Annotated in this window: 62 protein-coding genes and 1 tRNA gene (1 of these 63 running past the window's edge); 39 read left to right on the forward strand and 24 right to left on the reverse strand. The window is 56.3% G+C overall.

Features of this window, described 5'->3' with window-relative positions; genetic code table 11:
• Positions 1-426: flagellin N-terminal helical domain-containing protein (locus CBW22_RS13245; protein ID WP_441339114.1), on the reverse strand; the 426-nt coding region annotated here is incomplete at its 3' end.
• 235 nt (positions 427-661) lie between these two features.
• On the opposite strand from CBW22_RS13245, the gene fliD reads away from it, so the two are divergent.
• From fliD to CBW22_RS13265, 4 genes are all read left to right on the forward strand, one after another.
• Positions 662-2,068 carry a flagellar filament capping protein FliD gene (gene fliD / locus CBW22_RS13250; RefSeq protein WP_021509890.1) on the forward strand — a complete coding sequence of 469 codons (1,407 nt, stop codon included), beginning with the start codon at positions 662-664 and terminating at the stop codon, positions 2,066-2,068.
• A gap of 12 nt (positions 2,069-2,080) precedes the next feature.
• Entirely contained in the window at positions 2,081-2,482 is a 402-nt protein-coding gene (gene fliS / locus CBW22_RS13255) for a flagellar export chaperone FliS (protein WP_021509889.1), read from the forward strand.
• A 2-nt stretch (positions 2,483-2,484) separates the two neighbouring features.
• On the forward strand, positions 2,485-2,844 hold the full coding sequence (gene fliT / locus CBW22_RS13260) for a flagella biosynthesis regulatory protein FliT (RefSeq protein WP_088516921.1): 360 nt from the start codon (positions 2,485-2,487) through the stop codon (positions 2,842-2,844).
• 178 nt (positions 2,845-3,022) lie between these two features.
• Positions 3,023-3,697: a class I SAM-dependent methyltransferase gene (locus CBW22_RS13265; RefSeq protein WP_058757411.1), complete on the forward strand. Its 675-nt coding sequence runs from the start codon at positions 3,023-3,025 to the stop codon at positions 3,695-3,697.
• 69 nt (positions 3,698-3,766) lie between these two features.
• On the opposite strand, the gene yedD is transcribed toward CBW22_RS13265, so the two are convergent.
• The gene (gene yedD / locus CBW22_RS13270; RefSeq protein ID WP_058757410.1) at positions 3,767-4,228 is read right to left on the reverse strand and encodes a lipoprotein YedD; all 462 of its coding nucleotides are present in this window, start codon (positions 4,226-4,228) and stop codon (positions 3,767-3,769) included.
• Between the two features lie 207 nt (positions 4,229-4,435).
• Between yedD and CBW22_RS13275 the strand changes: the two genes are divergently transcribed.
• The 4 genes from CBW22_RS13275 (at position 4,436) to CBW22_RS13290 (ending at position 8,256) form a co-directional block, all read left to right on the forward strand.
• On the forward strand, positions 4,436-5,980 hold the full coding sequence (locus CBW22_RS13275; protein WP_058771162.1) for a methyl-accepting chemotaxis protein: 1,545 nt from the start codon (positions 4,436-4,438) through the stop codon (positions 5,978-5,980).
• 9 nt (positions 5,981-5,989) lie between these two features.
• Positions 5,990-7,282, forward strand: coding sequence for an ABC transporter substrate-binding protein (locus CBW22_RS13280; RefSeq protein WP_088516922.1), 1,293 nt, complete (start codon positions 5,990-5,992; stop codon positions 7,280-7,282).
• A 73-nt stretch (positions 7,283-7,355) separates the two neighbouring features.
• Positions 7,356-7,679, forward strand: coding sequence for a DUF6388 family protein (locus CBW22_RS13285; protein WP_021509883.1), 324 nt, complete (start codon positions 7,356-7,358; stop codon positions 7,677-7,679).
• 337 nt (positions 7,680-8,016) lie between these two features.
• Positions 8,017-8,256: a DinI-like family protein gene (locus CBW22_RS13290; RefSeq protein WP_021509882.1), complete on the forward strand. Its 240-nt coding sequence runs from the start codon at positions 8,017-8,019 to the stop codon at positions 8,254-8,256.
• Between the two features lie 17 nt (positions 8,257-8,273).
• On the opposite strand, the gene CBW22_RS13295 is transcribed toward CBW22_RS13290, so the two are convergent.
• Positions 8,274-8,540 carry a hypothetical protein gene (locus tag CBW22_RS13295; protein WP_021509881.1) on the reverse strand — a complete coding sequence of 89 codons (267 nt, stop codon included), beginning with the start codon at positions 8,538-8,540 and terminating at the stop codon, positions 8,274-8,276.
• Positions 8,541-8,722: 182 nt separating this feature from the next.
• Between CBW22_RS13295 and CBW22_RS13300 the strand changes: the two genes are divergently transcribed.
• Positions 8,723-9,349 (forward strand): acyltransferase, encoded by a 627-nt coding sequence (locus CBW22_RS13300; protein WP_088516923.1) that lies wholly within the window; start codon positions 8,723-8,725, stop codon positions 9,347-9,349.
• 24 nt (positions 9,350-9,373) lie between these two features.
• On the opposite strand, the gene CBW22_RS13305 is transcribed toward CBW22_RS13300, so the two are convergent.
• From CBW22_RS13305 to CBW22_RS13315, 3 genes are all read right to left on the reverse strand, one after another.
• The gene (locus CBW22_RS13305) at positions 9,374-9,883 is read right to left on the reverse strand and encodes a hypothetical protein (protein ID WP_088516924.1); all 510 of its coding nucleotides are present in this window, start codon (positions 9,881-9,883) and stop codon (positions 9,374-9,376) included.
• A gap of 82 nt (positions 9,884-9,965) precedes the next feature.
• A complete protein-coding gene (locus tag CBW22_RS13310; RefSeq protein ID WP_248295873.1) occupies positions 9,966-10,295 on the reverse strand; it encodes a hypothetical protein in 330 nt (109 codons plus the stop codon).
• Entirely contained in the window at positions 10,276-10,665 is a 390-nt protein-coding gene (locus CBW22_RS13315; protein WP_031280179.1) for a hypothetical protein, read from the reverse strand. The genes CBW22_RS13310 and CBW22_RS13315 overlap by 20 nt, the downstream gene beginning before the upstream one ends.
• Positions 10,666-10,806: 141 nt before the next feature.
• On the opposite strand from CBW22_RS13315, the gene CBW22_RS13320 reads away from it, so the two are divergent.
• A complete protein-coding gene (locus CBW22_RS13320) occupies positions 10,807-11,442 on the forward strand; it encodes a S24 family peptidase (RefSeq protein ID WP_088516925.1) in 636 nt (211 codons plus the stop codon).
• Positions 11,443-11,499: 57 nt separating this feature from the next.
• Here the strand turns inward: CBW22_RS13320 and CBW22_RS13325 are convergent, their stop codons facing one another.
• Entirely contained in the window at positions 11,500-11,748 is a 249-nt protein-coding gene (locus tag CBW22_RS13325) for a hypothetical protein (protein WP_088516926.1), read from the reverse strand.
• Between the two features lie 243 nt (positions 11,749-11,991).
• On the opposite strand from CBW22_RS13325, the gene CBW22_RS13330 reads away from it, so the two are divergent.
• Positions 11,992-13,203 carry a diguanylate phosphodiesterase gene (locus CBW22_RS13330; protein ID WP_088516927.1) on the forward strand — a complete coding sequence of 404 codons (1,212 nt, stop codon included), beginning with the start codon at positions 11,992-11,994 and terminating at the stop codon, positions 13,201-13,203.
• A 38-nt stretch (positions 13,204-13,241) separates the two neighbouring features.
• Here the strand turns inward: CBW22_RS13330 and CBW22_RS13335 are convergent, their stop codons facing one another.
• Entirely contained in the window at positions 13,242-13,463 is a 222-nt protein-coding gene (locus CBW22_RS13335; RefSeq protein ID WP_021509873.1) for a hypothetical protein, read from the reverse strand.
• Between the two features lie 241 nt (positions 13,464-13,704).
• Complete coding sequence (locus CBW22_RS13340; RefSeq protein WP_369597196.1) at positions 13,705-14,046, reverse strand: biofilm/acid-resistance regulator YmgB/AriR; 342 nt, start codon at positions 14,044-14,046, stop codon at positions 13,705-13,707.
• A 460-nt stretch (positions 14,047-14,506) separates the two neighbouring features.
• Between CBW22_RS13340 and CBW22_RS13345 the strand changes: the two genes are divergently transcribed.
• Positions 14,507-14,707 (forward strand): hypothetical protein, encoded by a 201-nt coding sequence (locus CBW22_RS13345; RefSeq protein WP_021312831.1) that lies wholly within the window; start codon positions 14,507-14,509, stop codon positions 14,705-14,707.
• A 440-nt stretch (positions 14,708-15,147) separates the two neighbouring features.
• Positions 15,148-15,321, forward strand: a complete 174-nt coding sequence (locus CBW22_RS26330; protein ID WP_021509872.1) for a hypothetical protein — start codon at positions 15,148-15,150, stop codon at positions 15,319-15,321.
• A 45-nt stretch (positions 15,322-15,366) separates the two neighbouring features.
• Here CBW22_RS26330 and fliE read toward each other — a convergent pair whose 3' ends face one another.
• Complete coding sequence (fliE, locus tag CBW22_RS13355) at positions 15,367-15,678, reverse strand: flagellar hook-basal body complex protein FliE (RefSeq protein ID WP_021509871.1); 312 nt, start codon at positions 15,676-15,678, stop codon at positions 15,367-15,369.
• A gap of 277 nt (positions 15,679-15,955) precedes the next feature.
• Here fliE and fliF point away from each other — a divergent pair, with 277 nt between their 5' ends.
• The 15 genes from fliF to CBW22_RS13430 all read left to right on the forward strand — a co-directional run bounded on the left by fliF (position 15,956) and on the right by CBW22_RS13430 (position 29,840).
• The gene (fliF, locus tag CBW22_RS13360) at positions 15,956-17,677 is read left to right on the forward strand and encodes a flagellar basal-body MS-ring/collar protein FliF (protein WP_088516928.1); all 1,722 of its coding nucleotides are present in this window, start codon (positions 15,956-15,958) and stop codon (positions 17,675-17,677) included.
• Positions 17,674-18,666, forward strand: coding sequence for a flagellar motor switch protein FliG (fliG, locus tag CBW22_RS13365; RefSeq protein WP_021509869.1), 993 nt, complete (start codon positions 17,674-17,676; stop codon positions 18,664-18,666). The genes fliF and fliG overlap by 4 nt, the downstream gene beginning before the upstream one ends.
• A complete protein-coding gene (fliH, locus tag CBW22_RS13370; protein WP_058757396.1) occupies positions 18,659-19,363 on the forward strand; it encodes a flagellar assembly protein FliH in 705 nt (234 codons plus the stop codon). Before fliG ends, fliH begins: the two co-directional genes overlap by 8 nt.
• Positions 19,363-20,718 (forward strand): flagellar protein export ATPase FliI, encoded by a 1,356-nt coding sequence (gene fliI, locus CBW22_RS13375; protein ID WP_021509867.1) that lies wholly within the window; start codon positions 19,363-19,365, stop codon positions 20,716-20,718. The genes fliH and fliI overlap by 1 nt, the downstream gene beginning before the upstream one ends.
• A 24-nt stretch (positions 20,719-20,742) precedes the next feature.
• Positions 20,743-21,186: a flagellar export protein FliJ gene (gene fliJ, locus CBW22_RS13380; protein WP_021509866.1), complete on the forward strand. Its 444-nt coding sequence runs from the start codon at positions 20,743-20,745 to the stop codon at positions 21,184-21,186.
• On the forward strand, positions 21,183-22,448 hold the full coding sequence (locus CBW22_RS13385) for a flagellar hook-length control protein FliK (RefSeq protein ID WP_088516929.1): 1,266 nt from the start codon (positions 21,183-21,185) through the stop codon (positions 22,446-22,448). Before fliJ ends, CBW22_RS13385 begins: the two co-directional genes overlap by 4 nt.
• A gap of 130 nt (positions 22,449-22,578) precedes the next feature.
• A complete protein-coding gene (gene fliL, locus CBW22_RS13390; protein WP_021509864.1) occupies positions 22,579-23,064 on the forward strand; it encodes a flagellar basal body-associated protein FliL in 486 nt (161 codons plus the stop codon).
• A 4-nt stretch (positions 23,065-23,068) separates the two neighbouring features.
• Positions 23,069-24,076 carry a flagellar motor switch protein FliM gene (gene fliM / locus CBW22_RS13395; RefSeq protein WP_021509863.1) on the forward strand — a complete coding sequence of 336 codons (1,008 nt, stop codon included), beginning with the start codon at positions 23,069-23,071 and terminating at the stop codon, positions 24,074-24,076.
• Positions 24,069-24,479, forward strand: coding sequence for a flagellar motor switch protein FliN (fliN, locus tag CBW22_RS13400; protein WP_021509862.1), 411 nt, complete (start codon positions 24,069-24,071; stop codon positions 24,477-24,479). The genes fliM and fliN overlap by 8 nt, the downstream gene beginning before the upstream one ends.
• A 2-nt stretch (positions 24,480-24,481) precedes the next feature.
• Positions 24,482-24,877, forward strand: coding sequence for a flagellar biosynthetic protein FliO (fliO, locus tag CBW22_RS13405; protein WP_058757392.1), 396 nt, complete (start codon positions 24,482-24,484; stop codon positions 24,875-24,877).
• Positions 24,877-25,611, forward strand: a complete 735-nt coding sequence (gene fliP / locus CBW22_RS13410) for a flagellar type III secretion system pore protein FliP (protein ID WP_031280176.1) — start codon at positions 24,877-24,879, stop codon at positions 25,609-25,611. Before fliO ends, fliP begins: the two co-directional genes overlap by 1 nt.
• Before the next feature lie 41 nt (positions 25,612-25,652).
• Positions 25,653-25,922 (forward strand): flagellar biosynthesis protein FliQ, encoded by a 270-nt coding sequence (gene fliQ, locus CBW22_RS13415; protein ID WP_010618647.1) that lies wholly within the window; start codon positions 25,653-25,655, stop codon positions 25,920-25,922.
• Positions 25,922-26,710, forward strand: a complete 789-nt coding sequence (fliR, locus tag CBW22_RS13420; protein WP_088516930.1) for a flagellar biosynthetic protein FliR — start codon at positions 25,922-25,924, stop codon at positions 26,708-26,710. Before fliQ ends, fliR begins: the two co-directional genes overlap by 1 nt.
• Before the next feature lie 627 nt (positions 26,711-27,337).
• On the forward strand, positions 27,338-27,973 hold the full coding sequence (gene rcsA / locus CBW22_RS13425; RefSeq protein WP_021509858.1) for a transcriptional regulator RcsA: 636 nt from the start codon (positions 27,338-27,340) through the stop codon (positions 27,971-27,973).
• A 163-nt stretch (positions 27,974-28,136) separates the two neighbouring features.
• Positions 28,137-29,840, forward strand: a complete 1,704-nt coding sequence (locus tag CBW22_RS13430; protein WP_021509857.1) for a methyl-accepting chemotaxis protein — start codon at positions 28,137-28,139, stop codon at positions 29,838-29,840.
• Positions 29,841-30,052: 212 nt separating this feature from the next.
• Here the strand turns inward: CBW22_RS13430 and dsrB are convergent, their stop codons facing one another.
• A complete protein-coding gene (gene dsrB / locus CBW22_RS13435; protein WP_010618650.1) occupies positions 30,053-30,250 on the reverse strand; it encodes a protein DsrB in 198 nt (65 codons plus the stop codon).
• 67 nt (positions 30,251-30,317) lie between these two features.
• A complete protein-coding gene (locus CBW22_RS13440; protein WP_021509855.1) occupies positions 30,318-30,476 on the reverse strand; it encodes a YqaE/Pmp3 family membrane protein in 159 nt (52 codons plus the stop codon).
• Between the two features lie 316 nt (positions 30,477-30,792).
• Between CBW22_RS13440 and CBW22_RS13445 the strand changes: the two genes are divergently transcribed.
• From CBW22_RS13445 to CBW22_RS13455, 3 genes are all read left to right on the forward strand, one after another.
• Positions 30,793-31,026, forward strand: coding sequence for a YodD family protein (locus tag CBW22_RS13445; RefSeq protein WP_058757390.1), 234 nt, complete (start codon positions 30,793-30,795; stop codon positions 31,024-31,026).
• A gap of 360 nt (positions 31,027-31,386) precedes the next feature.
• Positions 31,387-32,184, forward strand: a complete 798-nt coding sequence (locus CBW22_RS13450; protein ID WP_088516931.1) for a mannosyl-3-phosphoglycerate phosphatase-related protein — start codon at positions 31,387-31,389, stop codon at positions 32,182-32,184.
• Between the two features lie 26 nt (positions 32,185-32,210).
• Positions 32,211-33,431 (forward strand): hypothetical protein, encoded by a 1,221-nt coding sequence (locus CBW22_RS13455; RefSeq protein ID WP_058757388.1) that lies wholly within the window; start codon positions 32,211-32,213, stop codon positions 33,429-33,431.
• Here CBW22_RS13455 and dgcQ read toward each other — a convergent pair.
• The 6 genes from dgcQ to CBW22_RS13480 form a co-directional block, all read right to left on the reverse strand.
• Positions 33,428-35,080, reverse strand: coding sequence for a cellulose biosynthesis regulator diguanylate cyclase DgcQ (gene dgcQ / locus CBW22_RS13460; RefSeq protein ID WP_088516932.1), 1,653 nt, complete (start codon positions 35,078-35,080; stop codon positions 33,428-33,430). The two genes, CBW22_RS13455 and dgcQ, sit on opposite strands and share 4 nt — an antisense overlap.
• A gap of 133 nt (positions 35,081-35,213) precedes the next feature.
• A complete protein-coding gene (locus tag CBW22_RS13465) occupies positions 35,214-35,393 on the reverse strand; it encodes a YodC family protein (protein ID WP_010618657.1) in 180 nt (59 codons plus the stop codon).
• Between the two features lie 181 nt (positions 35,394-35,574).
• Positions 35,575-35,709 (reverse strand): hypothetical protein, encoded by a 135-nt coding sequence (locus CBW22_RS26710; RefSeq protein WP_254919505.1) that lies wholly within the window; start codon positions 35,707-35,709, stop codon positions 35,575-35,577.
• A 36-nt stretch (positions 35,710-35,745) separates the two neighbouring features.
• Positions 35,746-36,657 (reverse strand): DUF808 domain-containing protein, encoded by a 912-nt coding sequence (locus CBW22_RS13470; RefSeq protein WP_058757386.1) that lies wholly within the window; start codon positions 36,655-36,657, stop codon positions 35,746-35,748.
• 11 nt (positions 36,658-36,668) lie between these two features.
• Positions 36,669-36,944 carry a hypothetical protein gene (locus tag CBW22_RS13475; protein WP_021509848.1) on the reverse strand — a complete coding sequence of 92 codons (276 nt, stop codon included), beginning with the start codon at positions 36,942-36,944 and terminating at the stop codon, positions 36,669-36,671.
• Between the two features lie 70 nt (positions 36,945-37,014).
• Positions 37,015-37,491, reverse strand: coding sequence for a very short patch repair endonuclease (locus CBW22_RS13480; protein WP_088516933.1), 477 nt, complete (start codon positions 37,489-37,491; stop codon positions 37,015-37,017).
• 155 nt (positions 37,492-37,646) lie between these two features.
• On the opposite strand from CBW22_RS13480, the gene dcm reads away from it, so the two are divergent.
• A complete protein-coding gene (dcm, locus tag CBW22_RS13485; protein WP_088516934.1) occupies positions 37,647-39,044 on the forward strand; it encodes a DNA (cytosine-5-)-methyltransferase in 1,398 nt (465 codons plus the stop codon).
• A gap of 150 nt (positions 39,045-39,194) precedes the next feature.
• Positions 39,195-40,790, forward strand: coding sequence for a methyl-accepting chemotaxis protein (locus CBW22_RS13490; RefSeq protein WP_088516935.1), 1,596 nt, complete (start codon positions 39,195-39,197; stop codon positions 40,788-40,790).
• Between the two features lie 40 nt (positions 40,791-40,830).
• Here CBW22_RS13490 and CBW22_RS13495 read toward each other — a convergent pair whose 3' ends face one another.
• Both CBW22_RS13495 and CBW22_RS13500 read right to left on the reverse strand, forming a co-directional pair.
• Entirely contained in the window at positions 40,831-41,076 is a 246-nt protein-coding gene (locus tag CBW22_RS13495; protein ID WP_021509844.1) for a hypothetical protein, read from the reverse strand.
• Between the two features lie 70 nt (positions 41,077-41,146).
• On the reverse strand, positions 41,147-41,851 hold the full coding sequence (locus tag CBW22_RS13500; protein WP_088516936.1) for a phosphohydrolase: 705 nt from the start codon (positions 41,849-41,851) through the stop codon (positions 41,147-41,149).
• Positions 41,852-42,430: 579 nt separating this feature from the next.
• Between CBW22_RS13500 and CBW22_RS13505 the strand changes: the two genes are divergently transcribed.
• The 4 genes from CBW22_RS13505 (at position 42,431) to CBW22_RS13520 (ending at position 45,736) form a co-directional block, all read left to right on the forward strand.
• Positions 42,431-43,111, forward strand: coding sequence for a hypothetical protein (locus tag CBW22_RS13505; RefSeq protein ID WP_058771148.1), 681 nt, complete (start codon positions 42,431-42,433; stop codon positions 43,109-43,111).
• Between the two features lie 236 nt (positions 43,112-43,347).
• Positions 43,348-44,124, forward strand: a complete 777-nt coding sequence (mtfA, locus tag CBW22_RS13510) for a DgsA anti-repressor MtfA (protein ID WP_088516937.1) — start codon at positions 43,348-43,350, stop codon at positions 44,122-44,124.
• A gap of 103 nt (positions 44,125-44,227) precedes the next feature.
• Positions 44,228-44,303, forward strand: a tRNA-Asn gene (locus CBW22_RS13515).
• Between the two features lie 161 nt (positions 44,304-44,464).
• A complete protein-coding gene (locus CBW22_RS13520; protein ID WP_088516938.1) occupies positions 44,465-45,736 on the forward strand; it encodes a tyrosine-type recombinase/integrase in 1,272 nt (423 codons plus the stop codon).
• Positions 45,737-45,906: 170 nt separating this feature from the next.
• On the opposite strand, the gene ybtS is transcribed toward CBW22_RS13520, so the two are convergent.
• From ybtS to ybtP, 4 genes are read right to left on the reverse strand one after another with little or no spacing between them, the layout of a single operon-like run.
• Entirely contained in the window at positions 45,907-47,217 is a 1,311-nt protein-coding gene (gene ybtS, locus CBW22_RS13525) for a yersiniabactin biosynthesis salicylate synthase Irp9/YbtS (RefSeq protein ID WP_088516939.1), read from the reverse strand.
• 27 nt (positions 47,218-47,244) lie between these two features.
• A complete protein-coding gene (gene ybtX, locus CBW22_RS13530) occupies positions 47,245-48,525 on the reverse strand; it encodes a yersiniabactin-associated zinc MFS transporter YbtX (protein WP_088516940.1) in 1,281 nt (426 codons plus the stop codon).
• On the reverse strand, positions 48,518-50,320 hold the full coding sequence (gene ybtQ / locus CBW22_RS13535) for a yersiniabactin ABC transporter ATP-binding/permease protein YbtQ (protein ID WP_088516941.1): 1,803 nt from the start codon (positions 50,318-50,320) through the stop codon (positions 48,518-48,520). Before ybtQ ends, ybtX begins: the two co-directional genes overlap by 8 nt.
• Positions 50,307-52,019 (reverse strand): yersiniabactin ABC transporter ATP-binding/permease protein YbtP, encoded by a 1,713-nt coding sequence (gene ybtP / locus CBW22_RS13540; protein ID WP_176428124.1) that lies wholly within the window; start codon positions 52,017-52,019, stop codon positions 50,307-50,309. The genes ybtQ and ybtP overlap by 14 nt, the downstream gene beginning before the upstream one ends.
• 256 nt (positions 52,020-52,275) lie before the next feature.
• Here ybtP and ybtA point away from each other — a divergent pair, with 256 nt between their 5' ends.
• A complete protein-coding gene (ybtA, locus tag CBW22_RS13545; RefSeq protein ID WP_088516943.1) occupies positions 52,276-53,235 on the forward strand; it encodes a yersiniabactin transcriptional regulator YbtA in 960 nt (319 codons plus the stop codon).
• Between the two features lie 190 nt (positions 53,236-53,425).
• A protein-coding gene (irp2, locus tag CBW22_RS13550) for a yersiniabactin non-ribosomal peptide synthetase HMWP2 (RefSeq protein ID WP_088516944.1) crosses the window boundary here: on the forward strand, positions 53,426-54,944 show its start. Its footprint extends 4,589 nt past the window's final position; the window shows 1,519 of its 6,108 coding nt (coding positions 1-1,519); it begins with the start codon at positions 53,426-53,428; its stop codon lies beyond the right edge, outside the window.

Below are 54,944 nucleotides of genomic sequence, written 5' to 3' on the forward strand. Positions count from 1 at the left end.
GCCGGAACCGGTGTTCAGCACTTTGATGCCGTTGAAGTCGGTCTGCGACGTTACGCGGTTGATCTCTTCCATACGCTGGTTAACTTCAGCCTGGATGGAGTCGATGTCTGAAGCCGAGTTGGAGCTGTTCTGCGCCTGCACGGTCAGGTCACGCACACGCTGCAGGTTGTTGTTGATCTCGGACAGCGCGCCTTCAGCGGTCTGTGCCAGAGAGATACCGTCGTTGGCGTTACGGGCAGCAACGGTCAGGCCGTTGATGTTGGAGGTAAAGCGGTTAGCAATCGCCTGACCTGCAGCATCATCTTTGGCGCTGTTAATACGCAGACCAGAAGAGAGACGCTCAATAGCGGTACCCAGAGAAGCCTGTGACTTGGACAGGTTGTTTTGCGTGGTCAGCGACAATGTGTTGGTATTGATAACGGCCATGATAAATTCCTTGAGTCAATGAGTTGAGATTCTATCGGGCTTTTGGCCCGGGGCCATTCAGCTTGCTTTGGTTATCGTCGGTGCCTGAGAAAACCTTAGCTATTTTTTTAAACCCCGAAAACAGGCCCTTATCCCTTCTTTATTTGCCTCATTGTTTTTTTATATTTTGTCTAATATTTTTCCGCTCACTGCCGATACCCTCCTCAGTGATTATCCACCTATAAAGGATTACAACATGGCAAGTGTAAGTAACCTCAATGCTGGTAATAGCCTGGGTTTGAGCGATCTGTATGACCAGCTTGAAACGGCAGAAAAAGCCAACCTGACGCCAATTACAAATCAGCAAACCTCTTATAAAGCCAAGCTGACAGCATGGGGCGTCGTGCAAACGGCACTGGCGAAAGTCCAGACAGCTGCCGCTGCGCTCAAAGACACGTCTGCAATTGCCTCAACAAAAGTCAGTAGCACCAATACCGCGTTCACCGCCACGCTGGCCAATGATGCGGCGGCCGGTAACTTTTCGGTTGAAGTCACCCAACTGGCTAAAGCGCAGTCGCTGCTGTCGAAAAGCGCGACCAGTAAAGATGGCGATTTAGGCGATTCCAGCCTCGCCTCGCGCACCATCACCATTACGCAACCGGGTCAGAAAGACCCAATGACCATCACGCTGAGCAAAGATCAAACCAGCCTGACGGACATTAAAGATGCGATTAACAAACAGCAGGGCAGCGTTACCGCCAGTATTATCAAGTCCGATGACAATACCTATTATCTGGCCCTGACCTCGCGTGATACCGGCACCACCAACGAGATGACGGTTTCTACCGATGACAGCGCCCTGGCGCAGTACATTGGTTTTACCAAAGGTGGCAGCAGCAATGGTATGACGGAGCAGGTGGAAGCAGCCGATGCCAAACTGAGCATTAATGGCGTCGCCATCACCCGCAGCAGCAACACCATTACTGATGCGCCGGAAGGCGTCACGCTGAACCTGACCAAAACCAACACCGGCAGCCCGGAGACCTTATCCGTCACCAAGGATAATGCGCCGATGATCGCCGCGGTGCAGGCTTACGTTGACGCGTACAACTCGCTGCAGACCACCATCAGTAACCAGACCAAATATACCGCCGTGGATCAAGGCAGTACCTCGCAGGACTCCAGCAATGGCGATCTGTTAGGTGATGGCACGCTGCGTAACATTCAGACCAGCCTGCGCTCTAAGCTGTCCACCAGTGCCCAGAGCGGCGGCAGCATTTCCCTGCTGTCACAGATCGGCATTACCCAGGATGTGAATGGCAAGCTGACCGTCGACAGCACCAAACTGAACAAAGCGCTGGATGAAAAATCGGCGGATGTGGTCAGTTTCCTGTCTGGTGACGGCAAAACCACCGGCTTTGCGACGCAAACCAGTAACTATCTCGATCAGATTTTAGGCAGCAATGGCTCTGTACAGAACGCCACTGACGGCATCAATAAAACGCTGAAGAAACTGTCTGACGATTACGATCGGGTAAACGCACAGATTACCGCCACTATGGCGCGCTACAAGACCCAGTTCACGAACCTGAATACGCTGGTCTCATCCATGACCCAGACCCAGAACTATCTGACGCAACAGTTCGCGAACATGAGCAGTTAACAGGAGTTAAATATGTACGCTAAATCGGGAACGCAGGCCTACGCACAGGTCGGTCTGGAAAGTGCCGTGTTAAGCGCCAGCCCACATCAGCTGGTGGTTTTATTGTTTGATGGCGCGCTCAGCGCCATGAAGAAAGCCACCATTCTGATGGATCAGGGCGACATTCCCGGTAAAGGCCAGGCGCTGTCGAAAGCCATTAATATCATTACTAATGGCTTACGCGCCGGGCTGAATCATGAAGCCGGTGGAGAGATTTCTGCCAATCTGGATAATCTTTACGAGTACATGACCCGCCGTCTGCTGGAAGCCAACCTGCACAACGATCCGGCAGCGATTGCGGAAGTCGAGCGCTTGCTGAGCAACATTGCCGACGCGTGGAAACAAATTGGTCCTCACGCCGTTCAGGAAGCGTAACCATGACTTCAGATAACGACCTGCTGCAGGGGTATCAGCGTTTGCTCAGCCTGAGTAATCAGATGTTGAAACAGGCGCGCCAGGGGCACTGGGATGATTTAGTGGCCAATGAGGCAGTTTACGTGAGCAGCGTTACGCACGTAGCGCGCGACCGTGATACCTCCGCCCTGCCTGCTGCGCTGCGTGTCCAGTTACGGCCCATGCTGAAGCAGGTGATGGACAATGAGCTTGAGATTAAGCAGTTGATGGCGACCCGCATGGAAGAACTGCGTTCGCTGGTCCAGCAAACCACGCAGCAACAGAAAGTCACCAACGCTTATGGTCGTTTTTCCAGTCAGGTGCTTTATCCCAGCGATTTATAATCCTCTCTGTCAGGGAGACGCTGTTCTCCCTGGATTCTTACCGCCCCCGCCATGCTAAGCGTTTAATTACCCCCTTAAACTGAGCCTTATTACCGCCTTGAATGATGGCAACTGTGGCACATTTAACGCAGACCTTTTCAGCCTTGCCGGCTGTATTCTCTCTTTATAAGGCAACGACATGCTCGATATCGCGGATTTAAAAGTTTTTTTTCAGGAGCCTGAAATACAGCAGCTCATCGATGACACCTGGGATAAGGTCGGTGATGCTCTGGCACAGGCGCAGGCAGAATTACCGGCAGAGCTGGCCATGGCGCGCCGTGAACTCTCTTTCCATAGCCATGTAAAATGCCTGGGTTATCTTTGCTGGTTACTCGAGCATAATAATGTAGCGGGTGACATCATTGAAATCGGCGTGTGGAAAGGGAAATCGACGGCTTTCATGAATGAGATTTGCCAGCATAAACGTCGCATTATCAGCATCGATCCCATGGAGCTGGCAAATCAGGAAAGTGAGCTGCGCTTTTATCACGAAAAGCTGTTTCCCCAGGTTAATCTCATCCGTGGCTACTCTGAATTAAGTATTGAGCGGGTGCAGGCCCTTAATCCGCGTACCGTATTACTGCATATTGACGGCGGACACGAAGGCCGCCATGTATTGCTCGATTTCCTGTTATATTCGCCCACCCTGGTGCAAGGCGGCTTTATCGTCTTTGACGATTATCGCGATCATCAGTATTCACCGCAGGTCGGTCCTGCTGTGGATTTATTACGCGCGGGTGGCTATTTTAATGGGTTCGATGTGATTGGCAGTTTGCCCGGCTTTGAAAACAGCTATTTATTGCAGAAGCGATAACCATTCCAGCCTGATGAAATGTCCTCTCCCGCAGCCGGGAGAGGAAGAAAAGCATTTCAGCTCTGTTCCTTATTTCTCGGCCGTGACCGGCCTGAGAATCTGCGGCTCAATATCCTGAATCACCGCGTCGCCAGGGCGCTTTGCCACTTCGTCCAGCGCCTGCTGGCACTCGACGGTTGGGCGATCCACTTTACGCAGCGTCAGGCCATCGTAGTGCAGCTCACCGTTCTCCAGCGAGAGCGGCATCACGCGCGCCTGACGGTTAACGTTAACCCAGTCATCATCCAGGCGCGTCAGCTTGCCTGGTTTGGCAATCACCCGCTGCCACTGGCGGCAGTCAAGGGTAGTGCCATCAGCGCTGACGATCAGGCTGGCCATAGCCTCGCTGCTGATCAGCTTGCTCTGCGGCCCCATCGTCTGCCAGTTACCCTGCAGTTCCAGCGGTGCCGGGGTTTTTACCGCTTCGTCATAACTGTTGATTTGCGCACAGCCGCTCAGCGCCAGCGCGGCCAGTACCATCCACTTTTTCATCTTCGGTCCCTACACTCGCATCAATGGCGGCTACGTTATAATGTTTTCCCGGCGTGACGCAAGGTATCTGCGGTGGAATCCCCCTTCTCTTTCTCCGGCGCCCTCAAGCTGTTCAACTCTTCGCCGATAACCTGATGTGAAGTCTAAAGCACCTGCACCCATAACAATATTGACGACTTACTCACCCTGGTTTCGGAGAACGCTGTTATGCGATTGACCCTTCGCGCACGTCTGGCTGCGATTGTCAGCCTGCTGTGCCTGTTACTGATTATTGCTGCCGTCTGGGGAATTATCGGCCTGCGCGCTGCCGATCAGCGCGCGCAAAATGCCTATCAGAACGAGCTGCTCCCGCTGCAATACTCTTCACGCCTGTACCGCATGGTGCAGGAGCAATCCGCTACCCTGTTCGATGCGCTGCGCTACTGGACCGACAGCAGTGAAGTGGAAAAACGCCTGGCGCGCATTGCGCAGTACGGTCAGCAAATCAACGCCGATCGCCATACCTGGCAGCAGCTGGCGTTTGATGCGCAGACCAAACCGCTGAGCCAGCGCTTCCTGACCCATCTCGACGGCTGGCAGGGTGCGCTGCATGAAGCCGGTGAGCTGCTGAAAGGCGGTAATCCGTCCGCCGCACTGGTGGTCATCGAAACCCGCCTGCGCAGCGGCAGCCAGTTGCTGCAGCAGGACATTGACCAGCTGGATGCGCTGATGCGGCAGCATGCGCAGACGGCCTGGCAGCAGGGCAACCGCGACTACCTGCTGGCACGCAATAGCCTGATCGCCATCCTGCTGTTGGGTCTGAGTCTGGCGCTGGTCTCCGGCTGGCTGCTGATCCGCTCGATTAACCGTTCCATCGCCCAGGCGCGCGAACTGGCGGATGCCATTGCCGGCGGCGAGCTCAATCACCGTATCGGTACGGTAACGCGCGATGAGATGGGTGAACTGATGCAGGCGCTGCTGCGCATGGATGTGCGGCTGGCCGAGATCGTGCGCGAGGTGGGCGAAAGTGCCCATGCACTGAGCGATGCGGCACGCCAGATGGCGGATGGCAACGACGATCTGTCGGAGCGCACCCACGCGCAGGCCAGCTCGCTGGAGCAGACTGCGGCCAGCATGGAGCAGATGACCGCCACGGTGAAACACAACGCGGACAACGCCGCGCAGGCCAACGAGCTGGCAAGCGATGTGCGCCATCAGGCCGAGCGCGGCAGCGGTGTACTGCGCGACGCAGTGAGTGCGATGGAGGAGATTGAATCCTCCAGCAAGCGCATCGCGGATATCAACCGCGTGATTGATGAAATCGCCTTCCAGACCAACCTGCTGGCGCTCAATGCGGCGGTAGAAGCGGCGCGCGCCGGGGAACAGGGACGCGGCTTCGCGGTGGTGGCGTCAGAGGTGCGACAGCTGGCGCAGCGTTCGGCCGGTGCCGCACAGGAGATCAAGGCGCTGATCGATGCCAGCGTGGGTAAAGTCGAAGCCGGCAGCGCACTGGTGCAGCGCTCGGGCGAGATGCTCAACGACATCAATCACGGCGTGGCGCGCATGGTGGATATCGTCGGCGAGATCGCCGTGGCCAGCCGCCAGCAATCCAGCGGCATAGAGCAGGTGAACACCGCAGTAATCCAGATGGACGGTGCCACCCAGCAGAATGCATCGCTGGTGCAGCAGGCCAGCGCGGCCAGCCAGACGGTGAGCCAGCATGCCGGTTTGCTGGTGGAAAAAATGGCGTTCTTCCGCCTGCAGCAGCCATAAGGAGCCGCCATGAAGCGTAACATAATCGCGCTGCTGGCCGCGCTGCCGCTGCTCAGCCAGGCCGCCACCACGCTCAATATTGCCACCATTGCCAATGGTGACATGACCATCATGCAGCAGCTGTCGAGCCGTTACGAACAGCAGCATCCGGACGTGAAACTACAATGGCACGTGATGGATGATGGTGCCCTGCGCCAGGCGGTGCTGGCAGCCATGAACAGCGGTGACGCAAAATTTGATGTGATTACCGTGGGTACCTATGAAGCGCCGCTGTGGGGTAAAAAAGGCTGGCTGGCGCCGCTCAATAACCTGCCGCCAGAGTATGACAGCGACGATCTGCTGACGCCGGTACGCAAAGCACTGTCCTGGCAGCAAACGCTGTACGCGCTACCGTTTTACGGGGAAAGCAGCATGACCTATTACCGCAAAGATCTGTTTGCGGCGAAAGGGCTGACCATGCCAGACGATCCCGACTGGACCGACATCAAAAATTTTGCGGCGAAACTCACCGATGCTCAGCACGGTATCTATGGCCTGTGCCTGCGCGGCCAGCCCGGCTGGGGCGATAACGTGGCCCTGCTGACTACCATGGCCAACGCCTATGGCGCGCAGTGGTTTGACGATCGCTGGCAGCCAACGCTGAATTCGCCAGAGTGGCGTGAGGTGTTGACCGATTATCTGGCGATGGTGAAACAGGACGGTCCGCCGGATACGGCCAGCAATAGCTTTGGCCAGATCCTGCGTCTTACCGCACAGGGAAAATGCGCGATGTGGATTGACAGTACCGTCGCCGCCGGGCTGCTGATTAACCCGCAGATCTCGCTGGTGGCGGACAAGCTGGCGTTTGCGCCGGCGCCGGGCGGCATTACGCGCAACGGCTCGCACTGGCTGTGGTCGTGGGCGCTGGCGGTACCGGCTAACTCACCGCAGCGCGCCGCCGCCGTGGACTTCATCAGCTGGGCGACCTCGCGGCAGTATATTCAGCAGGTTGCGGATACCGTCGGCTGGGGAGCGGTGCCACCCGGCAGCCGCAACTCCACCTATCAGCAGCCAAACTATCAGCGCCTGGCGCCTTACGCCGCTCAGGTGCGCAGCGCGATTGAATCCGCCACCGTCGATCAACCGACATTGAACACCGTACCTTACACCGGTGTGCAGTACGTCAGTATTGCTGGCTTTGATCAGATGGGTAACGCCGTCGGGCAGAATCTGGCGGCACTGCTGCAGGGCAAGCTGACGGTGGACCAAACGCTGGAAAAAAATCAGCAGGACGTGACGCGCCTGCAAGCCGCACAGCAGTAAACATTCGGGGTTCCTGACAAGTCGCCGTGTGCGGGTTACACTAACGCGCAATTTGACCGGCAGGAACCCCCGAATGAAAACCCCTGAAGAGTATTACGCCCTGGCCCGCAGCCTGTTTTTCACCGCCCACCCTGATTTTCAGTCCGCGCTGGATGAACTGAGTGAGAGTGATGCGCGCGCCGCCAATATGTCCCTGCGTGAACTGCGCGCGTGGCACGCCGAGCGCATCTATGCCGCGTTTCTGCGGCAGAAGAAGCTCGACGGCATGCTGTTCTCCATCCAGCTGGCGGAACCGGATAAAGCGGTTGCTGCACAAGCGATTGAAACCTATCTGAAATCTCACGCGGAAGCACTGGGTATGACGTGGGAAGAGTTCTGTATTAAGAACGAGTTATAAGCGATGTACTGATAAAAAGGCGATCGGAGAGAAATTTCCGGGGAAAAAGTTGTACAAGATGGGAAAAGTTGTATAACTTAATACTCACGACGACTGTCGTCGATTGTCCTTGAACGAAAGGTGCTATTGCACCGCCTCTGGAGGTGTTGCTGGATTTCCACCTCCAGAGGTTCGATTTTTTGCGTGCGCCCTCTGCTTTTGCCCGCTTTACTCCCCTGTCGTTGCATCTTTACGCCGCGCTGTTTCACCTGTATGAAAATAATTGCCGCCCTGCCGCTTGTCACTGGTTTTATTTACAGTAATATGACGCTCCCACTTTGATTACTGGAATGCCCTGATGTTTGTGGAGCTGATTTACGACAAGCGCAACGTAGCCGGATTACCGGGCGCGCGCGAAATGATTTTGCAGGAGCTGGAGAAACGCGTGCAGCGCGTCTTTCCGGATCTGGAGGTGCGGGTTAAGCCGATGGAGCGAAACGCCATCGAAACCGATATGAGTAAAAACGACAAGGCGACGATTGCGCGTATTGTTGAAGAGATGTTCGATGAAGCCGAGATGTGGCTGGTGGCCGATTAGGCCACCAGCAGCCGCGCTTAGCTTTCCTGCTCGCTGTGATTGATGGCGATTTCCAGATCCTGAATCGCCTGATCGATATCATCCAGCAGCTGTCCCTGCTTGTTGATCAGCGCATCAAAACGCGTGGCGTACTCTTTATCCTTATACTCCCCGGCATCAAAGGCCAGCCAGTGGCTGGAAAGCGTCTCAGTGTTGGTCTGCGCATAGTGACGCATCTCTTTTAGCTGTGAGGTGACATCACGCAGGTAGTCAGTTTTGGTTTTGATTGCCTCTGTATCACTCATGCTATTTTCCTTTTTGCTGATAAAGCCAGTTAAAATAACGCCTGAGCAATTAAAGTTAGCAGATAATAGCGAAGCCGCCTGCAGAATTATCTTAACTTATCTCCATTCGTCGCTGATTGCGATGAATTGACGTCAGATTTAGCGCTTTTCTTCCGCTACAGACTGTTGCCTTCGCACCTATAATGGCACCCCAGCCCCGATCATCCGGAGAATGCATTGTGTCGACAGAACCTTTCAATCCTGGTTATTACACCGAACATGAGCTGAACAGCTTCGGCTTCAAACACGTCGGCAGGCAGGTCATGGTGGCAAAAAACTGCACCATTATTGGCCTGCACAATATCACCCTTGGCGATCACGTGCGCATCGACGGATTCTCGACCCTCGTGGCTGCCGGCGATGGGTATCTGACGCTTGGCTCCTACATTCATATTGGCGGTTACTGCGCCGTACTGGCGGGTGCCGGTGTGGAAATGGCGGATTTCTCGGGGCTTTCGCAGGGCGTAAAAATCTACTCGAAAAGTGATGACTACAGTGGGGAATTCATGACCAATCCCACCGTGCCTGCCCACCTGACCGGCGTCACCTCGGGGAAAGTAGTGCTGGGCCGACATGTCATCGTCGGTTCGCAATCCATTATTATGCCAGGCCTTACGCTGGCAGAGGGAACCGCGGTAGGCGCCAATTCACTGATAACGCGCGATACCGAAGCGTGGTCGATCTACTTCGGCTCGCCCGCTAAAAAGATTAACAGCCGGCAGCGAAACCCGCTGGAACTGGAAAAGCAGATCACGCGACCGAACGGGTGATGAGGGCATCCCTGCCCGCCTGAATTACAGATATTTCTTCGCCAGCGCAATCAGTTCATCCTTTGCGGCGCTGCCCAGCTTCAGCACGCCCTGTTCAACAAAGCTGAAAGCCTGGACAAAGTCCTTCACCCCGGCGCTGATATCCTGCGCCACCGCATCGCTGGCGGCGGTCGCAGCCACCGGCGCGTCGGGGGCAACAACCGGTGCGGCGGCCTGCGCATTGCGCACGCCAGGCGTGGCGGCCACCGAGGCGCCTGCGCTGGCCGAGCCGTTCGCCAGCGTATCCTGCGTTGCCAGCTGCTGATCGAGATCAACCGGGGCATCCGCATGAAACGGTTGCTCAGCGCTGGCGGGCGCTGCCGGTTGCGCAGCTGGCGTTGCGGATGCCGGCGGCGTTGCTGGCTGGGCAACGCTATCAGCTGCGCTGTCAGCGGCAGCCGGCGCGCTGGCCGTTTCGTTGGCAAAACTCTCCAGCGGTGACAATGCCTGTTGCGCCGCAGCGCTGGTTGGGTTGATGACAGTTTGATCGCTCATAATTTTCTCCTTATTGCTAAATAAAGACCGCAGTTGCTGCAAACGGACTGCGATCCGCTCGGTAATACGCATCAGGTCCCCCTTAGCGCCGCGGCTGTGGCGCGGTTTGCTGCCCGGCCGGCGGCGTGGAGGGCGTTGAGGTGTGGCTGGTGCTGCGCGGCGGCTGGGCATCCAGCTTTTTCTGCAGCTCAACCAGCTGGCTGGTCAGTTCGGCGACCTTTGCTTCGCGTCGATCGGAGATCGCCCGGTACTGCTGGCGAATCTCCTCCACGCGCCGGTTGGCGTCGTTATTGACGTAAAGAAACAGAATGGTCATCGCCACACACAGCAGCGATAACAGCATCAGCAGGCCACCCAGCATCAAATGACGGCGGTGGCTTCGCACCAGCAGTTCACTGTTTATCTGCACCATCGCGGTTCTCCTCCAGAGTGGTGATCAATTGATTAATCTGGCTGCGAAACTTATCGCTGTGCTCGGCTTCGGTGGTCGCCAGCAGGATACCGAGTGCGTTCTTGATCAAACGCAGATCGGTCTCCAGCGATGAGATACGCCGCAGGTTTTTGTCGTGACGGATACGCAGTTCATCGTTTTCCTGGCGCATCAGCGCATGGCTCTCCTTGAGAAGCAGCACCTGCTCTTTGTAGCTGGTGATGATCTCGCCGCCCGCGCGATTGCTGGTGACGATAGACGCGATCCCCGCCATCAGGGGTTTCCAGAACACCGCTGCCGCGCCACCGCCAAGCAGCAGTGCGCCTACGCTGGTGACCAAACTACTCTCCATGCCCTACCTCTCTCACCTGGCGAGGGTTAGCCGGACACCCCGCTGACCTCCCTCGCCAGTATCACGGCCAGCGGCATATTTAAGTTTACTTTAAATAATGATTTTAAGTATACTTAAGTCAAGCCTGGAGGAGTTGTCAAGATGATGAAAAAAGAATCTGGTGGTGAGCGCATTCGCCAGCGCCGTAAAGCACTGAAATTAACGCAGCAGGCGCTGGCCAATGGCATTGGCGTGTCGCACGTTGCGGTTTCGCAGTGGGAGAAAGAAGAGACGGTGCCGCGTGGTGAGCATCTGCTGCGGCTGGCGGAGTTGCTGCAGTGTAGCGCGGCGTGGATTATTGATGGCGACGGCCAGCCGTTTGCCAGTACGCACGCTTCCCCCGCTCTCACTGCCGTGCCGCTGGTCACGCTGGTGCAGGCCGCGGACTGGCTGGATGAGCAGCGACTCCAGTGGCAGCAGCAGGCTGTCCGCTTTCTTTACAGTGACGAAGCACTGAGCGACAGTGCGCTGGCGGTTACGCTGGAAGATGACGCCATGAACCCGGCGTATCGCGCCGGCGACCGGTTGATTTTTGATCCGCAACGCGTGCCCCAGCCGGGCGATGTGGTGCTGGCGCGGGTTGACGACGTCGCGATGGTGCGAATTTTTCGGATGCACGACGAGCAAATTTTCTCGTTACGGCCGCTGAACGAAGATTTTCCCGTGCAGCAGAGTCAGAAAAATACGCTGGAACTGATTGGCACGCTGGTGGAAATGCGGCGGCGCGGCAGCCGCTGAAGCAGCAAAAAACCCGCCACGCGGCGGGTCAAATCCAACAAAAGACTACGGCAAAAATCACAACGTGTCGGTGAGATGATCGACGACCACCCTTCCCTCGGAATCGGTTTGCGTTATACGGTAACTGACGCGGTAAGAGCGGCGGTTACTCAGTTTATCGAACAGCGCCACGCTGCCCTTGTGCTCACCGTTGGCACCGACAATATGCCATTCGGTGACATCTTCCTGTCCCCGGTTATGCAGGCGTAACAAGCTCTGCTCAACTAAACGATCGCTTTCATCAATCTTCAAATAATCACGCAACATCTTTATCACCTCCGGTTAACCCGGCTAACGATACGCTTTTCATTTATCCTTTCAATCGAATTTATTCATCGTTCACGTCGCTGGCCAGCGGTTGAGTAAAAATTCTACCTAACGCGACCCGCTAGCCGCTTCGGTTAAGTGGAATTCCATAAAATAGTTAACGATCACGCGTCTCAGCGCTGGACAGATCCAGCCGTCTGGCTGTTAATGTAAGGCAAAATAACGATAGCGCCGGACAATCTCATGCTGACTACCATCCTTTACCGCAGCCACCTCTATGATCACGTTCCCATCAAAACGCTGGAGGATATGGTTGGCAAAGCCAATAAGAAAAACGAAGTTTCAGATGTCACCGGCATTCTGTTGTTTGATGGACGACATTTCTTCCAGCTGCTTGAGGGGCCCGATCAGGCCGTTCAGGGCATTTACGACCGTATCTGCCGCGACGCCCGTCATCACAATCTGGTTGAGCTGATGCATGACTTCGCGCCAGCCAGGCGCTTTGGTAACGTCGGTATGGAGCTGTTTGACCTGCGCGAGCATGACAAATCCAGCGTGCTACAGGCGGTGCTGGATAAAGGCACTTCGCGTTACCAGCTGACCTATGACGACCGTGCACTGCAGTTCCTGCGCACCTTCGTTGAGGCGCGGGAAAAAGAGAACTATTTCGAGATCCCGCCGGCCAATACCTGGGAATTTATTACTGATGCGGAAAGCCAGCGCCAGCTGGAGAGTCTGCAGCACTATGTACAGGATTGCCGGTTTGCGTTTCAGCCGATTGTCGATCCCTTCTCGCGGCGTATTACGGCCTATGAAGCGCTGATTCGCACGCCGGACGGCGGTTCACCACAGGAGTACTTCTCTGCGTTTGGCGGCGATGCGATTTACCACGCCGATATTCAGTCTAAAAGTCTGGCCTTCAACCTGGCGAAAAATCTCGGCCTCGGCGAGCAGACGCTGACCATCAATCTGCTGCCAATGTCTCTGGTCACCGTCCCGAATGCGGTGGAGTTCCTGCTGCAGGAAATCGCGGCCAACGGTCTGGTACCGGAGCAGATCGTGGTGGAAGTGACGGAGAATGAAATCATCTCGCGTGCCGAAGAGTTTACGGCAGAAGTAAGAAAACTTAAGGCGGCAGGTATCAGCCTGGCGCTGGATGACTTTGGTGCCGGGTTTGCGGGTTTGTCGCTGCTGTCTAAATTCCAGCCGGATAAGATCAAAATCGATCGGGAAATCATCAGTGACGTGCACAAAAGCGGTCCAAAACAGGCGATTGTGCATGCCATCATTAAGTGCTGCGCTTCGCTGGAGATCGCGGTAATTGCTGAAGGCGTGGAGAAAGCCGAGGAGTGGATGTGGCTGGAGGCGGTGGGTGTCAGTCAGTTCCAGGGCTATCTGTTTGCCCGTCCGCAGTTTAATGGTTTTCCGGCAGTGGCCTGGCCGGAGATCAAGTAACTCACACGCTGACCGCCGTAATTACGGCGGTCACGCGCTTAACACTCAGTCTCGCGTGCCGGTTCCTCCAGCCGTTCACTGAGCACCACGTATTTCATCAGCTCAAACGTGCGCTGCGTCATTGGCACCGCGCTGCACGGGCGAAACCAGCCAAACTGCTTCTGGTACAGCCACACTTCCGGATAGCGCTCGCCATCTTTAATCCAGTAATAACCATCATTCATAGGTTTGCCCAGCGGCCTGCGCCGCGAATCAGACATTCATGCGTGCCTGATAAAGTGATACGCCCTCTGGCGTAATGAGTAACTCTGCTTGCATGAAAGCTTACTCCAGCTAATTACTGTAGCAGATAAGAGAAGCGACCGGGCACTTAACGCTGGGCTTATTCAGATAATAAACGAGGCGGTAAAAGAATAAATGCCCCTAAGCTAAGGGGCGAAACAAACAGGCAACTAAACGTCCGTGTTTTGGCAATGGAGTGGAGTACGACAGACACAGGTTTCAGGAGGCGATATCGTCAGGCGTGCGCTGAACAATAAGTTCCAGTGCCTGGCGATAAATATCCAGCTGAACCACGTCATGTTCAGACTCTAATCGCTCCAGCAGCGCCAGAATAATATCTTTATTGCTCACGCGCAGTTTCACCGCTGCCAGCTGCTTATAAATCAGCGCAATGATCTCTTTTTCACTGGCATATTCTGAATCCGCGTGCTGGAAATATTCTGACAATTGAGACTCTGTTGACGCCAATGCATTCTGTTCCATAACAAGCCTCATCGGGTGAGCTGCAGTGCAAACTGCAGTGATTAATCGGTTACTCAGGTTAAATTTTTGAATCAGCACAGGTAAAAAAGCAGCCTCTGAAAGTGGAAATCCACAACACCTTCAGAGGCGATGCAAAGCATCATTCGTTACGTGTGACTGACTGCCACAACCGAGAAGTTATACAAAGATGGAAAACTTGTACAACAATTCCGTTAGCATTTCGTGTGGTCAGAGGAGATTTGCACAACAATTTCGCCATTCTTTCCAATAATAAATTACCATTTTCACAGGAAAAATCATGCAGTTAACCTGAATAAAATATCAGACCCTGTGCTAACCCCCTCTTTCTGCTCAACAAAATTTTTTTCTCCCCTCGCTGACTCGCACACTTCTATACAGCCCCCATAAACTTGTACAACTTTGCAAAACTGTACAATTTAGCCGTTCTGCGTGTAGAGTGTGAAAACGATTACGGCCGCCAGAAACGGCCAGCGATCAGCTAAAATTCATCACAATAAAACCCCTGCTGGAGAGAGAGATGAAACAACACGAAACCAATAAGGAGCGTAAAAACGAGGGCGAGGTGCACAAAGGTTTACCGGAAGCCGCACCGCATGCAGGTAATGCTTATGAAGAGGATGACCATCCAGCCCAGGATGACGCTCGTGAGCACGGTGAAATCCCGCGTACGCGCGATGACAGTCAGGATGACAAAAAAGATCCTTATCAGGATCAGTAAATTGCCTTCGATGATATCTGGACCGACCCACCGGATGTTATTTTCGCGGCCGCTGACTGCTGGCGTTAATAAGCGAAGCGGCAACCGAGATTGATCATTGAGTTTAATTAAGACATTATTTTGCGGAAATTAGAGAAGGCGTGCCTTCATTCATTTCTGGAGAGCACTAATGGAAACGGGTTTTTACTGGGTAGGCAGCAGCACAACTGAGCCTGAGGTATGGTACTGGGATGCTGGACGCGGCTTTTATCGCCCGATGGAGCCGATACCGCTTTCTCTGCCTCGTTTTAAATCTGCCGGTTTTAAACTCCTGAGTGGCAAACTGACGCCACCGGAAGAGTCACACTCTGCTTAAGTTTTCGTCTGCAGGTGAGAATATTGTCAGTTACGCTGTTAAGCGCAGCGTAGCTGAACTATATTCCTGTGAGGAGGACATGATAATGCAGGAAGGATTTTATTGGGTACAGCGCGGCGATGAAGAACCCGAAATCTGGTTTTTCTCTATCCGTGAAGACGGTGCCTGGTTTGAACCCACCAAAAACGATGCCATCAGTCAGCAACGTTTTGCTGAACAAGGCTACAGGGCGATCAGCGAGAAATTGTCACTGTCCTGACCCTGACGAAACCGCCTCTTTCAGGCGGTTTTTTATTGCGCGCCGCTAAACCTGCATGCTCATGATCTCGCTGTAGGCATTGACCAGCTTGTTACGCACCTGAATTCCCATCTGCATCGAAATCGACGATTTCTGCAGATCGACCATCACATCATTCAACTGGATGCCCGGTTTACCCAGCTCAAAATCCTGCGCCTGACTGCGCGCAGCGGTCTGGGTGGCGCTGATTTTATCCAGCGCGGCTTTCATGGTGGCACCAAAATCGAGCTGACTGGCGGACTCGGTCGGTTTGCCACTGGCCTGCAGTGACGTCAGCTGCAGCTGCTGCAGTACGCCATCAATTGCCTGAATTGACATTGCCTGTACCTCATAGATGAAGGGTTCTTTTTTTCACGGAGGAAAAGTTAACACACTGTCAATAGGACAAAGGCGCTAAATGACTGCAAAAAACCCGGCTTATCCAGCCATCGAAGTGACACGATTCATCAAATAATGCCAGGCATTAGATTGGAATTTCATTTTTTCCCCTACCCCGTCGGCCAGCAACACGGCATCAACGGGCGGGGATGCGTATCAGGGAGTCAGTTTTGTCACCTACATACACCCGGTCAATTATGTCAGGCAGGAATTGGTCATGAATGCGAGTGCAGCCGCCACACAGGATACAGCAAAGAAAGGCTTTAATGACCTTCTCGCCCGCCTGCGCGCAAATCCGCGTATTCCATTAATCGTTGCTGCCGCGGCCGCTATCGCCGTGGTTCTGGCGCTGGTGCTGTGGGCCAAAGCGCCCGACTATCGCGTTCTCTATAACAACCTCTCTGATGAGGATGGCGGCGCGATTGTTACCCAGCTCACCCAGATGAACATCCCTTACCAGTTCGCTGAAAACGGCGGCGCCCTGATGGTGCCCGCCGATAAAGTGCATGAGCTGCGTCTGCGCCTTGCCCAGCAGGGACTGCCGAAAGGGGGTTCAGTAGGCTTTGAGCTGATGGATAAAGAGAAGTTTGGTATCAGCCAGTTCAGTGAGCAGATTAACTACCAGCGTGCGCTGGAAGGTGAGCTGGCGCGCACCATCGAAACGCTCGGACCGGTGAAGAGCGCGCGCGTGCATCTGGCGATGCCAAAACCGACGCTGTTCGTGCGCGAGCAAAAATCCCCGTCTGCCTCAGTAACGCTGAACCTGCAACCGGGCCGTGCGCTGGATGAAGGCCAGATTCAGGCGATTCAGCACATGGTCTCCAGCAGCGTTGCCGGTCTGCCACCAGGTAATGTGACCGTGGTCGATCAGGCGGGTCGCCTGCTGACGCGCTCCGACAGCGAAGGCCGCGATCTTAACGATGCCCAGCTGAAATATGCCTCCGAAGTGGAAGCACGCTATCAGCAGCGCATTGAAGCCATTCTGAATCCGATTCTCGGTCAGGGTAATGTGCATGCGCAGGTGACCGCGCAGATTAACTTTGACCGCAGCGAGCAGACGGATGAGAAGTATCAGCCGAATGCGAACCCGAATAACACGGCGATTCGCTCACGCCAGACCAGCACCAACGATCAGAACGGCAGCCCGTATCCGGGCGGCGTACCGGGTGCGCTGTCGAATCAGCCTGCGCCAGCCAATACCGCGCCGGTCACCAACCCGCAGCAGCAGAACAATAACAACGCTAACGGTCAGCAGAACAATAACAACGCACAGAATGCCGGCACCTCGACCAGCACCGCGCAGAGCAGCGGCCCGAGCAGCTCCAGCCGCAACGACACGGTGAACTACGAGCTGGATCGCACCATTCGTCACACCAAACTCAACGTCGGTGACGTGCAGCGCCTGTCGGTCGCCGTGGTGGTCAACTACCGCGATGACGGCAAAGGCAAAGCGGTGGCGCTGAACGATCAGCAGATCAAGCAGATTGAAGATCTGACCCGCGAAGCGATGGGCTATTCGCAAACGCGTGGCGACAGCGTCAACGTGGTGAACTCGCAGTTCAACACCACCGAGCCAACCGGCGGCGACCTGCCCTTCTGGCAGCAGCAGTCGTTCTTTGATCAGCTGATGACCGCCGGTCGCTGGCTGCTGGTAGCACTGGTTGCCTTCATCCTCTACCGCAAAATGGTGCGTCCGCAGCTGCTGCGTAAACGTGAAGCCGAGAAAGCCGCCGCCGAAGCCGCCGCTGCCCGTGCTGCCGCCCGTGAGGAAGAAGCCGCTTACAGCGTCCAGATCAACAAAGACGAGCTGGACCAGGAGCGCAAATCTAACAACCGCATGAGCGCCGAGGTGATGAGCCAGCGCATCCGCGATATGTCTGAAAACGATCCGCGCGTTGTGGCGCTGGTTATCCGCGAATGGATGAGTAACGAACTATGAGTCTGACCGGTACTGAAAAGAGCGCCATTCTGATGATGACCATTGGCGAAGAGCGTGCGGCCGAGGTGTTTAAACACCTCAACCAGCGTGAGGTGCAGCACCTCAGCGCCGCGATGGCCAGCATGAAACAGATTTCGCACAAGCAGCTGACCGAAGTGCTGCGCGAGTTCGAAACTGATGCCGAACAGTTTGCTGCGCTGAGCCTCAACTCCAACGACTACCTGCGTTCGGTGTTGATCAAGGCGCTGGGCGAAGAGCGCGCCTCCAGCCTGCTGGAGGACATCCTCGAAACGCGCGAAACCACCAGCGGCATGGAAACCCTCAACTTTATGGAACCGCAGGCGGCGGCAGATCTGATCCGCGACGAGCACCCGCAGATTATCGCCACCATTCTGGTGCACCTGAAGCGCGGCCAGGCGGCGGATATTCTGGCGCTGTTCGACGAGCGTCTGCGCCACGATGTGATGCTGCGTATCGCCACCTTCGGCGGTGTACAGCCGGCGGCGCTGGCGGAGCTGACCGAAGTGCTCAACGGCCTGCTGGATGGCACCAACCTCAAGCGCGCGAAGATGGGCGGCGTGAGAACCGCAGCGGAAATCATCAACCTGATGAAAACCCAGCAGGAAGAAGCGGTTATCGAAGCGGTTCGCGACTTCGATGGCGAGCTGGCGCAGAAGATCATCGACGAGATGTTCCTGTTCGAAAACCTGGTGGAAGTGGACGACCGCAGCATCCAGCGTCTGCTGCAGGAAGTGGAGTCCGAGCAGCTGCTGATTGCCCTGAAAGGCGCCGAGCAGCCGCTGCGCGAGAAATTCCTCAAAAACATGTCGGCGCGCGCCGCCGATATCCTGCGCGACGACCTCGCCAACCGTGGCCCGGTGCGTATGTCCGCGGTGGAGAACGAACAGAAAGCAATCCTGCTTATCGTGCGCCGTCTGGCGGAAGCAGGCGAGATGGTAATTGGTGGTGGCGAGGAAACCTATGTCTGATGCCTTTTCCGCCCGTGCATGGCAGCGCTGGCAGCCTGAAGATTTAGGCGCGCCGCAGCCGCCTGAGCCTGAACTGCTGCTGGCAGAGGAGCCGGACAGCGACCTCGTGCTGAGCGAGGAAGATGAACAGCAGCAGCAGCTGGAACGTCTGCAGCAGCAGATGCGTAAAGATGCGCAGACGCAGGGCTACAGCGAAGGTTATCAGAAAGGCTTCGCCGAAGCGCAGCAAAACGGCTATGACGCCGGGTTCCAGCAGGGACTGGCCGATGCCCAGCAGCAGCAGGCGCCGTTACAGGCGCGTATGCAGCAGCTGGTCACCGAGTTTCATCACACGCTGGAAGCGCTGGATAGCGTGATTGCGTCGCGCCTGATGCAGCTGGCGCTGGAAGCGGCGCGCACGGTGATTGGCCAGGCGACGCAGGTGGATGGCAGCGCCCTGCTGCGCCAGATCCAGCAGCTGATTCAGCAGGAGCCAATGTTCAGCGGCAAACCGCAGCTGCGCGTGCACCCGGACGATCTGCAGCGCGTTGAGCAGACGCTGGGCCCAACGCTCGATTTACACGGCTGGCGGTTGCTGGCCGACAGTTCGCTGCATCCCGGCGGCTGTAAACTCAGCGCCGAAGACGGCGATCTGGATGCCAGCGTCGCCACGCGCTGGCAGGAGCTGTGCCGTCTGGCGGCACCGGGAGCATTCTGATGACGTCACGCCTTTCGCGCTGGCTGGGCGCGCTCGACAGTTTTGAAGACCGCATCAGTCAGGTGCAGACGGTGCGCCGCTATGGCCGCCTGACGCGCGCCACCGGTCTGGTACTGGAAGCCACCGGCCTGCAGCTGCCGCTGGGCGCCACCTGCATTATTGAGCGTCACGATAACGGCACGATTACCGAAGTGGAAAGCGAAGTGGTCGGCTTCAACGGCCAGAAACTGTTTCTGATGCCGCTGGAAGAGGTCGACGGCATTCTGCCCGGCGCGCGCGTGTATGCCCGCGTGCACGGCGATCACAGCGGTAAACAGCTGCTGCTGGGGCCGGAGCTACTCGGCCGCGTGCTGGACGGCAGCGGCAAGCCGCTGGATGGCCTGCCCGCGCCGGAAACCGGCTACCGCGCGCCGCTGATCACCGCGCCGTTCAACCCGCTGCAGCGTACGCCGATCCACGATGTGCTGGATACCGGCGTGCGGGCGATCAACGCCCTGCTCACCGTGGGCCGCGGCCAGCGTATGGGGCTGTTTGCCGGCTCCGGCGTGGGGAAATCGGTGCTGCTCGGCATGATGGCGCGTTACACCAAAGCCGACGTCATCGTGGTGGGCCTGATTGGTGAACGTGGCCGCGAAGTTAAAGAGTTTATCGAGAACATTCTTGGCGCCGAAGGGCGCGCGCGCTCGGTGGTGATCGCCGCGCCGGCCGACGTTTCGCCGCTGTTGCGTATGCAGGGAGCCGCTTATGCCACGCGCATCGCCGAAGATTTCCGCGATCGCGGTCAGCACGTGCTGCTGATTATGGACTCCCTCACCCGCTACGCCATGGCGCAGCGTGAGATCGCGCTGGCGATCGGCGAGCCGCCGGCCACCAAAGGCTATCCGCCATCGGTGTTCGCTAAGCTCCCAGCGCTGGTAGAACGCGCCGGCAACGGCATTCACGGCGGCGGTTCAATCACCGCGTTCTATACCGTACTGACCGAAGGCGACGACCAGCAGGACCCGATTGCCGACTCGGCGCGCGCCATTCTCGACGGCCACATAGTGCTGTCGCGTCGCCTGGCGGAGGCCGGTCACTATCCGGCCATTGATATTGAAGCGTCGATCAGCCGTGCCATGACCTCGCTGATTGATGAAACCCACTATGCGCGCGTGCGCCAGTTCAAGCAGTTGCTCTCCAGCTTTCAGCGTAACCGCGATCTGGTGAGCGTCGGGGCTTATGCCGCAGGCAGCGATCCGATGCTGGACCGGGCCATTAAGCTCTATCCGCAGATGGAAGCTTTCCTGCAGCAGGGCATTTTTGAACGCAGCGATTATGACGATGCCTGCCTGCACCTGCAGGCGATGTTCGGCTAACGCCGCCCGACTTGAGGTAACGCGATGAAGACAGCCAATGCGATTGATACGCTGCGCGACCTGGCGGAGCAGGATCTGGAACAGGCGGTGATCCACCTCGGCGACATGCGTCGCGGTCAGCAGCAGGCCGATCAGCAGCTCAGCATGCTGCTCGATTACCAGGATGAGTACCGTAACAAGCTCAATCAGGATATGTCCGGCGGCATCGCCAGCACGCGCTGGAGTAATTATCACCAGTTTATTCAGACGCTGGAAAAAGCCATCGAACAGCATCGCCAGCAGCTTAATCAGTGGAACCAGCGGCTGGAACAGGCGCTGAGCAACTGGCGTGAAAAGCATAAGAAGCTGAATGCCTATCAGACGCTGATTACCCGCGCGGAAGAGAACGCATTACGACAGGAAAGCCGTCTCGATCAGAAACGGATGGATGAATTTGCCCAACGGGCCGCATTGAGGAAAGGCGAATGAACACGCTGCCAACACTGCTGACACAGCTTGCTAAAACCGGCAAAGCACAACCTTCAGCGGCAGTGGACAATCTGTCCGCTGCTGACACCCTGCCGCAGGGATTTATTACCGAGCTGGGCAACCGCCTGCTGACGCTGGTTAAGCAGCAGGGAAATGGCGCGCAATCCGCTGATCTGGCGGCAGAAATTGACGCGAAAAACGTCACAAAAGCGTCATTAAGCGCCCTGCTGCAGGCACTGGACAAACCAGAGGCGTTAAACGCACTTTTACAGCCGGAAAACACTAAAGCCGGACTGAAATCAGCCGATGATAATGACAAGCGCGCAGCAAGTTCGTTAACTGCCAGCGACTTACAGAATGTGCAGGCACTGTTTGCCATGTTGCCAGCGGTGGTCGAAAACCGCAGCAACCCGCCAGCGGATAACAGCACCGCGCTGGAAACCCGGGGTGAGGCGCGCACCAGCTTAAACGCTGCGTTACTTAACAGTTCGCTGCAAAGTGCGCTGAAAGAGGAACAGGCGAAGCCGGATAGCCAGCCATCTAAAGGCAGCGATGTGCTTACCAGCCAGACCGGTGTCAGCCATAACCCGGTGCAGAGCGCTGCCGCCAGCGGCACGCCGGCCAGCAACAGCGGTATGACGCTGGATGAGAGTTTTCAGCAGGTGCTGAGCACGCTGAGCAAACCGGAAGAGCGGCGCGAGATGCTCAGCAGCCATGACAGCAGCGCGCCGGCCATCAGCAGCCCGCTGAGCAGTACCAGTCCGCTGGTCAGCACCACGGCCAGCACCAGCAGCGCGCCTTCCACGCCGATGCTGAATGCGCAGCTGGGCAGCAACGAGTGGCAGCAGGCGCTGAGCCAGCAGATTGTGATGTTCAGCCGTAACGGCCAGCAGAACGCCGAATTACGTCTGCATCCGGAAGACCTCGGCGCGATACAGATCAGCCTGACGCTGGATAAAGATCAGGCACAGTTAACAATGGTTTCCAGCCACAGCCATGTGAGGGCCGCGCTGGAAGCGGCGCTCCCACAGCTGCGTACGGCGCTGGCGGAGAGCGGCATTAACCTCGGACAGAGTAACGTCAACAGCGACGCCTTCGCACAGGGCCAGAGTTATCAGGGCCAGCAGGAAGGACGTCGCGACGGCCAGTACGGCAGCTTTACCCTCTCCCAGGACAGTGACAACGAGATAACGCCTATTGCCGTCCCGGCAGCCCTCCAGGCGCGCGCGACCGGCAACGGCGCTGTCGATATCTTTGCCTGACAGCGACTAAACGCTGAAGGTAAGCGTAAAACCCGCGTCTTTTCTTCCCATTGTTTGACTTAAGACGCGGGATAATCTGTCCAGGTAAGCCGAGAGGCTTGCCCATAATTCACAGGAAGTAACTGCAAACATGTCTGATAACGCGAAAGCTAAAGGCCGCAAACGTTCATTACTAATTCCGGTGTTACTGATTGTAACGCTGGCCGCTTGCAGCGTGGCAGGCTATGCAGTCTGGCGAATGATGAATAAACACGAGGGTGACAAGCCGGAGGCTGCCAAAGTGGAGCCGCCGCCCGCCCCGGTATTTTTTGCAATGGATACGTTTACGGTTAACCTGGTCAATCCCGACAACGATCCCGATCGCGTGCTGTACGTTGGCTTTACCCTGCGTCTGCCGGATGAGGATACCCGTCGTCGGCTGAATGACTACCTGCCTGAGGTGCGCAGCCGTTTGCTGCTGCTGCTTTCACGTCAGAGCGCCAGCGCGCTGGCAACCGAGCAAGGCAAACAGGCCCTGGTTGAACAGATCAAACAGGTGCTGGCGCCACCGCTGGTAAAAGGTCAACCTGCGCAGGTAGTCAGTGACGTGCTGTTTACCGCCTTCATTTTGAGGTGACTTAATGGGCGATAGCATTCTCTCCCAGGCTGAGATTGACGCGCTGCTCAATGGCGACAGTGACAGTGCGGAAGTAGAGAACAGTTCCAAAGGGGCCGATGGCGATATCCGCCCCTATGATCCCAATACCCAGCGTCGCGTGGTGCGCGAGCGTCTGCAGGCGCTGGAGATCATCAATGAGCGTTTTGCCCGTCATTTCCGTATGGCGCTGTTCAACCTGCTGCGCCGCAGCCCGGATATCAGCGTTGGGGCAATCAAGATTCAGCCGTACCATGAGTTTGCCCGCAACCTGCCGGTGCCAACCAACCTGAACCTGATTCACCTGCAGCCGCTGCGGGGGACTGCGCTGGTGGTGTTCTCGCCGAGCCTGGTGTTTATCGCCGTGGATAACCTGTTTGGCGGCGACGGTCGTTTTCCGACCAAAGTGGAAGGCCGTGAGTTCACCCACACCGAGCAGCGCGTGATTCGCCGCATGCTCAAGCTGGCGCTGGAAGGCTACAGCGACGCATGGAAAGCCATTTATCCGCTGGAAGTGGAATACGTGCGTTCTGAAATGCAGGTGAAGTTCACCAACATCACTACCTCACCGAACGATATCGTGGTCAACACACCGTTCCAGGTGGAGATTGGCAACCTGGTGGGTGAGTTCAATATCTGTATTCCGTTTTCGATGATTGAGCCGCTGCGCGAGCTGCTGGTCAATCCACCGCTGGAGAACTCGCGTCAGGAAGATAACCACTGGCGCGACAATCTGGTGAAACAGGTGCAGCACTCGGAGCTGGAGCTGATTGCCCACTTCGCTGAAACGTCGCTGCGTCTGTCACGTATTTTGCAACTGAAACCTGGTGACGTCCTGCCCATTGAGAAGCCGGACCGCATCATTGCCCACGTCGACGGCGTACCGGTACTGACGAGCCAGTATGGCACGCTCAACGGCCAGTATGCGCTGCGTGTAGAACATCTGATTAACCCGATTTTGAATTCGCTGAATGAGGAACAGCCCAATGAGTGACAGCAAAAAACCGTCCGATGATATCTCTGCGGACGATCTGTGGGCTGAAGCGATGAACGAGCAGGCGGCGACCAGCAGTGCGGCGGAGCCAGGCGATAACGTATTTAAGTCGCTTGAGGCCAGCGCCGCCAGCGGCTCGCTGCAGGACATCGATCTGATCATGGATATCCCGGTCAAACTGACCGTGGAACTGGGCCGTACCAAGATGACCATCAAAGAGCTGCTGCGCCTGACGCAGGGTTCGGTGGTGGCGCTTGACGGCCTGGCCGGCGAGCCGCTGGACATCCTGATCAACGGCTATCTGATCGCGCAGGGTGAAGTGGTGGTGGTGAACGACAAATATGGCGTGCGCATCACCGACATTATTACCCCGTCCGAACGTATGCGTCGTCTGAGCCGCTAATCATGTTAAAAAACGCGCAAACCGTTCAGCCCGCTCACGCCCAGCCGGTGGTGTCCACCAGTTCGGTCGTTGGGCAAGTCAGCAGCGTGCTGGCGGTGATCGTGCTGCTGATTCTGGCCTGCGGCTGGCTGGCAAAACGCCTCGGCTTTGCGCCGAAAGCGGTGAGTGGCCAGGCGCTGAAAGTCAGCGCCAGCGTGCAGGTTGGCCGTCAGGAGCGGGTGGTGATTGTTGATACCGCCGATGCGCGTTTAGTGCTGGGCGTCACCGCTCAGCAGATCACGCATCTGCACTCGCTGCCGCCGCTGCCACCGGAAGCATCCCTGCCCGTCAGCGCGGCGCCGCAGGATTTTCGTCAGCTGTTTCAGAACCTGGTTAAACGTCCCGGAAAACCCCAATGATGCGTCGATTGCTCCCTCTTCTGCCGCTGCTGATGCTGCTGGCACCGGCTGCCCATGCGCAGCTGCCGGGTTTGATCAGCCAGCCGCTGGCCAATGGCGGCCAGAGCTGGTCGCTGCCGGTGCAAACGCTGGTCTTCATTACCTCGCTGACCTTTATTCCGGCGGTGTTGCTGATGATGACCAGTTTCACCCGCATCATTATTGTGTTTGGTCTGCTGCGTAACGCACTGGGCACGCCGTCCGCGCCGCCGAATCAGGTGATGCTGGGTCTCGCGCTGTTTCTGACCTTCTTTATCATGGCGCCGACCTTCGACAAGATTTACACCGATGCCTATCTGCCGTTCAGCCAGGACAAAATCAGCATGGACGTGGCGATCGACAAAGGTGCCCAGCCGCTGCGTGAGTTCATGCTGCGCCAGACGCGTGAAGCCGACCTGGCCCTGTTCGCCCGTCTCGCCAACAGCGCGCCGATTCAGGGTCCGGAAGCGGTGCCGATGCGTATTCTGCTGCCCGCCTATGTCACCAGCGAGCTGAAAACCGCTTTCCAGATTGGTTTCACCGTTTTTATACCGTTTCTGATCATCGACCTGGTGGTCGCCAGCGTACTGATGGCGCTGGGGATGATGATGGTGCCGCCGGCCACGATTTCGCTGCCGTTTAAGCTGATGCTGTTCGTGCTGGTGGATGGCTGGCAGCTGCTGGTGGGATCGCTGGCGCAAAGTTTTTACTCCTGAGTGGCTTTCCGCCCTCACCTTTCTCTCGACAGGAGCGCAACATGACACCGGAATCGGTAATGGTAATGGGCCAGGAAGCGATGCGTATCGCCCTGATGATGGCCGCTCCGCTGCTGCTGGTGGCGATGGTGAGCGGTTTGCTGATCAGTATTCTGCAGGCGGCAACGCAGATTAACGAACAGACACTGTCGTTTATCCCGAAAATTCTTGCCGTTGCGGCCACCGCCGTGGTGGCCGGACCGTGGATGCTTAACCTGATGCTGGACTACATCCGTACCCTGTTCAGCAACCTGCCTTATATCATCGGCTAATGGTCACCCTCGACAGTAGCCAGCTGGTGCAATGGGTGGCGCAATTCTTCTGGCCGATGGTGCGTTTGCTGGCGCTGTTTGCCAGCGCGCCGCTGCTGAATGAACGTTCGATTCCAAAACGGGTCAAAATTGGACTGGCGGTAGTCACCACCTGGATTCTGATGCCGCTGCTGCCGCCGGTCGAAGTGACGCTGTTTACTCCGGCCGGTTTCTGGATGCTGGTGCAGCAGCTGCTGATTGGCGTGGGGATTGGTCTGACCATGCAGCTGGCTTTTTCTGCCGTGCGGCTGGCCGGTGAGATGATTGGTCTGCAGATGGGTCTCTCTTTTGCCACCCTGCTTGACCCGAACAGCCGGATCAACATGCCGCTGCTGGCCCGTTTTCTCGACATGCTGGCGATGCTGCTATTCCTGACCTTCAACGGTCACCTGTGGTTGATCTCGTTACTGGTGGACAGTTTTCACACATTGCCGATTAACGATCAGCCACTCAACGCCAACGCCTTCATGGCGCTGACCAAAGCCGCCAGCTTAATTTTCCTTAATGGCATGATGTTAGCGCTACCCTTAATAATTCTGCTCCTCACGCTAAACCTGGCACTAGGTTTGTTAAACCGCGTTTCACCTCAGCTGTCGGTTTTCGCCATCGGCTTCCCAATCACCTTAACGGTAGGGATCCTGAGTCTGGGTATGATGATGCCGTTGCTTGCACCTTTCTGTGAACATCTGTTCGGTGAAGTCTTTGATTTACTCGCGCAGTTTGTATCAGAACTTTCCCCTGCCCGTTGATTAACGATACTGTTAACCTTCTTATACGATAGTTAAGTAATCAAAAACATTCTGTGCATTTTTCGAACCATATTTTTCAGAAATCAACTGAGGATATTCTGATAAATGCGCATTTATGGTGAAAATTATTCTTATTAAACGGCGCTTCGCGTATTTTAGTCAGACGATTCCTAAGCCGGTTAAGCCGGTGAATCGGTTGATAAAATGCTCAAAGGGCTGTTTTTAAACAAAAAAAATATTACAGCGATTTTTCTTGTCTAAATCCCTTTTTTCCGGCATTGTCAACACTCGCTGAAACGTCACACTTTCGCGATTCAAATGTTTTTAAGAATTGTCCTATCAGATTTGTCTGTGACTTGCGCGATAGTGACATGGCTCTCAAAACAGAGCGAAAGAAACACATAAACCAAATTCCCGGCGATTCCCACTATCGCGGGGACAAGAGTGACGTGGAAGTAACACAATAAACTTCGCAGAACGGGTCAGGGACGAGTCAAGATGGCGCAGGAATGCATTACGCCAGTCTGCCGAGCAGAATAAAAAAGTGTCTTTGGAAATCTCTCTCGTACCGCAAACGCGTATTCATCGTTGATTTAAACGGATAACAAATTGGTGAGGGTCGCTATAATGCCAACGATTATTATGGATTCATGTAACTACACACGCCTGGGTTTGTCAGACTATATGTCGGCAAAAGGAGTCAAAAAGAAAAATATTACTTCCGTGTCTGACATCGAACAATTGCAACAACGGTGTGAGCAATTAAAACCGGGCGTAGTATTTATTAACGAAGAATGCTTTATTCATGAATCCGATTCCAGCGATCGCATTCGTTCTATTATCATGCAGCATCCGGATACGCTATTCTTTATTTTTATGGCGATCTCGAATATCCATTTTGAGGAATACCTCTACGTTCGTAAGAACCTGATTATTACATCAAAATCGATAAAAACATCGACGCTGGACTCCCTGCTGGGCACCTACCTGCAAAAGAAACTCAATGCGTCACCGCGCATTTCTGCCGGGCTGGACATTCATCCACTGACATTGAGCCAGACTGAATCGAATATGCTGAAGATGTGGATGTCAGGTCATGACACCATTCAGATTTCGGATAAGATGCAAATCAAAGCGAAAACTGTTTCTTCACATAAAGGCAATATTAAACGCAAAATTAAAACGCATAATAAACAGGTTATTTATCATGTGGTGCGCCTGACAGATAATGTTACCTCGGGCATTTATGTCAACGTGCGATAATTTCACCCAACGATAATACGCTTTGTGGTCAAGGCCAGTCCCCGCGACTGGCCTTGATTATTTTTAAGCGTTTTGCGAGCGCGATCCCACTTCCCCGCTAAGCCTTTATCCCCTGCTGCCGATGCTTGTTTTCAGAACCCCTTACCACTATGAGAGCAAGGAAATGAAAACAGCATCGATAGATGAGCAACATAAGCTCAGCATCTGGCAAAACCTACGCCTGATGCCTCTGTTCAGCATGATCTTTGGTGGCATTCTGCTGCTTTTTGCCCTGTGCATTGGACTCGCCAGCTACTTTCTGATTCAGAGTAATAATTCCCTCAATGACGCCACCGATGAGATTCAGGTGCGCATGGGCATTTCTAACAGCTCAAACCATCTGCGAACCGCACGCCTGAACGTGCTGCAGTCAGGCGCGGCGGCGCGCATCGGTGAAATGGATGGCTATCGTGCCGATCTGGCGCGCACCGAAACGCGCATTAAGCAGGCGCGCGAGGGCTTCAAAATTTATATGGATCGCAAAATGAAGACGCCGGCTGACCTGGCGCTCGACGGTCCGCTCACCACCAGCTTCAACGCCTATATTGATAAAGGCCTGAAGCCGATGATCGAGTCGGCGAAACAGGGCAGCTTTGAGGGGATTGTTGCGCAGGAGACCGATGTCACGCGCAAGCTGGATGATGCCTATAATGCCGTGCTGCTGAAGGCGATTAAGATCCGCACCGAGCGCGCCGAAGCGATTAACGCCGAAGCGGCACATCAGTCGCGCGTCGGTTTTATCGCGATGGCTGCGGCTTTTGCCGCCGCGCTGCTGCTGGTGCTGCTCACCTTCGTGTTCCTGCGCCGTGTGGTGATCAATCCGCTGCGCCTGTCGGTGGGTCGCATTGAGCGCATCGCACAGGGCGATCTCACCGCCCCCGAGCAGGCCTATGGTCGCAACGAAATTGGTAGCCTGCTGCACAACCTGCAGCTGATGCAGGCGTCGCTGGTGCGCACCGTTGGCACCGTCCGGGAAGGCGCGGTGGCGATTTATCAGGGCTCCAGCGAGATCTCCGCAGGTAACACCGATCTGTCATCACGCACCGAGCAGCAGGCTTCTGCGCTGGAGCAGACTGCCGCCAGCATGGAGCAGCTCACCGCCACGGTGAAGCAGAACGCCGAAAACGCCCATCACGCCAGCCAGCTGGCCGCCGATGCGTCTGGCAAAGCGCGCAGCGGTGGTGAACTGGTGAGCGGTGTGGTGAAAACCATGAATAACATCTCCGGCAGCTCGAAGAAAATCGCCGAGATCACCAACGTCATTAACAGTATCGCCTTCCAGACCAATATTCTGGCGCTCAACGCCGCGGTAGAAGCCGCACGCGCCGGCGAACAGGGCCGTGGCTTCGCCGTGGTCGCCAGTGAAGTGCGCAATCTGGCGCAGCGCAGTGCGCAGGCAGCGAAAGAGATCGAGTCGCTGATTGCCGAGTCGGTGGATTTGATCAGTAACGGCTCGCATCAGGTCGGCGAAGCCGGCAGCACCATGGGCGAGATTGTTGAAGCGGTGCGCCGCGTTACCGACATTATGGCCGAGATTGCGGCAGCGTCTGATGAGCAGAGCCGTGGCATTCAGCAGGTCAGCCTGGCGGTGACCGAGATGGATAACGTGACGCAGCAGAACGCTTCGCTGGTGGAGGAAGCCTCTTCAGCCGCGGCTTCGCTGGAAGATCAGGCCGGTAAACTGACGCAGGCGGTGGCGGTGTTCCGCCTGAATGATACGCCGGCCTCACTGGTGGCTGCTGCGCCGCAGCCAGCGCTGAAAGCCCCTGCGCTCGCTCCACGTCCGACGCTGGCTGCAGCGGGCAATGATAACTGGGAGACGTTTTAAGAGGAGTGAGCTGGGGTGCGGTATTTTTCCCTCACCCCATCCCTCTCCCGCTTGCGGGAGAGGGGCCGTCCGTGCGGCGATTAAATATCGTCTTCACTTAACGCCCTGCAAACAATGTATTTTAATCATCCGCACTGAACGGTTCCCTCTCCCGCGTGCGGGAGAGGGTTAGGGTGAGGGCAACCTGAGAGCAATCTGTGCGCAAAACCACACTACCCTTCCCCCGCATACGGCTCGACAAACACGCCTTCGGCGTGATCGCTCTCATTAAAGAACCAGATCCCCAGCGGGTAATCTTCCAGCGCCACCAGATACATGGTGCCCTCATTAAAGCCTTCCACAGCCAGCACAGTACCGACGCGACGTGGGCCGCCGTCGGTTTTTACCGTTACCCGGTCATTGACCTTCATTGATTTCTCTCCAGAAACAGTCCTGCGCATAGTGTAACGGAAGATAGTCAGCGCTGCCTGATCGCGATCAGCGTCGGGCGATTACCCACACCGCATGCACGATGCCGGGGATGTAACCACACAGCGTCAGCAGTATGTTGAGCCAGAAGGCGCCGCCGAAGCCGACCTGTAAAAATACGCCCAGCGGTGGCAACAGAATGGCAATAATAATCCGAATTAAATCCATACTAACTCCCTGATAACCATAATAATCAACCAGCTGTAAGCATAGCTGCTTTACATCAGAATGGGGAATGCAGCGGGTAAAGAAGTGTCAAAGCCGGGCTTTTCACTTTCTTAACGTTTCCCGGAAAGACTTTTGACGCGGCACCCTCGTACACTTGTCAGCACTGCACCAACCCCAAAGGGGCAGTCAACCTAAAAGTAACAAGGATTTTTGCCCGCGCAGCGCGGGCTTTTTTTTGCCCGTTTCCCGTCCACGTCCCTCGCCCGCTGTCACCGTCTATACTTGTCAGGAATCCGTTTGCCTCCGGGAGGCTGTCATGGCTACAGCAAAAGAGTACAGCGATAACGTGCAGCGCGAAGTGAACATCGACGTGGACGCGCTGCTGGAAGCGATTCAGAAAAAAACGTCAGGTGAAGTGCAGGAGTTTATGCAGGCTGAAGATGCGCACCGCGTGAAGGTGAATGGCGAAGCGTTTGACTCTTACACCGAACTGGCCGAGGCGTTTGAACTCGATATTCGTGATTTCACCATCACTGAAGTGAACCGCTGAAATCGATTTCAAAAAAAAGACCCGGCACGCTGGCCGGGTTGAAAAAAGAATAAATTCGTTACACCAGGAAAATCTTAACACCGCTTCAGAGTACGCCTTAGCTGAAGTAAGACAAGTCTCAATTCTGCACGCAATTCGAACAAATCTGCATAATCATGCACTGCTGTTACCGAAAACATCGCGCTACGGCTGACATTCTGCATGCACAAAACGTGCAGCCGCTTCGGTATCCGGGCGGTGTTTTAAGAATTATCCTGGATAGTGGCCGCGCCGGCGGCAAGGAAAAGTGTGATCGTGATTACGCTATTATACTGATTACACGTCGCTTTACGGATGCCTTTGGGCGTAAGGAGTGTATTGATGATCCCGTTAGATTCCTCCCTGCTGATCGTGACCGATCTCGATGGTTCGCTGCTCGATCATCATGACTATAACTGGCAGGCCGCCAGCGAGTGGCTGGCGCGTCTTAAGCAGCAACAGATTCCGCTGGTGATTTGTTCGAGTAAAACCGCGGCCGAAATTATTCCGCTGCAGAAGCGGCTGGGCATTGCCGGTGCACCCTTTATTGCGGAAAACGGCGCCCGGATCGCCTTCGGCGGGGAAGCGCAGATCGCCGAAGAGCCCGGCGCCGATTATCTTGCGCTCTGTGCCACGCTCAGCACCCTGCAGGCGGATTTTAGATTCACCGGCTTTCATGACTTTAGCGACGCAGAAGTGGCCCGTTTCACCGGCCTGACGCTGACGGAAGCCAGCCAGAGCCGACTGCGCGATGCGTCTGAAGTCATCGTATGGCGCGATGATGAAACACGGCTCGACGCCTTCCGCGCGGCGCTGGCCGGGCATCAGCTGGCCCTGACGCAGGGCGGGCGTTTCTGGCACGTGATGCCGGCGGGCAGCGGTAAAGGCGTGGCGCTGGAACAGTTATTGCAGCAGTTGCAGCAGCAGGAAGGCATGAAGCGCACCACGATTGGTCTGGGCGATGGCCCTAATGATGCGCCGATGCTGGAGCGCGTCGATTATGCCGTGGTGATTAAAGGTTTCAGTAAAACCCCGGTGGTGCTGCAACGCAGCGATCATCATAACGTTTACCACACCGCACACGTTGGCCCTGAGGGCTGGCGCGAAGGTCTGGATTACTTTCTTGCCCAACCTGAATAACGGCAGCTGACCAGAAGGATGAGACGATGAGTGATTTTTACCAGAACGGCGTAATTACCAACTTTCATAATCTCACCCACCGCAGCGTGGAGTCGCTGGAAAAAGAGATGGTGCGCTTTGCACGCAAGCGCAAAATGGGGCTGATTCTGCCCTCGCTGTTTTCCGAGCTGGAAGGCCCGGCGCTGGATAATATCGTCAATGAACTGGCGAAAGTGCCCTATCTGGAGGAGATTGTGATTGGCCTCGATCGTGCCGATCGCGATCAGTTTCTCTTCGCGCGCGAATTTTTCTCGCGCCTGCCGCAGCGCCACCGCATTTTGTGGAACGATGGTCCGCGGCTGAAAGCATTAGACGCCGAGCTGGATAAAGAGGGCCTGTCGCCCAGCCAGCCCGGCAAGGGGCGCAACGTGTGGTTCTGCACCGGCTACACGCTGGCCTCTGACCGCTCGCAGTGCGTGGCGCTGCATGACTGCGATATCGTGACTTATGAGCGCGGCATGCTGGCACGTCTGCTCTACCCGCTGGCCAACCCGGCGTTTCAGTATGAATTCTGCAAAGGTTTCTATGCGCGCGTTGCGGACGGCAAGCTTAATGGCCGCGTCGGGCGTCTGCTGGTGGGCCCGCTGCTGCGCTCGCTGCAGAAAGTCTACGGCCATTCGGAGTATCTCGACTATCTCACCAGTTTCCGCTATCCGCTGTCCGGCGAGTTTGCCATGCGCACCCACGTGCTGAACGGCATCAAAATCCCTGGCGACTGGGGGCTGGAGATTGGCGTGCTGTCAGAGATTTATCGCAATTACACCACGCGGCAGACCTGCCAGGTGGAAATCGCGGACAACTACGATCATAAGCATCAGCCGCTGGCGGAAGAGGACGGCACCGGTGGCCTGAAACGCATGAGTAACGATATCGTGCAGTCGCTGCTGCGTAAGCTGGCGACAATGGGCGTGCCGCTCACCAGCGACTCGTTCCGCGTGCTGAAGGCCACCTATTATCGCAACGCGCTGGACATGATGGAGATCTACAACCACGAAGCCACCATGAACGGACTGAAGTTTGATCAGCACATTGAAGAAGCGGCGGTCGAGATGTTCACCCAGGCGATTCTCGACGCCGGCCAGTCGTTCATCGAGCGGCCAAACGAGAAACCGTTTATCCCCAGCTGGAGCCGCGTGCAGTCAGCGTTCCCCGATATCCTGCAGCGCATCTATCAGGCGGTAGAAGAGGATAACGAGGGTAAAGTCTAACCGGCCGCGCATACCCGATTGCGACCGCCGCTTTTCGCCAGATACAGGCGGCGGTCCGCTACCGCCTGCAGACTTTCTGCATGGTAACTGCCCTGCTCAGTACTGCAGCTGACACCTGCTGACAACGTAACGCTAAAGGTGGTGCTGGCGTTGACCAGAATGGTTTTGGCCGCCAGCCGGCTGCGGATACGCTCCGCCACGCCCTGCGCCTCAGCCAGCGTGGTGTGCGGCAGCACGATACAAAACTCCTCGCCGCCGATGCGTCCGGCCACGTCGTAAGGGCGCAGCGTATGTTTGATGACGCCGGCTACGCGCATCAGCGCCTGATCGCCCGCGTGATGGCCCCAGCTATCATTGACCTTTTTAAAATGATCGATATCGAGCTGGATCACCGCCAGCGGCTGTTGCTGCTGTTCGCAGCGCCGCGCCAGCGCGATAAACTGGTCGAAAAAGGCGCTGCGATTAAGCAGGTGCGTCAGGCCGTCATAATTCGCGCGCCAGGCCAGTCGCGCCGAGAGGTCTTCCAGTCGCCGTACCAGGCGGAAAATCACCTGATGCGCTAGCGCCAGTAACAGCACGAACAGCAGCCACATGCCCAGCAGAAACAGCGCTACCCGCCCCAGCTCCTGCGACAATCCCTGGCGCAGGCTCTGCACGTTGATTAGCCAGGCATCGACATTTTTTAACTTAACCCAGCTGGCCAGCTGACTGCCCAGCCACAGTGTCCCGGCCGGCTGCTGGTGAATCGCCTGTATCAGCTGGCCGCGCTGCGCGGGGGTCAATGCCACATCGTGCGGTGCCGGCAGCCGGGTGATCTCGTTGAGTGCGCGATCTTCGAGCACCAGCTTGCCCTGCAGCACGCTGTGACGCGACTGGTGCAGCAATGCATTTATTCGCTGCTGGGTGAAGTCCATCGACAACACGCCGTACCAGTGCTGATGAGCGATCACCGGTGCGCTCACCGTCAGCATCAACCCTTCGTTGAACTCCCCCTGATAGGCTTCGGTCCAGTGCCATCGCGTCTGCAGCGCCCGGCCCGGCTGCTGGTCGCGAAAATAGGGTCGCTGCGTCATGGTGGCGTAACTTTGTGCCAGCTCCTGCGCGTCGCGCGGCGGACGTGAGCTGATGTAATAGCCCGCGCGCGAGGTGTACCAGAAGCGTGAATGAAAGTCCTGCGCCTCATCGCTGAACTGCATGATAAAGCTGAACTCCAGCGCAGCGCGCAGCTCGGGCAGCAGATAAGTATCATCACGTTGCAGCAGCGCATCACGCTGCAGCCATTCGTCGCTGACGCCGTTAATCGGCATGCTGCGCAGGTTAGCGATCTGCAATTGCCACACCGGCTGATGGCGCAACTGCTGAAAACGCTGCAGGGCGTGCTGACCATAATCCGCGTCCAGCGGGTGCGTCAGCGCGTAGCTGAGCATCCGCTGATAGTAATTAAGCTCGTCCAGACTCTCCTGAAAGCGGCTGTCGAGGCTGCGCTGGATCTCCGACAGCTGGGCGCGCTGCCGCTGCTGATAATTATTTTTTAATTCCAGCGCTTCATGGACGGTGAGAAAAAGTGAAAAGAGAAAGACCGCCAGAAAACAGAGATGCACGCGCAGCGCAGGCGTCATGCGGCGTGATGACAGTGGCGAGATTGGCATCAGTAGCCAGGCTCCGGATAACAACGAATTGAAGAAGTGTAGTCAGGCGAGAAAACGGCGTACAGGCAGAGATCAGGAAAAACGTGAAAAGTGACAATGACATCGGGACGGCGCGCTGACCGTCCCGAGGGGCTCAGCTGGCCAGCTGGCGCGCGGCCGACAGATGCGTCAGCTCATCACTGCGGAACGCTTCGCGGCGTACACTGTAGCCATCATACCAACGACACTCTACCATTCCGCTGGCATAGCCGGTCACCACCATGGTGGGTCCGCCCTGTTTGTGCTGAACTTCGTCACTGATTGCAAAGGTCATACCGCGCCCTCCCTTCTCACCGTTGATTGAACGGATTAAGGTATAGCAGCTGTGCGCGTTTTTTGCCTATAGGATATTGCTATTACTGTGACAAATTCGGAATAAGCAGTGAAAAATGCCGTAAATAAACAAAGCCGATAAAAGTTATTATCGGCTTTGAACGATTTTCCCGGGTGGAAAATCAGATTTTGCAACCTTCGCAGTCGGCTTCGTCGCTGATATCCGCCGGCACTTCGCTGGCTTTTTCTGCCGCTTTGGCTTCCGCCTGCTCCAGCTGTGCATCGATATCAAATTCAAACATATCGTCGTTCATCATCGTTCTCCTGACCCGTGATTAGAAATTTCCTGCGCTTTATACCGATTTACCGCGCAGCTTCGCAACCAGATTTACCACTAACAGCACAATCGACCCAACGATAAAGCCCAGCACCAGATTCGCACCGTTGCTCAGCAGCATGGAAACCACACCCGGGAAGCCGCTGCTGTACTCTTCAATGGCATGATGCAGCGGCGCGATACCGTGCACGATAATGCCGCCGCCCACCAGGAACATCGCGACGGTGCCAACCACCGACAGGATTTTCATCAGCCACGGTGCCAGCGCCAGCAGCGCGCCGCCGGTGGCCTGCGCCAGCGTGGAAGACTTCTCACGCAGCCAGTAGCCGAGATCGTCAATCTTAACGATCATCGCCACAATACCGTACACACCAATGGTCACCAGAATGGCAATACCGGCGAGGATCAACACCTGATTGAGCAGCGGCGCATCCGACACAATGCCCAGGGTAATCGCCACAATTTCAGCCGACAGAATGAAGTCGGTGCGCACTGCGCCTTTCACCTTATCTTTTTCGAACTGTCGCGGGTCCTGCTGCGCCAGATTATCCAGGCGCTTTTGCCGCGCTTCCGGGCTCTTCTCCGCTTTGTCGTGGTGCAGGCTGTGCAGCACTTTTTCCACCCCTTCAAAGCACAGATAGGCGCCGCCAATCATCAGCAGCGGCGTAATCAGCCAGGGCGCAAACGCGGAGATCAGCAGCGCCAGCGGCACCAGGATCAGTTTGTTGATAAACGAGCCTTTCGCCACGCCCCACACCACCGGGAGCTCACGATTGGCCTTCACGCCCGTCACCTGCTGTGCATTGAGCGACAGGTCATCGCCCAGCACGCCGGCGGTCTTTTTTGCCGCCACTTTGCCCATGACGGAAATGTCGTCGAGCAGCGTGGCAATATCATCCAGAAGAGTCAGTAAGCTGGTTCCTGCCAAAATGTCATTCCTTATTCCGGTTCGTGATCCTGACAACAGGGGCACCGCTCAATCGCCGTCACCGTCATATCGGCGATGCCCGCACAGTCCCATTCGACGCGTAACGTTTTCCCGTGCAGATCGTCGGCGTGCAGATACTTGCTCACCGGACTTTCTGTCATGCCGCTTATCTCCTCGGTGGCCACCAGCGTATCGTCCAGGTAAATGCGCGCCGTGGCATGGGCATTGACCATGCGCTCATCGCGCAGTTGATACAGGCGTCTGACCGTCAGTTTGATGCTGCTCATGGTGGTGTTCCGCGTCCCAGAGAAAACGCTGATCTAAACTGTTATGGCAGGTAAAAGCAATCACCCTGCCTTAATCCGCCCGATAGTGATGCAACCCCTGATGATCGATCTCGCTGCTGTGCGTGGCAGCCAGCAGCCACTCTTCCAGCCGCTCCACCAGCGGCTCATCTTCCAGCCGCAGTTTGCCGCGCAGCGCGCATTCCCAGACGATCAGCACCTTCCAGCCGCTTTCCTGCAGCTGCTGCACATAGCGCCGGTCACGCTCCACGTTACTGTTGATTTTGCCGCTCCAGAATTCGGTACGCGTGGCCGGCATTTTGAACAGATAACAGTGGTGACGATGCCAGAAACAGCCGTGCACAAAGATAATGGCTTTGTGCTGCGGCAGCACAAAATCCGGCCGGCCCGGCAGCGCTTTGTCCTGTACACGAAAGCTAAAGCCGCGATCTTTCAGCAGTAGCGCAATACGCTGCTCAATCGCCGTATCCTGATTGCGAATGGCGCGCATATTTTTGCTGCGAATATCATGCGAGTGGACGTCTGCCATGGCGTCTCCTTTTTTGCGGGCTTCTTCAACTTTAGCGCGTTGAGGCGAAAGCGAAAGTTTGTGCGGAGCAGATTGCGAGACGCTGCGCAGCCATCGTAATTTCCACGCCGCGCCAGGAGTGGTAGCATAGCCGCTTCACTGTTAAGGAAAAACGCATGCTTGCACTCGATCCCGCCGCGACGGCTTCGCCCTCCCCGCACTCCGCTGATGCTGACGCCATCGCGTTACTGCTGCAGGTACTGGATATCTACGCGGCCCGCGATCTGGTGGTCATCCTGAGCGAGGCCGGCGGCCGCGACTGGAGTATCACGCAGCTTAACCGTATTCGCGCGGGAAAAAGTGCCGCGCCCGCGCTATCCGCGGCGGAGGTCGCCCGTCTGCAGGCGCTGCTGCCGTCGCGACCGGCGCATTATGACAATCCCCGCTTTCAGTTTATCGATCTGTTTGCCGGCATCGGGGGTATTCGCCGCGGCTTTGAGCAGATTGGTGGCCAGTGCGTATTCACCAGCGAGTGGAATAAAGAAGCGGTGCGCACCTATAAAGCCAATCACTACAGCGATCCCGCCCGGCATCAGTTCAACAGTGATATCCGGCTGATTACCCAGCCGGCCGGTTTGCCGGATGAGCAGGCGATTTATCAGCATATCGATAAGACGATTCCCGACCATCAGGTGCTGCTGGCCGGCTTTCCCTGTCAGCCCTTTTCGCTGGCCGGCGTCAGCAAGAAGAATGCGCTGGGTCGCGCCCACGGTTTTGAATGTGAAGCCCAGGGCACGCTGTTTTTTGATGTGGCGCGCATCCTCGCCGCCAAAAAACCGCCGTTTTTCGTGCTGGAGAATGTGAAGAACCTCAAGAGCCATGATAAAGGCCGCACCTTTGCCATTATTATGGCCACGCTGGATGAGCTGGGTTACGACGTCGCTGACGCGGCTGACGACTCATCGCCGGATGCCAAAGTGGTCGATGCGCGTCACTTCCTGCCACAGCACCGCGAGCGCATCGTGCTGGTGGGGATCCGGCGCGATACCGGCCTGAGCGAGGGTTTTTCGCTGCGCGCGCTGGCGGCGCTCTATCCGCCTGAAGTTCCGCCGCTGCACAGCCTGCTGGAGCCGCAGCCGCCGGCAAAATATACCCTGTCGCCCACGCTGTGGCACTATCTCTACCAGTATGCGAAGAAGCATAAAGCCAAAGGCAACGGTTTTGGCTTTGGCCTCAACGATCCGCGCAATCCGCACTGCTGCGTGCGCACGCTGTCAGCGCGCTACTATAAAGACGGGTCGGAAATCCTGATCGATCGCGGCTGGGATCACGCGCTGGGTGAGCAGGATTTTCAGCAGGCCGCGAACATGGCGCGCCGCCCGCGCCGCCTGACGCCGCGTGAATGTGCCCGCCTGATGGGCTTTGAAGCGCCGGGCGAAGCGCGCTTCCGCATTCCGGTCTCCGACACACAAGCCTACAAACAGTTTGGTAACTCGGTGGTGGTGCCGGTGTTCGCCGCCGTAGCGAAACTGCTGCTGCCGCTGATTGAGCAGCACGCGCGTCAGCGCCGCTGAAAACGCAGCCGCGCTTCACGCCCCGGTTTTCCGCCCCGCAATTTGCTTTAGTAACGCGCGATGTGCTGTTTTGCCGCACATCGCGCGCACTGTCACCGGACTGTCACGCATCAAACCAATACTGCGTTTTATTTTTTGCGGAGCTGTTTGATGTCTCTCCTGTCTGTAATCTCCCTGCCGCTGCGGCTGCGACCTCGTTTTACCCTGCGTCTGCCCGTCTGGCTCTCCAGCCTGCGCAGCCAGTTCATGCTGTTTATTGTGCTGTTTTGTCTGCTGCAGTTTGCCGGGGTGCTGTTGCTCAACCAGCACGTGAATCAGACGCAACACTCATTGCAGCAGGCCAGCCAGCTGCGCGAACGGCTGGCCCTGCTGGATAAAGCACGTATTGAGTTACTCACCGCCAGCGACAACAGCCATCGTGCCGGCATTTATCTGATGCAGGACCAGCAGAGCGGTTCGGTCGACAGCTGGAAAAGCCTGGCGGCGGCAGCCACTACCTCATTGCAGCAGGCGCAGCAGCTGTTTGCTGCCTATCAGGCGAAAAGCGATAGCCCGCTGGCACAGGGCTTCGTGCTGCTGGCTGGCGGGCTGCAGGAGCAGCTGAAAGGGCTGGCAGCCAATGATATCAACGCATTTTTTATGGTGCCGATGCAGGCTTTCCAGCAGCAGTTCAACGATGCCTGGTTTAGCGAAATCGAACAGGCCAATCAGCAGCTCGGCAGCGTCAACCAGCATTCGCTCAGCACGCTCAAGCAGAGCCGCAATCTGGCGCTGGCGATTGCCGCGATATTAATGGCGCTGCTGCTGCTGGCCGCCGCGCTGCTGATGCGCGGCGTGTTGCTGCCGCTGCGTCACGCCAACGCCCAGCTGGCACAAATCGCGACGGGCGATCTGGTCGCCAGCCCGGCACCGACGCGTCGTCAGTCGCTGGAAACGCGCCAGCTGCTCCTGTCCATCGATACCATGCGTCAGGGTTTGCAGCAGATCGTCAGCGACATTACGACGGTAGCAACCCGGGTGGCGGCCGGCGCTGACGAGATGCAGCAGCATAATCAGCAGGTGATGCAGCAGCATCAGGCGCAAAATGCCAGCTTCCATCATCTGTCGCAGCGGCTGCATCGCGTGTCAGAAGAGGTGGAAAAAGGTGCACACTTCTCGCAACAGGCAACGCACGATGCACAGTCCGCGGATGCGCTGATGCGTCACTGCGCCCACGAAGTCGACAATATGGAACACCAGATGCAGCAGATCGTCGCGGCCGCTGGCGATATCGCTGGCATCGTCGGCATGCTGGACAGCCTGTCGATGCAGACGCGTCTGCTGTCGCTTAATGCGGCGATAGAATCTGCGCATGCTGGCACTTACGGGCGCAGTTTTTCGGTCGTCGCCAAAGAGATGGGATTGCTGTCACAGCAGAGCGGCGCATCCACGCGGCAGATCGACGGTTTAATCCAGCACACGCAGCAGCACGTGCAGGATGGCTTTGCGCAGGTGCAGGCGCTGGAAGTGCTGTTTGCGCGGATTGGCCAGGCGGTATCGGGCGTAGTCAGCCAGCTGAATGAGCTGCAGGATAACAGTACGGCGCAGAGCCATCGCGTGAGCAAAATTGCCCGGGAAGTGGTGGAAATGAGTCTTCAGCTCCAGCAAAACGAAGCCCTGACTGACCAGCAGGTGCAGGCAGCGGCGCAGCTGAGTGAACTTTCAGCGCGACTGACGCAGCGCGCGCAGCAGTTCCGCGTTAGCTAAGGTGCAGAAAGAAAAAACCCGTCAGCGACGGGTTTTGGTGTTATTTCTTTTTCTTACTTTTCTTCAGCAGTGCACGCACCTGCTTCAGCTCGGCGGCGCTCAGTTGATCGCCCGCCTCTTCGGTATGCAGGCTGTCGACGGCCGGTGGCTCAACGGCATCTAAACTGGCCTGCAGGCGGTTAACGATCTCCTGGCTCATGGAGATTTGGTTATCAGCGGCTAACTGTTTAATGTGCTCTTTCAGCGCCGGGTCAATTTTAATGGTTAAGTTAACGGTCTCGGTCATCTTCACACTCCCTCTTGATTTACAACAACGTAGCGGAAGCAGATGAAAGTTAACAGACTGTCATAAAAATTTAATATTGTGCCGGTATGGGACTGAAATCGCGTAACACGGACTCATCAATATCGGTCAGATTGCCCTGCAGTTCGGCGCACAGCTTCGCCATATAGCGGACGAGAAAATCGGCGTTGTGTTCCGCCAGCAGACGGCCGGTTTCCGTCTGCATGGTCTGCGGCAGGCTCAGCAGTTTCTTCTGGAAATGATCCAGCGTCCACTTTACGTCATCCAGTTCACGATCTTTACCCAGCGGATCGTCGCTGTCGAACAACGGCCGTCCCAGCGCACCTGCGGTATAGAAAACGCGCGCAAGGCCAATCGCGCCTAATGATTCGAGACGATCGGCGTCCTGAACGATCTTCGCTTCTAACGTTTTTGGCGTAATGCGGGCGCTGAAACTGTGGGCCTGCACCGCATGCGCCACGCTGTCCAGCAGCGCTGAGGGGAAGTCCGGAAAATCCTGTTGCAGAATGCGGCGCGTCTCTTCCGCCGCGTAAGTCGAAGCCAGATGGCGTTCCGGATGGTTTTTCGGCAGGTTCACCACATCGTGAAAATAGCAGGCGGTCAGCACCACCAGCGAATCGGCATTGGTGTTTTGCATAATGCGGGCCGCGCTCATCCAGACGCGGCGCAGGTGCGCGATATCATGGGCTTTATCATCGTGCAGCCAGTTCAGCTGCAGCCAGCTTTCGTAACGGTGTTGCCAATGGGTCAGTGACATCGTGCTTCTCCTGTTATTGCTATTATTTCGCACCGGGTACGGCTTGCGCCCATCATAGCGGCCCGGTGATGACACTTTCTTTACACCCTTCCCGGATGTCCAGCGCAAAAAAATGCGATCCCGATCATGTTATAGCGCTGTTAATGCCGCTTGCCCAGCCGCGATACGGTTTTCAGTATTTCCTTAACCTGTTTTAGTTAAGCCACTCTGTTTAATTTCGGTGATGCATTTCCCACTGGGTGAATTTTCAGCATCGCCAAAGGTCCAGTTTAGCCTGTCGCAACCCCAGCATTAAATCGCCCCTTTGCATAGCGACATAATCTGAAAAGATTCCCATTGCGACCGTTATAACGTACTGTATAGGGGAAATTTACGGCTCTCACCTGTACCCGAAGCCTTCGTCAGCACACTGTTTGCTTATGAGCCATTTTTAATACCGGAAGCGGCAGTTATTGCCCGATAATAAGGCGACAAATTATTAAGCAAATTGATTCAAACCCATTATGCTAATGCTCTCATCCGAGGATACGGATGTTTCGTCGAAGTTCTCCGGGTACGTGATACAACATGAGGTACATAATGAAAGAACGGCCGATTCTTTTTTCCGAACAGCGGGTGCGCGCCCTGCTGGTTGGCCAGCAAACTCAGACCCGGCGCATTATGAAAACTCAGGCGTTTGGCCCGGGACAGGATCATCATGAAGGCGTGCACGCGTTTGATGTCAGCGCTAATCATCTGCATGGCTATAAGCTGATGTCGATGGCGGACATTGGCGCCCAGTGCCCGTTTGGCCAGGTCGGCGATCGCCTGTGGGTGCGTGAAACCTGGCGGGGTCCGATTGTGCCTGAGGCGCAGCTGGCGGAATACGAGCGCGATCCACTGCCGTTCCGCAATCCGGCATTTTGCCAGTATCGTGCCGACAGCCATGAACTTGGACAACAGGAAGAAAATCAACAGGTCGCCGAGCAGTTTGGCTGGCAGACCGCCATCCATATGCCGCGCTGGGCCAGCCGCATCGATCTGGAAATCACGGCGGTACGCGCGGAGAAAATTCAGGACATCAGCGAAGACGACATCATGGCGGAAGGCGTGCAGACCGATTCGCACTTCCTCAATAATTTCTTCACGATGAACATGAATTCCGAATCGCCGAAAGAAGCTTACCGCAAGGCGTGGCAGAAGCAGTACGGCGCCACCAGCTGGGAGGTGAATCCCTGGGTCTGGGTCATCGCATTCCAGCGTGTGGAGCGTGAAGGCTAACCGTTTGCCCTCTTCCGCACGGAAGAGGGCGTCGTCTTTTGCGCGATTCAGTGAGTCACCAGCCCTTGCCCCTTGCCGGCGGCACAGCGCGCCCCTTTCCCACCTTGCCAGTTTGCAATCCCTGTCACAGACAAATCCGCCGCTAACAGGTTGAATAAGCGGCTTTGATTCCACGCTGGCAATTTATCGTCTGCCGCGTCAGGATATGATTTCCGCCCTGCAGAGTGAGTGACGCAATGATCAAATGGCCGTGGCGTGCACAAAAAGATGCTGCCGTGACTGCCCTGCCCTGGCAACAGGCGCTGGGGCAGCCGATCTTTTCTCTGCTGAACAGCGACGAACAGCAGGCGCTGGTAGCGCTGGCGCAACGCTTCCTGCTGCAGAAAAAAATCACTCCGCTGCAGGGTCTGGAACTCAGCGAACTGCGTCTGGCTCGCCTGTCGTTGCTGTTTTGCCTGCCGGTATTGAAGCTGGGTCTGGAATGGCTTGACGGCTTCCACGAAGTGCTGATCTACCCGGAGCCGTTCAGCGTTGACGATCGCTGGGAGGACGACAGCGGCCTGGTGCACCACGCGCCGGCCGTGCATGCCGGCCAGAGCTGGACGCAGGGACCGGTGGTGCTGAACGCGCTGGACATCCAGGACTCATACGATCTCTCTGGTTACAACCTGGTGATCCACGAAGTGGCGCACAAGCTCGACGCGCGCGGCAGCGGTTACACCAGCGGCATCCCGGCCATCGCGCTGCGCGATGTGGCCAGCTGGGAGAAAGATTTACTGCAGGCGATGGCTGAGATTGAGGCGGAAGTGGAGCTGGTGGGTGAACAGGCCGCGACCCTCGATCCTTATGCCGCCAGCGATCCGGCGGAATGTTTTGCCGTGCTGTCAGAGTACTTTTTCAGCGCCCCCGACCTGCTCGCCAGCCGTTTTCCGGCCATGTATCGCCACCTGCAGCAGTTTTACCATCAGGATCCGCTGGCGCGTCTGGCGCAGCAGGCACCGGAATCTGCTTAAATCACGATCGCTTTGCCGCTTTGCTAGCCAGTTGAATACAAATGTGTTTTTAGCGGTTGACACCCACAGGGGCTGCCATTAATATTCGCCTCGTTCCAACGATTCCTCTGTAGTTCAGTCGGTAGAACGGCGGACTGTTAATCCGTATGTCACTGGTTCGAGTCCAGTCAGAGGAGCCAATTTCCTGTTTTCATGCATCCTTGCGAATCATTATATGAAGTTGGTTCAACAGGTTAGCGTGAAAAGTCTTCCCGGTGCATTTTGATTTTACCCTCCGCATCGGGAAAAATTGGTGGTCAAATCTGGGGTCAGGTTAGTTCGATAATGGAGTGACCCCCATATGTCCCTTACCGACGCGAAAATCCGCACTCTCAAGCCTTCTGATAAACCCCTTAAAGTCTCCGATTCCCACGGTCTGTATCTGCTGGTCAAGCCGGGTGGCTCACGTCACTGGTATCTCAAGTACCGTATTAACGGTAAAGAATCCCGCATAGCGCTGGGTGCCTATCCTGCCGTCTCCCTCTCTGATGCGCGACAGCAGCGTGAAGGTGTCCGTAAAATGCTGGCGCTGAATATCAACCCGGTACAGCAGCGGGCTGCTGAACGTGGCTCACGAACACCGGATAAAGTTTTTAAAAACGTGGCGCTGGCGTGGCATAAAAGTAACCGGAAATGGTCGCAGAACACCGCTGACCGTCTGCTTGCCAGCCTGAACAATCACATCTTTCCGGTTATCGGGAACCTGCCTGTATCAGAACTTAAACCCCGTAATTTCATTGACCTGCTGAAAGGGATCGAGGAAAAAGGTCTGCTGGAAGTTGCGTCCCGCACGCGGCAGCACCTGAGTAACATAATGCGCCATGCGGTCCATCAGGGGTTAATCGATACGAACCCGGCAGCAAACCTTGGCGGCGTGACCACACCTCCTGTCAGACGGCACTATCCTTCCCTGCCACTGGAGCGGCTGCCTGAACTGTTTGAACGTATTGAGGCATATCATCAGGGCCGCGAACTTACCCGGCTTGCCGTCCTGCTGATGCTGCATGTGTTCATTCGCTCCAGTGAACTGCGTTTCGCCCGCTGGTCAGAGATTGATTTCACAAACCGAGTCTGGACGATACCCGCGACGCGAGAACCCATTATTGGCGTGCGTTATTCCGGGCGCGGGGCCAAAATGCGAATGCCGCATATCGTCCCGCTCTCAGAACAGGCCATCGCCATTCTGAAACAGATTAAAGATATCACCGGTAATAATGAACTGGTCTTCTCCGGCGACCATAACCCATATAAGCCAATGTGTGAAAATACGGTCAATAAGGCACTGCGGGTGATGGGCTACGACACGAAAAAGGATATCTGTGGCCACGGCTTTCGGGCGATGGCATGCAGTGCGCTGATGGAATCGGGTTTATGGGCAAAGGACGCAGTAGAACGCCAGATGAGTCATCAGGAGCGCAATACCGTGCGCATGGCTTATATTCACAAGGCAGAACACCTGGAAGCCCGCAAGGCGATGATGCAATGGTGGTCGGATTATCTGGATGAATGCCGTGAATCTTATTTACCGCCTTATACAGTAGGTAAAAATAAGTGTATCACCATAGTATGCTAACGAACCCCCATACTCTGGCAAATTAACACCACCTCCACAGGAGGTGGTTCTATATAGGCTCGTGTCAACTTCATAATGAAAAACTCACAAAAGAAGGCAGTAAAGTCACAGATGAATCAGAGAGCGACTCAATTGTCTTTGGACAGTCTGGTTGTGAAGTTAGAAAACAGTTACTCCGACGCTATTAAATAGGGCGCAATGCTCGCTAATTTCTCCCGGGTTTCCGTCAGTTCGCGTTCCGGCGTAGATTGCGCGATGATTCCCGCCCCCGCCTGTATCCAGCAGCGCTGGCTGTCCTGAAATACGGAACGCAGGACCAGCGCCGCATCAAAGCGCGTATCGTCCAGCAGCAGAATTGCGCCGGAATAAAGCTCTCGCGGCGTCTTCTCAATTTGCATAATCGCGTTCAGGGCAGCGTTTTTAGGGATGCCTGAGGCGGTAATCGACGGAAACAGCACGGTAAACGCATCCCAGGCATCCTTGTTCTCCGCAAGCTGACCGCTCACGCCAGACCCCAGATGCTGAACGCTGCCGCGCTGGCGAACCGACATTAAATCCTCAACCACCACGCTGCCCGGCTGGCAAACGGCCTCCAGTTCAGCAATAGCTTCTTTGACAGAAAGGATATGCTCAAGCACCTCTTTACTGTCGTGCAGCAGTTCTGCCTCTTTCGCCTTATTATGCTCCGGGTTTCCCATGCGATCGCGGGTGCCCGCAAGCGGTTCAGTGACCACTTTATTGCCCGTCACTGACATCACCAGTTCCGGGCTAAAGCCCAGCGCTTCGCGTCCTTCCTGACGGAACATAAACGAGCGCACAGGCGTGTTTGCCTGTCGCCCGTATAACAGCGTGGCGGGCATATCAATCCGCGATGGCAGGGGAATGGCGCGCGAGACAATCACTTTGACATACTCGCCACGGCGGATCTCCGCAACGGCGCGCGCAATCTGTTGTTTATATGCCTCACCATTGAGGGCGGTATCCACCGCCAGTAGTGCGTTCTGCGTCGTTGTACTGGCCTCTTTTACCCACTTGCACAGACGTCGGCACCCGTCGGCGGAGTCCGCATAAACGGTGACATTTCCCTTTTCAAAAATAAGTTCTTCACGGGGAACGGTTAACGTCAGCAGCGGCCACTCCCCGGCGTCAAAGGCAATCCCCCGCGCATGCGCCGCAAAGTTGAACCCAACCTGTCCATATACCCGACGTCCTTTCACCTGAGGATGCGCCATAAAACGACGCGCGCAGTCGGCAATGGAATCCACCGCCCATTTTTGCTCCCCGGCATCATCAATAAATGTCGCCTGCGTTCCATCGGCATTAATGTGCAACCGTGCTTGGCACCCTTTGCCTAAATACCAACAGGGTTGACGCTCATAGACATAACACTCTTCTTCTGCGAACTGGCGTAAAACGCCAGAAATCGTCGGCAGCCATTGTTCCCCTGGTAACGCCAGGTGTAGAAATTCACTGATTTTCATCCCTTACCTCTCTGTGTTATTCCCGGATCAATCAATTGCGCTTGTCATCAGTTCTCTTGCCGAATGCAGCCGGATATAAGCAACCCACGCCGCCAGCAACGTGAATGCCCCGGCAAACAGGAAGCAGGCCGCATAGCCAAAATGTTGAGCAACAACGCCGCCGATAACGCCAGCCAGAATGGCGATTGCCGCGTCAGTACATTGAAAGAGGGTGAAGTCGACACCGGCCTGCAAAGGCGATGAAAGCGACATCAGCGTGGCGTAAAGACAGACCAGCGCGCAGGCCAGCGAAATGGACTGGACAATGACCAGACACTGGAGAATCGGCAGCAGCAGATGACCCGGCGCCATCATGAGCGTCATCACCACCGCCAGCAGCGCGATCCCCTGGACGCCATAAGCCGTCAACAGCGCTCTGCCGGGTGAGGTGTATTTCATCAGCAATCCCCCAGCCAGCGTTCCTGCTATGCCCGCTGCAATATTGCCGCCGCTGAACAGCGCGCCCAACGCTGACATGCTCAACCCATGATCCAACAACAGCGGCGCCAGAAGAGGCAGCACAAACCGCATGCCTGAATTCAGCATCAATACCAGCAGTAAGCCCAGGCGCGCCTGTTTCCTCCTTAGCGCATAACCTAACGCCGGAACATGCGGGATAGTCGCTGTTCGCGTCGGCTCCGTAATGCGCCACAGCGGGAGTGACAGCGCCATAATCAGCACCGCCATCATCAGCATGGCGACAGGCCAGCCGGATGCTGCCGACAGCATCAGAAACACCCCGCCGCCGCACATCATCCCCAGATAGCTGCCGCCGACCTGCACGCTGTTTCCCCAGCCGTAACCCGCGCGGGTCAGTTGATCGACGCAAAAGCCGTCGCTGGCGATATCAATGGTGGAGGCGACCGTGCCTGCCACCATAAACAGAACAAATAACGCGACGATTTGCGTATCGGGAAATCCCCCTTCTCGCCCAAACCAGCCAATCGCTGCGGCAATCATCAGGATCGCCGCTAACGCGACCTGACCACGCAGGATTATCATGCGGGAACGGCGTTCCTGGCTACCGGGCGGAAGCCGCCAGCGTTCGATCCACGGCGCCCAAATAAACTTCAGCGCCCAGGGCAGCATGAACAGGGTTGTCGCACCGGCAAGCGCCAGCGAACCGCCAGCAGCGCGCACCAGCGCGGGTAAGGACTGCATAGACAGTGCCGATACCAGGCTCTGCGTCACATAGACGCCGGCAATAGCAAAAATCACCCGCCCGGTCGTCAACGTCAGCGGTTTCACATTCGACTGAACATCACTCATGCACCCACTCTCCAGACGCGGAAGCCCCGTCCTCGCGCCACACGCGCGCGGCCATTTGCGCCTGCCACAGCGCCTGATAACGTCCATGATGAGAGAGCAATTGCGCATGAGTACCCTGCTCAACCCCCTGTCCCTCTTCCATCACCAGAATGTTTCCGGCCCCGGCAATGGTAGATAAACGGTGAGCAATGATAATTACCGTCCGGTTGTGAACCAGGTTATCGATCGCTTTTTGCACCGCCAGCTCGCTTTCAATATCCAGCGCGGCGGTCGGTTCATCGAGAATGACGACCGGCGCGTTTTTCAATAACGCTCTGGCAATGGAAATCCGCTGGCGCTCGCCGCCCGATAGCTGGCCGCCCATCTCCCCCATTGGCGTCAGCCAGCCTTGCGGAAGACGGGAAATAAACTCAAGGCACTGCGCCGCGCGGGCAGCCTCTTCCACCTCCTGTCGCGTCGCCTGTGGGCGCGCGATACGGATATTCGCCAGCAGCGTGTCATCAAACAGCCAGACATCCTGGAAAACAACAGAAATCAGGCTATTGAGCTGTTCCGGCGTCAGGCGGCGAATATCGACGCCGCCAATAGAAATCTGCCCTTGCTGCGGATCGGCATAGCGCATTAACAGTTTAGTGACCGTGGTTTTGCCTGCGCCGGAGGCGCCCACCAGCGCGCTCATACTGGCTGCCGGGAACGTCAAAGAAACATGATTAAGCGCGTGACCGCCGCCTTCTTCGTAGCGATAGCTGACGTTGTCAAAGCGGATATCGTAACGTTCCGGCATCTCGCTTTGCTCTGCGACGGGAAGCGGTGCTATCGCCATAAACTGCTCAATCCGTTGCAGGGCGCTGGCGATCAGTTCCACAACCGAGGTGTAGCTGATAAACATCGCCATCGGTTCTGCGAAGCGCATAATCATCGCGACGGCGGCAATCAAAAAGGCGAGGTTCAGAGTGCCCGTCACCACCCAGACGATCCCGGATAACACCACCACCTGTAGGCCCAACTCCACGACGCTGGCGATCAGCATCGTAGCGCCAGCGCCCTGGCGGTGAGCGCGGGTCTGTAAGTTTTCCAGCGCATTGAAATGCGCCAGCAACGCCCGGCTTTTATCGGCATCGCTGCCGCAGGTGCGCAATACCATCATCCCCTGAGCAAATTCAACGATATCGCCGCTCAGCCGCTGGTGCGCTTCCCCCAGCGTCTGCATGTGTCGCCGCATCGCCGGGCGGCGCCAGTAATAAAACGGCACCAGCAGAGGGAAGATCAGCAACATCACCAGCCCCAGCCGCCAGTCTATCCACAATGTCGCCAGCGACGCCGTTAGCGGCGTGACAATGGTGAGCAGCAAAATATTGGCTATCGCAATAACATAATTGAGGTTTTCATCCACGCTGCCCAGCAGCAAGGCGTTCATTTCGCCCGCCCTGCCACGCTGGAGCTTCTCCAGCGGCACGCGGCGTAACTGCTCGCCAAGTCGCAGGCGCAACTCATGGGTGGCCTGCGCCAGATGACCACGGTATTCAAAGCCCAGGCCATACCAGCGTAGCGCCAGCGTCACAATCGCGGCGACGCTGAAGGCCACAGCCCAGTTGAGAAGTTGCGGCGCGTCTCCCCGTAACAGCGCATCAATGATCGGATAAAGACAGGCAAAGGCGATCCCCTGCATGAATGCCGCCAGCAACAGCGCCAGCATACTGCGCCGCAGCATCCTGGCCTGACTGCCAACGCTGGAGATAAGCTGGCGCCAGATGACGCGCCAGGACAGGTTATCCGCAGGATTATTGTCTTTCATTTTCCACCACCTCTTCCTGTGTTCCACCCGGCACCCAATGCTGCGCCTGCTGATAGTGTTGCCAGAGCCGTTGATACAGGCCGCCCTGCGCCAACAGTTGCGTATGGTTCCCCATTTCCCTGAGCTGTCCGTCGGAAAACAGCAATATCACATCGGCCTGAGTCACCATTGAAAGACGATGCGCGACCATGATTACCGTCCGGCCGCGCATGGCCGCCGCGAGCGCCTTGATAAGCGCCGCTTCGTTTTCCGGGTCAGCAAACGCCGTCGCCTCATCGAGCACCAGGATGGGGCGATCCTGCAAAAGCGCCCGGGCGATAGTGATGCGCTGCCGCTGGCCGCCGGAGAGAAATACCCCGCGTTCCCCGACTCGCGTGTTGTAACCTTCTGGCAGCGCGCTAATAAAATCATGGGCCTGCGCCACTCTGGCCGCCGCTATTACCGCCTCCAGCGGCGTATCCGGCGCGCCCAGACGAATGTTATTGGCTATCGTGTCGGCAAAAAGGAAGTTGTCCTGAAACACAAACGAGAGTTGCTTCATCAGGGTGTCCGTCTGCATATCGCGCAGATCCACGCCGCCAATACGGATATGGCCTTTGTCCGGGTCGGCGTAACGCAGCAGCAAGCGCGCCACGGTGCTTTTTCCGGCGCCGCTTGACCCGACCAGCGCCACAATTTGCCCGGCAGGTACATGAAAGCTCACCTCCTGCAACGCGGCGCCAGTACGCGCTTGCGGATAATGAAAGCTCACCTGCTCAAAGGTAATGCTCGCCTCTTGCGGCTGCTGGTCAGACAGCGGCAGCGATAACTCCGGCATCGCGAGAACCTGATAAATACGCTGAATGCTTAAACGCGTTTGCGCGACCAGGTTATTGAGCATCATCATTGGCATTACGGCTTCGGCCATTCCACTGCCCAGCAGTAAAACGGCCACCCACGCGATAAAATCGAAACTGCCATAGTGCAACAGGCCGTATCCCGACCAGATCAGGACAAACAGGGTCGGGAGAGGATTCAGAATCGAGAAGGAAAAACGCGCTGAAAAACCGGCTTTGCGATACCAGGTTTTGAGCACATCGACCCACTCTTCAAGGGCGCGTTGATAACGCAAAAAACTGGTGCTGCCGCTATCAAACGTTCTCACCACGGGCATGGCCTGCACGAACTCAATAACCGCCGCACTGACCTGCTCGCGCGCCTTATGATAACGCTGAGCCATATCTTCCGAACGCTGGCGGACAAGCACGAGAACAACCGAGCCAAACGCCAGTATCCCCAGCGTCGCGATTGCCAGTCGCCAATCCAGCCAGAACAAGATAACGATTGTCGCCAGCGGCATGATGATCGCGCGGGCATAGAGCGGCGTGCTGTCGGCCACAAAAATATGCAGTGACTTCACGTCATCCAGCATCACTTTCGCCACTGACCCGCTACCCATTTGCTGTAACACGCCAGGCGGAAGCTGCAATGCTTTACGGGCTAACCTGCTGCGCAGAATGTTCTCCAGATGAAAAGCCGCGTAATGAGAGGTGTTGAACGCCTGTAAGCGCAGAACAAAAGTTAAGACCACGCAGCCGATCACGCCGCCCAGCGGCCAGGCCGGAATAGCGTCAGGCGTCGCGCGAATGTCGCGCAGGCTCCACGCCAGAAAAAGGAGCGCCCCCAGGCTGGTTAATGCCGCCAGCCCCGCCAGCGCCATAGCTAAAATAACCTTCCTGCGAACCGGTGTAATCACCTGCCAGAGAGGAAATCGGGACAGCGATTCAGTATTGGATGATTGAGATGACATGGGAGTAACTGAATTTCCTGATGAATTTTTACGGACGCCAAAAACGACAATTCAGGGTGGTGTTCTGATAATTAATGTGAATAATAACTATTATCAATAACTCATCTACCCCATTCGGTTCTATTTATACCCGCATTGGTCTAAGCCACAGGGAGATAACCAGGTCATGACGGAGTCACCGCAAACGCAATCTGAAATCTCTATTCACCAGTTGGTGGTCGGGAAACCTGCAAACGATGGCAATATTCCTGCTCAGTGTGAACTGCTGCGCTGTTCGTTGCAGGAAGGTATGGATATTTTGCTCTGGAGGGGCCATTTTGCGCGGCCTGAGACGTTGCAGCTACACGACGATCTGGGCAGGATTAACTTCTCGTGCATCCTGGAAGGCACATCGCGCTTTGCGATTCAGGGGCTCCGGCGCCACACCGACTGGGAGCTTGCGCGCAATCGCCATTACATTACCCATACGCCAGACTGCCGTGGCAGCGCCTCCTATTGTGGCCGATTCGAGAGCATTACCCTCTCCTTCAGCCCTGAAACCCTCGCGCTATGGGTGCCGAATATTAGCACGGTCATTAAGAATAAGATCGACTCACACTGCTGTTGCCAGCAGCAGCGTTGTAATGCTGAAACCCACTTAACGGCTCAGGCCTTGCGTCACGCGCTGATGCGCATGCACGGCGGCTTCAGTCATGAACAAAAGCCGTCGACGCTATGGTTGCAGGGGCAAAGTCTGGTCATGCTCAGTCTGGTGCTGGATGAACATCGTGAAGACGCCAGTTGCCTCTCCTGCCACTTCAACCCGATGGAACGTCAGAAACTGCTGCGGGCGAAGGATCTGCTGCTGGCTGATCTGACGCAAGCGCCGGGCGTCGCGGAGCTGGCCAGAGAGTCCGGTCTGAGCGTTCTCAAAATTAAGCGAGGCTTCCGCGTTCTGTTCAACAACAGCGTCTATGGCCTGTTTCAGGCTGAACGAATGCAGGAAGCCAGAAGACGCCTGGCTAACGGCAATACCTCCGTCATGACGGTGGCGGCCGATCTGGGCTATGCCAACGCCAGCCATTTCTCTGCCGCCTTCCAGAAACAGTTTGGCGTAACACCTTCGACCTTTAAACGCGTGATGTAACCGGGGTCGCGCCCCCCTAAATTCCTCCCTGACAGAGGCCCGGATACCCCATCCGGGCCTCTGTTCTTTCCGCCTGTTACTAACCCGAAACGGGCATAAATAAACCCGTTTCGGGTAGCATCTAATTGTTAATAATTATTATTCTCATATGAGCAATGCTTTTCGGTAAAACGTGCCATCAGGGGGAAGAATGATTTCTGGCGCACCATCTCAGGATTCGCTGTTACCGGACAACCGCCACGCGGCTGATTACCAACAATTACGCGAGCGGCTTATACAGGAACTGAATTTAACGCCGCAGCAGTTACATGAAGAGAGCAATCTAATCCAGGCTGGCCTGGATTCAATAAGATTGATGAGATGGTTACACTGGTTTCGTAAAAATGGCTACCGCCTTACCCTTCGCGAGCTGTATGCCGCCCCCACGCTGGCGGCATGGAACCAGTTAATGCTCAGCCGGTCGCCGGAGAACGCGGAAGAAGAAACGCTGCCCGACGAATCATCCTGGCCGAATATGACCGAAAGTACCCCCTTCCCATTGACGCAGGTACAGCACGCCTACCTGACGGGCCGCATGCCGGGGCAGACGCTTGGCGGTGTGGGTTGCCACCTGTATCAGGAGTTTGAAGGCCATTGTCTGACGGCGTCGCAGCTGGAGCAGGCCATCACGACCTTGCTGCAACGCCACCCAATGCTGCATATCGCCTTTCGCCCCGACGGGCAGCAGGTCTGGCTACCGCAACCTTACTGGAACGGCGTCACCGTTCATGATTTACGCCATAACGACGCTGAAAGCCGCCAGGCCTATCTGGACGCACTGCGCCAGCGCCTGAGCCACCGTCTTTTACGCGTGGAGATCGGCGAAACGTTTGATTTTCAGCTGACGCTCTTGCCGGACAATCGCCACCGCCTCCATGTCAATATTGACCTGCTGATTATGGATGCCTCCAGCTTTACGCTTTTCTTCGATGAGCTTAATGCCCTGCTGGCCGGAGAATCGCTGTCGGCTATCGACACCCGCTATGATTTCCGCTCGTATTTGCTGCACCAGCAGAAGATCAATCAACCACTGAGAGACGACGCGCGCGCTTACTGGCTGGCGAAAGCATCGACGCTTCCCCCCGCGCCCGTCTTGCCGCTGGTCTGCGAACCCGCCACGCTGCGCGAAGTCCGTAATACCCGGCGCCGCATGATTGTTCCGGCAACACGCTGGCACGCCTTTAGCAACCGGGCCGGCGAATATGGCGTGACGCCAACAATGGCGCTGGCGACCTGTTTTTCTGCCGTGCTGGCTCGCTGGGGCGGCCTGACGCGTCTGCTGCTTAACATCACCTTATTCGACCGCCAGCCGCTGCACCCGGCGGTTGGCACGATGCTTGCCGACTTCACCAATATTCTTCTGCTGGATACCGCCTGCGACGGCGATACCGTCAGCAACCTGGCGCGTAAAAACCAGCTCACGTTTACGGAGGACTGGGAGCATCGCCACTGGTCCGGCGTCGAATTACTCCGTGAACTCAAACGCCAGCAGCGCTACCCCCACGGCGCCCCGGTGGTATTTACCAGCAATCTGGGGCGTTCCCTCTACAGCAGCCGCGCAGAATCGCCGTTGGGCGAGCCGGAATGGGGCATCTCGCAAACGCCGCAGGTCTGGATAGATCATCTGGCGTTCGAGCATCACGGCGAGGTCTGGCTGCAATGGGACAGCA

The organism is Pantoea sp. VS1, from assembly GCF_002207995.1.
GTDB lineage: Bacteria > Pseudomonadota > Gammaproteobacteria > Enterobacterales > Enterobacteriaceae > Pantoea > Pantoea dispersa.

Bases quoted from the DNA above. Each gene is read 5' to 3' on its own strand.
- CBW22_RS13345 (WP_021312831.1), top strand. From the start codon at position 14,507: ATGAAACAACACGAAACCAATAAGGAGCGTAAAAACGAGGGCGAGGTG.
- CBW22_RS13465 (WP_010618657.1), bottom strand. From the start codon at position 35,393: ATGACCTTTGCAATCAGTGACGAAGTTCAGCACAAACAGGGCGGACCC.
- dcm (WP_088516934.1), top strand. From the start codon at position 37,647: ATGCTTGCACTCGATCCCGCCGCGACGGCTTCGCCCTCCCCGCACTCC.
- CBW22_RS13440 (WP_021509855.1), bottom strand. From the start codon at position 30,476: ATGGATTTAATTCGGATTATTATTGCCATTCTGTTGCCACCGCTGGGC.
- fliM (WP_021509863.1), top strand. From the start codon at position 23,069: ATGGGCGATAGCATTCTCTCCCAGGCTGAGATTGACGCGCTGCTCAAT.
- fliG (WP_021509869.1), top strand. From the start codon at position 17,674: ATGAGTCTGACCGGTACTGAAAAGAGCGCCATTCTGATGATGACCATT.
- fliR (WP_088516930.1), top strand. From the start codon at position 25,922: ATGGTCACCCTCGACAGTAGCCAGCTGGTGCAATGGGTGGCGCAATTC.
- rcsA (WP_021509858.1), top strand. From the start codon at position 27,338: ATGCCAACGATTATTATGGATTCATGTAACTACACACGCCTGGGTTTG.
- dgcQ (WP_088516932.1), bottom strand. From the start codon at position 35,080: ATGCCAATCTCGCCACTGTCATCACGCCGCATGACGCCTGCGCTGCGC.
- ybtQ (WP_088516941.1), bottom strand. From the start codon at position 50,320: ATGAAAGACAATAATCCTGCGGATAACCTGTCCTGGCGCGTCATCTGG.
- CBW22_RS13330 (WP_088516927.1), top strand. From the start codon at position 11,992: ATGCTGACTACCATCCTTTACCGCAGCCACCTCTATGATCACGTTCCC.
- CBW22_RS13505 (WP_058771148.1), top strand. From the start codon at position 42,431: ATGAAAGAACGGCCGATTCTTTTTTCCGAACAGCGGGTGCGCGCCCTG.
- CBW22_RS13430 (WP_021509857.1), top strand. From the start codon at position 28,137: ATGAAAACAGCATCGATAGATGAGCAACATAAGCTCAGCATCTGGCAA.
- fliP (WP_031280176.1), top strand. From the start codon at position 24,877: ATGCGTCGATTGCTCCCTCTTCTGCCGCTGCTGATGCTGCTGGCACCG.
- CBW22_RS13275 (WP_058771162.1), top strand. From the start codon at position 4,436: ATGCGATTGACCCTTCGCGCACGTCTGGCTGCGATTGTCAGCCTGCTG.
- CBW22_RS13450 (WP_088516931.1), top strand. From the start codon at position 31,387: ATGATCCCGTTAGATTCCTCCCTGCTGATCGTGACCGATCTCGATGGT.
- ybtP (WP_176428124.1), bottom strand. From the start codon at position 52,019: ATGGCGCTGGCGGGGCTGGCGGCATTAACCAGCCTGGGGGCGCTCCTT.
- CBW22_RS13310 (WP_248295873.1), bottom strand. From the start codon at position 10,295: ATGGTGCAGATAAACAGTGAACTGCTGGTGCGAAGCCACCGCCGTCAT.
- fliO (WP_058757392.1), top strand. From the start codon at position 24,482: ATGTTAAAAAACGCGCAAACCGTTCAGCCCGCTCACGCCCAGCCGGTG.
- CBW22_RS13495 (WP_021509844.1), bottom strand. From the start codon at position 41,076: ATGACCGAGACCGTTAACTTAACCATTAAAATTGACCCGGCGCTGAAA.
- CBW22_RS13300 (WP_088516923.1), top strand. From the start codon at position 8,723: ATGGCACCCCAGCCCCGATCATCCGGAGAATGCATTGTGTCGACAGAA.
- CBW22_RS13445 (WP_058757390.1), top strand. From the start codon at position 30,793: ATGGCTACAGCAAAAGAGTACAGCGATAACGTGCAGCGCGAAGTGAAC.
- ybtX (WP_088516940.1), bottom strand. From the start codon at position 48,525: ATGAGTGATGTTCAGTCGAATGTGAAACCGCTGACGTTGACGACCGGG.
- fliE (WP_021509871.1), bottom strand. From the start codon at position 15,678: ATGTCAATTCAGGCAATTGATGGCGTACTGCAGCAGCTGCAGCTGACG.
- CBW22_RS13320 (WP_088516925.1), top strand. From the start codon at position 10,807: ATGATGAAAAAAGAATCTGGTGGTGAGCGCATTCGCCAGCGCCGTAAA.
- dsrB (WP_010618650.1), bottom strand. From the start codon at position 30,250: ATGAAGGTCAATGACCGGGTAACGGTAAAAACCGACGGCGGCCCACGT.
- fliI (WP_021509867.1), top strand. From the start codon at position 19,363: ATGACGTCACGCCTTTCGCGCTGGCTGGGCGCGCTCGACAGTTTTGAA.
- fliT (WP_088516921.1), top strand. From the start codon at position 2,485: ATGACTTCAGATAACGACCTGCTGCAGGGGTATCAGCGTTTGCTCAGC.
- CBW22_RS13290 (WP_021509882.1), top strand. From the start codon at position 8,017: ATGTTTGTGGAGCTGATTTACGACAAGCGCAACGTAGCCGGATTACCG.
- CBW22_RS13475 (WP_021509848.1), bottom strand. From the start codon at position 36,944: ATGAGCAGCATCAAACTGACGGTCAGACGCCTGTATCAACTGCGCGAT.
- CBW22_RS26330 (WP_021509872.1), top strand. From the start codon at position 15,148: ATGCAGGAAGGATTTTATTGGGTACAGCGCGGCGATGAAGAACCCGAA.
- mtfA (WP_088516937.1), top strand. From the start codon at position 43,348: ATGATCAAATGGCCGTGGCGTGCACAAAAAGATGCTGCCGTGACTGCC.
- CBW22_RS13295 (WP_021509881.1), bottom strand. From the start codon at position 8,540: ATGAGTGATACAGAGGCAATCAAAACCAAAACTGACTACCTGCGTGAT.
- CBW22_RS13325 (WP_088516926.1), bottom strand. From the start codon at position 11,748: ATGTTGCGTGATTATTTGAAGATTGATGAAAGCGATCGTTTAGTTGAG.
- CBW22_RS13305 (WP_088516924.1), bottom strand. From the start codon at position 9,883: ATGAGCGATCAAACTGTCATCAACCCAACCAGCGCTGCGGCGCAACAG.
- CBW22_RS13265 (WP_058757411.1), top strand. From the start codon at position 3,023: ATGCTCGATATCGCGGATTTAAAAGTTTTTTTTCAGGAGCCTGAAATA.
- CBW22_RS13335 (WP_021509873.1), bottom strand. From the start codon at position 13,463: ATGTCTGATTCGCGGCGCAGGCCGCTGGGCAAACCTATGAATGATGGT.
- fliF (WP_088516928.1), top strand. From the start codon at position 15,956: ATGAATGCGAGTGCAGCCGCCACACAGGATACAGCAAAGAAAGGCTTT.
- yedD (WP_058757410.1), bottom strand. From the start codon at position 4,228: ATGAAAAAGTGGATGGTACTGGCCGCGCTGGCGCTGAGCGGCTGTGCG.
- fliH (WP_058757396.1), top strand. From the start codon at position 18,659: ATGTCTGATGCCTTTTCCGCCCGTGCATGGCAGCGCTGGCAGCCTGAA.
- fliQ (WP_010618647.1), top strand. From the start codon at position 25,653: ATGACACCGGAATCGGTAATGGTAATGGGCCAGGAAGCGATGCGTATC.
- fliL (WP_021509864.1), top strand. From the start codon at position 22,579: ATGTCTGATAACGCGAAAGCTAAAGGCCGCAAACGTTCATTACTAATT.
- CBW22_RS13500 (WP_088516936.1), bottom strand. From the start codon at position 41,851: ATGTCACTGACCCATTGGCAACACCGTTACGAAAGCTGGCTGCAGCTG.
- fliD (WP_021509890.1), top strand. From the start codon at position 662: ATGGCAAGTGTAAGTAACCTCAATGCTGGTAATAGCCTGGGTTTGAGC.
- CBW22_RS13455 (WP_058757388.1), top strand. From the start codon at position 32,211: ATGAGTGATTTTTACCAGAACGGCGTAATTACCAACTTTCATAATCTC.
- ybtS (WP_088516939.1), bottom strand. From the start codon at position 47,217: ATGAAAATCAGTGAATTTCTACACCTGGCGTTACCAGGGGAACAATGG.
- CBW22_RS13480 (WP_088516933.1), bottom strand. From the start codon at position 37,491: ATGGCAGACGTCCACTCGCATGATATTCGCAGCAAAAATATGCGCGCC.
- CBW22_RS26710 (WP_254919505.1), bottom strand. From the start codon at position 35,709: ATGATGAACGACGATATGTTTGAATTTGATATCGATGCACAGCTGGAG.
- fliN (WP_021509862.1), top strand. From the start codon at position 24,069: ATGAGTGACAGCAAAAAACCGTCCGATGATATCTCTGCGGACGATCTG.
- CBW22_RS13520 (WP_088516938.1), top strand. From the start codon at position 44,465: ATGTCCCTTACCGACGCGAAAATCCGCACTCTCAAGCCTTCTGATAAA.
- CBW22_RS13315 (WP_031280179.1), bottom strand. From the start codon at position 10,665: ATGGAGAGTAGTTTGGTCACCAGCGTAGGCGCACTGCTGCTTGGCGGT.
- CBW22_RS13385 (WP_088516929.1), top strand. From the start codon at position 21,183: ATGAACACGCTGCCAACACTGCTGACACAGCTTGCTAAAACCGGCAAA.
- CBW22_RS13490 (WP_088516935.1), top strand. From the start codon at position 39,195: ATGTCTCTCCTGTCTGTAATCTCCCTGCCGCTGCGGCTGCGACCTCGT.
- fliS (WP_021509889.1), top strand. From the start codon at position 2,081: ATGTACGCTAAATCGGGAACGCAGGCCTACGCACAGGTCGGTCTGGAA.
- CBW22_RS13280 (WP_088516922.1), top strand. From the start codon at position 5,990: ATGAAGCGTAACATAATCGCGCTGCTGGCCGCGCTGCCGCTGCTCAGC.
- CBW22_RS13285 (WP_021509883.1), top strand. From the start codon at position 7,356: ATGAAAACCCCTGAAGAGTATTACGCCCTGGCCCGCAGCCTGTTTTTC.
- ybtA (WP_088516943.1), top strand. From the start codon at position 52,276: ATGACGGAGTCACCGCAAACGCAATCTGAAATCTCTATTCACCAGTTG.
- fliJ (WP_021509866.1), top strand. From the start codon at position 20,743: ATGAAGACAGCCAATGCGATTGATACGCTGCGCGACCTGGCGGAGCAG.